Source organism: Salinicola halophilus (assembly GCF_003206155.1).
GTDB lineage: Bacteria > Pseudomonadota > Gammaproteobacteria > Pseudomonadales > Halomonadaceae > Salinicola > Salinicola halophilus.
This window is the reverse complement of the sequence record NZ_PZJV01000006.1, coordinates 285,870-343,351: the sequence shown is the minus strand read 5'-3', so window position 1 is coordinate 343,351 and position 57,482 is coordinate 285,870. Positions and strand designations below refer to the sequence as shown.

General features: G+C 66.6%; 50 protein-coding genes (2 of these 50 cut by a window edge). 20 read left to right on the top strand and 30 right to left on the bottom strand.

The features are described from left to right. The 5 genes from otnK to yccS all read right to left on the bottom strand — a co-directional run. Positions 1-397 carry the 5' portion of a 3-oxo-tetronate kinase gene (otnK, locus tag DOM33_RS13440; protein ID WP_110669786.1) on the bottom strand. 866 nt of this gene lie to the left of the window's left edge, so the window shows 397 of its 1,263 coding nt (coding positions 1-397); the start codon lies at positions 395-397; the stop codon falls past the left edge of the window. A 26-nt stretch (positions 398-423) separates the two neighbouring features. Then, the gene (locus DOM33_RS13435) at positions 424-1,227 is read right to left on the bottom strand and encodes a DeoR/GlpR family DNA-binding transcription regulator (RefSeq protein WP_110669784.1); all 804 of its coding nucleotides are present in this window, start codon (positions 1,225-1,227) and stop codon (positions 424-426) included. 59 nt (positions 1,228-1,286) lie between these two features. Continuing rightward, the gene (locus DOM33_RS13430; protein WP_110669781.1) at positions 1,287-2,717 is read right to left on the bottom strand and encodes a homoserine dehydrogenase; all 1,431 of its coding nucleotides are present in this window, start codon (positions 2,715-2,717) and stop codon (positions 1,287-1,289) included. Positions 2,718-2,745: 28 nt separating this feature from the next. Next, positions 2,746-4,068 carry a GntP family permease gene (locus DOM33_RS13425; protein ID WP_110669779.1) on the bottom strand — a complete coding sequence of 441 codons (1,323 nt, stop codon included), beginning with the start codon at positions 4,066-4,068 and terminating at the stop codon, positions 2,746-2,748. Positions 4,069-4,385: 317 nt separating this feature from the next. After that, entirely contained in the window at positions 4,386-6,686 is a 2,301-nt protein-coding gene (gene yccS / locus DOM33_RS13420) for a YccS family putative transporter (protein ID WP_110669777.1), read from the bottom strand. Between the two features lie 166 nt (positions 6,687-6,852). On the opposite strand from yccS, the gene DOM33_RS13415 reads away from it, so the two are divergent. Continuing rightward, positions 6,853-8,013 (top strand): Lnb N-terminal periplasmic domain-containing protein, encoded by a 1,161-nt coding sequence (locus DOM33_RS13415; RefSeq protein ID WP_110669775.1) that lies wholly within the window; start codon positions 6,853-6,855, stop codon positions 8,011-8,013. Then, on the top strand, positions 8,010-8,900 hold the full coding sequence (locus tag DOM33_RS13410; RefSeq protein ID WP_110669773.1) for an oxygenase MpaB family protein: 891 nt from the start codon (positions 8,010-8,012) through the stop codon (positions 8,898-8,900). The genes DOM33_RS13415 and DOM33_RS13410 overlap by 4 nt, the downstream gene beginning before the upstream one ends. A gap of 51 nt (positions 8,901-8,951) precedes the next feature. Here DOM33_RS13410 and DOM33_RS13405 read toward each other — a convergent pair whose 3' ends face one another. After that, positions 8,952-9,860 (bottom strand): LysR family transcriptional regulator, encoded by a 909-nt coding sequence (locus DOM33_RS13405; RefSeq protein ID WP_110669772.1) that lies wholly within the window; start codon positions 9,858-9,860, stop codon positions 8,952-8,954. A 141-nt stretch (positions 9,861-10,001) separates the two neighbouring features. Between DOM33_RS13405 and trpB the strand changes: the two genes are divergently transcribed. The 3 genes from trpB (at position 10,002) to DOM33_RS13390 (ending at position 12,944) form a co-directional block, all read left to right on the top strand. Further along, positions 10,002-11,231, top strand: coding sequence for a tryptophan synthase subunit beta (trpB, locus tag DOM33_RS13400; RefSeq protein WP_110669770.1), 1,230 nt, complete (start codon positions 10,002-10,004; stop codon positions 11,229-11,231). After that, positions 11,228-12,118, top strand: a complete 891-nt coding sequence (gene trpA, locus DOM33_RS13395) for a tryptophan synthase subunit alpha (protein WP_239495367.1) — start codon at positions 11,228-11,230, stop codon at positions 12,116-12,118. Before trpB ends, trpA begins: the two co-directional genes overlap by 4 nt. Before the next feature lie 112 nt (positions 12,119-12,230). Next, a complete protein-coding gene (locus DOM33_RS13390; RefSeq protein ID WP_110669768.1) occupies positions 12,231-12,944 on the top strand; it encodes a pirin family protein in 714 nt (237 codons plus the stop codon). A 97-nt stretch (positions 12,945-13,041) separates the two neighbouring features. Here the strand turns inward: DOM33_RS13390 and DOM33_RS13385 are convergent, their stop codons facing one another. The 3 genes from DOM33_RS13385 to DOM33_RS13375 form a co-directional block, all read right to left on the bottom strand. Beyond that, complete coding sequence (locus DOM33_RS13385; RefSeq protein WP_110669766.1) at positions 13,042-13,398, bottom strand: hypothetical protein; 357 nt, start codon at positions 13,396-13,398, stop codon at positions 13,042-13,044. Positions 13,399-13,576: 178 nt separating this feature from the next. Then, entirely contained in the window at positions 13,577-13,876 is a 300-nt protein-coding gene (locus tag DOM33_RS13380; RefSeq protein WP_275425800.1) for an HU family DNA-binding protein, read from the bottom strand. A gap of 146 nt (positions 13,877-14,022) precedes the next feature. Continuing rightward, a complete protein-coding gene (locus tag DOM33_RS13375) occupies positions 14,023-15,252 on the bottom strand; it encodes an FAD-dependent oxidoreductase (RefSeq protein ID WP_110669763.1) in 1,230 nt (409 codons plus the stop codon). Between the two features lie 106 nt (positions 15,253-15,358). On the opposite strand from DOM33_RS13375, the gene DOM33_RS13370 reads away from it, so the two are divergent. The 6 genes from DOM33_RS13370 to DOM33_RS13345 all read left to right on the top strand — a co-directional run bounded on the left by DOM33_RS13370 (position 15,359) and on the right by DOM33_RS13345 (position 22,053). Then, a complete protein-coding gene (locus DOM33_RS13370) occupies positions 15,359-15,958 on the top strand; it encodes a chorismate--pyruvate lyase family protein (protein WP_239495366.1) in 600 nt (199 codons plus the stop codon). A gap of 38 nt (positions 15,959-15,996) precedes the next feature. Next, positions 15,997-16,893 carry a 4-hydroxybenzoate octaprenyltransferase gene (gene ubiA, locus DOM33_RS13365; protein ID WP_110669761.1) on the top strand — a complete coding sequence of 299 codons (897 nt, stop codon included), beginning with the start codon at positions 15,997-15,999 and terminating at the stop codon, positions 16,891-16,893. Between the two features lie 162 nt (positions 16,894-17,055). Beyond that, entirely contained in the window at positions 17,056-17,745 is a 690-nt protein-coding gene (gene phoB / locus DOM33_RS13360) for a phosphate regulon transcriptional regulator PhoB (RefSeq protein ID WP_110669759.1), read from the top strand. 7 nt (positions 17,746-17,752) lie between these two features. Then, entirely contained in the window at positions 17,753-19,096 is a 1,344-nt protein-coding gene (gene phoR, locus DOM33_RS13355) for a phosphate regulon sensor histidine kinase PhoR (protein ID WP_110669757.1), read from the top strand. A 269-nt stretch (positions 19,097-19,365) separates the two neighbouring features. Next, entirely contained in the window at positions 19,366-21,057 is a 1,692-nt protein-coding gene (locus tag DOM33_RS16420) for a methyl-accepting chemotaxis protein (RefSeq protein ID WP_275425799.1), read from the top strand. An 81-nt stretch (positions 21,058-21,138) separates the two neighbouring features. Then, positions 21,139-22,053, top strand: coding sequence for a M23 family metallopeptidase (locus DOM33_RS13345; protein WP_239495365.1), 915 nt, complete (start codon positions 21,139-21,141; stop codon positions 22,051-22,053). Positions 22,054-22,138: 85 nt separating this feature from the next. Here DOM33_RS13345 and DOM33_RS13340 read toward each other — a convergent pair whose 3' ends face one another. The 10 genes from DOM33_RS13340 to hexR form a co-directional block, all read right to left on the bottom strand. Continuing rightward, positions 22,139-23,203, bottom strand: a complete 1,065-nt coding sequence (locus DOM33_RS13340; RefSeq protein WP_110669753.1) for a siderophore-interacting protein — start codon at positions 23,201-23,203, stop codon at positions 22,139-22,141. A gap of 223 nt (positions 23,204-23,426) precedes the next feature. Then, positions 23,427-24,038, bottom strand: a complete 612-nt coding sequence (locus tag DOM33_RS13335) for a superoxide dismutase (RefSeq protein ID WP_110669751.1) — start codon at positions 24,036-24,038, stop codon at positions 23,427-23,429. Between the two features lie 286 nt (positions 24,039-24,324). Further along, positions 24,325-25,074, bottom strand: a complete 750-nt coding sequence (cysZ, locus tag DOM33_RS13330; protein WP_110669749.1) for a sulfate transporter CysZ — start codon at positions 25,072-25,074, stop codon at positions 24,325-24,327. 110 nt (positions 25,075-25,184) lie between these two features. Then, entirely contained in the window at positions 25,185-25,919 is a 735-nt protein-coding gene (gene phoU / locus DOM33_RS13325) for a phosphate signaling complex protein PhoU (protein ID WP_110669747.1), read from the bottom strand. A 224-nt stretch (positions 25,920-26,143) separates the two neighbouring features. Next, entirely contained in the window at positions 26,144-28,363 is a 2,220-nt protein-coding gene (gene uvrD, locus DOM33_RS13320) for a DNA helicase II (protein WP_110669745.1), read from the bottom strand. A gap of 254 nt (positions 28,364-28,617) precedes the next feature. Next, entirely contained in the window at positions 28,618-29,376 is a 759-nt protein-coding gene (locus tag DOM33_RS13315) for a ZapG family protein (protein WP_110669743.1), read from the bottom strand. A 355-nt stretch (positions 29,377-29,731) separates the two neighbouring features. Then, complete coding sequence (locus DOM33_RS13310; protein WP_110670302.1) at positions 29,732-33,037, bottom strand: error-prone DNA polymerase; 3,306 nt, start codon at positions 33,035-33,037, stop codon at positions 29,732-29,734. Between the two features lie 5 nt (positions 33,038-33,042). Next, positions 33,043-34,452, bottom strand: coding sequence for a Y-family DNA polymerase (locus DOM33_RS13305; protein WP_110670300.1), 1,410 nt, complete (start codon positions 34,450-34,452; stop codon positions 33,043-33,045). A gap of 4 nt (positions 34,453-34,456) precedes the next feature. Beyond that, on the bottom strand, positions 34,457-35,275 hold the full coding sequence (gene imuA / locus DOM33_RS13300; protein ID WP_110669741.1) for a translesion DNA synthesis-associated protein ImuA: 819 nt from the start codon (positions 35,273-35,275) through the stop codon (positions 34,457-34,459). 198 nt (positions 35,276-35,473) lie between these two features. Further along, complete coding sequence (gene hexR, locus DOM33_RS13295) at positions 35,474-36,334, bottom strand: transcriptional regulator HexR (protein WP_110670298.1); 861 nt, start codon at positions 36,332-36,334, stop codon at positions 35,474-35,476. Between the two features lie 251 nt (positions 36,335-36,585). Between hexR and DOM33_RS13290 the strand changes: the two genes are divergently transcribed. Continuing rightward, positions 36,586-36,774: a PA3496 family putative envelope integrity protein gene (locus DOM33_RS13290; RefSeq protein WP_110669738.1), complete on the top strand. Its 189-nt coding sequence runs from the start codon at positions 36,586-36,588 to the stop codon at positions 36,772-36,774. A gap of 138 nt (positions 36,775-36,912) precedes the next feature. Here DOM33_RS13290 and DOM33_RS13285 read toward each other — a convergent pair whose 3' ends face one another. From DOM33_RS13285 to pdxY, 4 genes are all read right to left on the bottom strand, one after another. Beyond that, complete coding sequence (locus DOM33_RS13285; RefSeq protein WP_110669736.1) at positions 36,913-38,259, bottom strand: sodium-dependent transporter; 1,347 nt, start codon at positions 38,257-38,259, stop codon at positions 36,913-36,915. 423 nt (positions 38,260-38,682) lie between these two features. Beyond that, positions 38,683-39,228 (bottom strand): hypothetical protein, encoded by a 546-nt coding sequence (locus DOM33_RS13280; RefSeq protein WP_110669733.1) that lies wholly within the window; start codon positions 39,226-39,228, stop codon positions 38,683-38,685. 197 nt (positions 39,229-39,425) lie between these two features. Next, the gene (locus DOM33_RS13275) at positions 39,426-40,256 is read right to left on the bottom strand and encodes a DUF72 domain-containing protein (protein ID WP_110670296.1); all 831 of its coding nucleotides are present in this window, start codon (positions 40,254-40,256) and stop codon (positions 39,426-39,428) included. Positions 40,257-40,300: 44 nt separating this feature from the next. Further along, positions 40,301-41,173, bottom strand: a complete 873-nt coding sequence (pdxY, locus tag DOM33_RS13270) for a pyridoxal kinase PdxY (RefSeq protein ID WP_110669730.1) — start codon at positions 41,171-41,173, stop codon at positions 40,301-40,303. A 201-nt stretch (positions 41,174-41,374) separates the two neighbouring features. Between pdxY and mltA the strand changes: the two genes are divergently transcribed. After that, on the top strand, positions 41,375-42,502 hold the full coding sequence (mltA, locus tag DOM33_RS13265) for a murein transglycosylase A (protein WP_110670294.1): 1,128 nt from the start codon (positions 41,375-41,377) through the stop codon (positions 42,500-42,502). Between the two features lie 29 nt (positions 42,503-42,531). Here mltA and DOM33_RS13260 read toward each other — a convergent pair whose 3' ends face one another. Further along, positions 42,532-43,077 (bottom strand): HdeD family acid-resistance protein, encoded by a 546-nt coding sequence (locus DOM33_RS13260; protein WP_110669728.1) that lies wholly within the window; start codon positions 43,075-43,077, stop codon positions 42,532-42,534. A 196-nt stretch (positions 43,078-43,273) separates the two neighbouring features. Between DOM33_RS13260 and DOM33_RS13255 the strand changes: the two genes are divergently transcribed. The 4 genes from DOM33_RS13255 to DOM33_RS13240 all read left to right on the top strand — a co-directional run bounded on the left by DOM33_RS13255 (position 43,274) and on the right by DOM33_RS13240 (position 46,926). Further along, the gene (locus DOM33_RS13255; protein ID WP_110669726.1) at positions 43,274-44,206 is read left to right on the top strand and encodes an oxidoreductase; all 933 of its coding nucleotides are present in this window, start codon (positions 43,274-43,276) and stop codon (positions 44,204-44,206) included. A 143-nt stretch (positions 44,207-44,349) separates the two neighbouring features. Further along, positions 44,350-45,246 (top strand): metal ABC transporter solute-binding protein, Zn/Mn family, encoded by an 897-nt coding sequence (locus tag DOM33_RS13250; protein WP_110669724.1) that lies wholly within the window; start codon positions 44,350-44,352, stop codon positions 45,244-45,246. Beyond that, positions 45,239-46,045 carry a metal ABC transporter ATP-binding protein gene (locus DOM33_RS13245; protein ID WP_162617974.1) on the top strand — a complete coding sequence of 269 codons (807 nt, stop codon included), beginning with the start codon at positions 45,239-45,241 and terminating at the stop codon, positions 46,043-46,045. Before DOM33_RS13250 ends, DOM33_RS13245 begins: the two co-directional genes overlap by 8 nt. Before the next feature lie 83 nt (positions 46,046-46,128). After that, positions 46,129-46,926, top strand: coding sequence for a metal ABC transporter permease (locus tag DOM33_RS13240; protein ID WP_110669721.1), 798 nt, complete (start codon positions 46,129-46,131; stop codon positions 46,924-46,926). A gap of 56 nt (positions 46,927-46,982) precedes the next feature. On the opposite strand, the gene DOM33_RS13235 is transcribed toward DOM33_RS13240, so the two are convergent. Next, entirely contained in the window at positions 46,983-48,056 is a 1,074-nt protein-coding gene (locus tag DOM33_RS13235) for a GlxA family transcriptional regulator (protein WP_110669720.1), read from the bottom strand. A 409-nt stretch (positions 48,057-48,465) separates the two neighbouring features. On the opposite strand from DOM33_RS13235, the gene DOM33_RS13230 reads away from it, so the two are divergent. Together DOM33_RS13230 and DOM33_RS13225 are read left to right on the top strand one after the other, a co-directional pair. After that, positions 48,466-49,641 (top strand): alpha-hydroxy acid oxidase, encoded by a 1,176-nt coding sequence (locus DOM33_RS13230; protein ID WP_110669718.1) that lies wholly within the window; start codon positions 48,466-48,468, stop codon positions 49,639-49,641. A 98-nt stretch (positions 49,642-49,739) separates the two neighbouring features. Next, entirely contained in the window at positions 49,740-50,408 is a 669-nt protein-coding gene (locus DOM33_RS13225; protein ID WP_162617973.1) for a GntR family transcriptional regulator, read from the top strand. 91 nt (positions 50,409-50,499) lie between these two features. Here DOM33_RS13225 and DOM33_RS13220 read toward each other — a convergent pair whose 3' ends face one another. The 4 genes from DOM33_RS13220 to DOM33_RS13205 all read right to left on the bottom strand — a co-directional run bounded on the left by DOM33_RS13220 (position 50,500) and on the right by DOM33_RS13205 (position 55,023). Beyond that, complete coding sequence (locus DOM33_RS13220; RefSeq protein ID WP_110669715.1) at positions 50,500-51,789, bottom strand: MFS transporter; 1,290 nt, start codon at positions 51,787-51,789, stop codon at positions 50,500-50,502. A 113-nt stretch (positions 51,790-51,902) separates the two neighbouring features. Beyond that, positions 51,903-52,277 (bottom strand): hypothetical protein, encoded by a 375-nt coding sequence (locus DOM33_RS13215; protein ID WP_110669713.1) that lies wholly within the window; start codon positions 52,275-52,277, stop codon positions 51,903-51,905. Positions 52,278-52,372: 95 nt separating this feature from the next. Then, entirely contained in the window at positions 52,373-54,214 is a 1,842-nt protein-coding gene (gene glmS, locus DOM33_RS13210; protein ID WP_110669711.1) for a glutamine--fructose-6-phosphate transaminase (isomerizing), read from the bottom strand. Positions 54,215-54,237: 23 nt separating this feature from the next. Then, positions 54,238-55,023 (bottom strand): DeoR/GlpR family DNA-binding transcription regulator, encoded by a 786-nt coding sequence (locus tag DOM33_RS13205; RefSeq protein WP_110669709.1) that lies wholly within the window; start codon positions 55,021-55,023, stop codon positions 54,238-54,240. Positions 55,024-55,073: 50 nt separating this feature from the next. Here DOM33_RS13205 and DOM33_RS13200 point away from each other — a divergent pair, with 50 nt between their 5' ends. Further along, positions 55,074-56,327 (top strand): DUF1615 domain-containing protein, encoded by a 1,254-nt coding sequence (locus DOM33_RS13200; RefSeq protein ID WP_110669707.1) that lies wholly within the window; start codon positions 55,074-55,076, stop codon positions 56,325-56,327. Positions 56,328-56,760: 433 nt separating this feature from the next. On the opposite strand, the gene glmU is transcribed toward DOM33_RS13200, so the two are convergent. Then, positions 56,761-57,482 carry the 3' portion of a bifunctional UDP-N-acetylglucosamine diphosphorylase/glucosamine-1-phosphate N-acetyltransferase GlmU gene (gene glmU / locus DOM33_RS13195; protein ID WP_110669705.1) on the bottom strand. It continues 658 nt past the right edge of the window, so only the last 722 of its 1,380 coding nucleotides appear in the window; its start codon lies beyond the right edge, outside the window; it ends in the stop codon at positions 56,761-56,763.

The following is a 57,482-nucleotide window of genomic DNA, read 5'->3' as shown; positions in this document are numbered from 1 at the left end:
AAAGATGCCCCTGATAAACGGTCCGACCGGTGGCGGGAAACGCCGGGCAGAAGAGCGTCCCCGTCACGCCGAGCGCCTCCATCAGCGCTTCCGCCACCGGGCCGATATTGCCGTCCGGCGTGGAGTCGAACGTCGAGCAGTACTTGAAATAGAACTTTTCGCATCCCTGCTGGCGAAGCCACGCCAGTGCCGAGAGCGCGGCCTCGACCGCCTCCGACGCCGGCAGACTACGCGATTTCAGCGCGACGACGACCGCGTCGATCGTGTCATCGTCTCGGCCGGGTTGCTCGACGGGAACGCCGATCGTCTGGCGTGTGCGAAAGCCGCTCTTGACCAGATTGTTGGCGAGATCGGTCCCACCGGTGAAGTCGTCGGCGATACAACCGATGAAAGGCATGAAACCTCCTTGTCTGGGCCGCTGGGTCAGCTATCCGGGTTCGATACGGGCGGCGCGCCCTCGGTGTCGGCGACACAGGCCAACGCGATGCCGCGATCGACGATCGCTCGCTGTGCCAGCGGCGCCAGGGCGCTATCGGTCACGATGAGATCGAAGTCCTCCAGCGAGCAGGCGCGAAACAGGCCGAACTGACCGTACTTGGCACTGTCGGCGAGCAGCACGCGTCGCGAGGCGCTGCGCATGAGCTGCTGCTTGACCATGAGCTTTGCCTCGTCCGGCGTGGTGACGCCGCGTTCGAGATGCCACGAAGAACTGCTGATGAAGGCGATGTCGACGTTGACCTGACGCAAATAGTCCACCACCGACGGCCCCACCGAGGAGTGGTTGTCGTGATCGACGCGCCCCCCGGCATGGTAGAGATCGATGTGAGGATACTGGGCCAACCAGGCGGTGATCTGGAAGTTGTTGGTGATGACCGTGAGATGGCGAACGTGGGTCACGAGCGTCGCCATCTCGTACAGCGTCGTACCGGCATCGAGATAGACCGTCAGTCCGTCGTGGACCATCTGTGCCGCGCGCCGGGCGATCGCCCGCTTGGCATCGAGATTGGTCACCGCCTTGGCCTGCCAGGAGGGCTCTCGGTGCAGATGCGATACCAGCCGAACGCCACCGGTCACGGAGAGCACGCGCCCTTCCTGCTCGAGCTGCTGGATGTCGCGGCGCACGGTCATGTGCGACACCGCCAGTCGCTCGACCAGCTCGGCGATGCTGAGCACCGTCTGCGCTTCGAGCAGCTCCAGCAAGCGCTGGCGGCGTTGGCTAGGTATCAACGTAGGCTCCTCTCGAATCGTCTCTTGCGTCTCGTTTCTCGAACGTACCGGTCGGCGTTCTAGCGCTGGCGCTGGTCCGATGTCGTATCGCGCGCCGTCTCGATTTCCGCCACCAGCCCCTCCGTCTGAAGCGCCCGGTAAGCGTCGAACAGCGGAGAGTCGCTCAGATCGAGATCTTCGATTGTGATTTTATCACCTTTTTTAACATCTCGAATGAGGCGACGATTGGCGGCGAGATAGAACGGCGCCAGCTCGCGCGTCTGCTGCCCGGCTGACAGCAGACGCGGCTCGAGGTCTTCGATGACGTGGTGATGGCCTCCCATGGCGAGCGTTTCCCCGGCGCAAAAGTCCCGCTGCGCCTCACCGGCCATGACCGCGTAGGTGCGCTGACGCACACCGCCACTGGGCCGCTTGCCCCACACCATGGCGTAGAGCGTCATCGGTGTCTCCAGACCCATCAGGTGGTAGGGCCAGAACAGGCAGGCGTAATCGCCGTTGCGGCTCACCACATGGCCTTTTTCGGCGAGCACGCGCCAGACCTCGCGATTCTGACAGCGCACGACAATGAAGACACCGCCGCCGAAACTCGCCTCCTCCGGTAGCCGCAGGCAGTTGAAGACATCGACCACGCCCTCGCCGTCGAGAATGCCGCCGTCCGCGCGCGGGATAAAGACGTCCGCCAGCTCGGCGACCCGGCAGAGCGGATAGTTCATGGTCTCGCAGGCCGGACGAAAGCCGAGCGAGTTGGCGGCGACGGTCATCTCGCAGTAATCGGGCGTCGCGCTCTGCGGCAGCATCGCCAGCAGCTTGCGGCGCCTGTCGAGCGTTTCGGCGACGTCGCCGCCAAGGGTCATCGCGTCGCCGAGCGAGGAGACCGCCACCTCGCGGTCGGTGTAACGAATCCGGCCGCTCGCCGGATCGTAGACGTAGTCGTACTCGCTGGACTTGCCGGCGGCGACGATGTCGAAGCCGAGCATTCGCCCCCAGCTGAAAAGCCCCACCAGGTTACCGGGCTGGTCGCCCTCGACCGTGGAGTAGACCACCCCGTGGCGCTCGGCGAGCCGGGAGAGCCAGGGGCCGATGACAGAGTCGACCTCCTTGGTCGCCATGGCGACGTGAACCCCGCGCTCGAGCGAGCGCTGGGCGACGATGGCGCTGGTATCCGGGTGCCCCGTCGCCTCGACGACCACGTCCAGGGCGACCGCCTCGAGCAGCCGGTAGTCATCGCACAGCACGATTCTCCCCGCCGCCGCCGCCCGTGCCGCGCTCTCGGCATCGTCGCAGCGTTGCCATTCGTCGACGCCGTAGCCCAATTCCTGCAGGCCGTTCTCCAGTGCCTCGAGCTGCAGATCGCACAGCGCCACGACCCGGATCTTGTCGATGTGACGACACTGCGCCAGCAGGGAGTAACCGAATCCCCCGCGCGCGCCCACGATGGCCATGCCGATGACCGGCTGCGATTCGGGAGTGAAAAAAGCTTCGAAGTTCATTGGCATCTCCGCGCTGAGCGTTTGGGGCCTAGACCCAGCCCATGATGAAAAAGAAGTAGGTGAAGGCGCCGGAAACGAGACCGCTGATCAGCGTGGCGCCGCCGACGGCGCGTATTCCCTGCGCGACGTTCATTCCCGAGAGACTCACGGTGACCCAGAAACCGCTGGAGTTGGGGTGCTTGAGAATCTGCGAACCCGAGGCGCAGGCGAGAAACGCCGCCAGCGGCGAAATGTCCAAGCTCGGCAGCAGTGGCTGGACGATCGACGCCGAAGTGAGGACGCCAAGGGTATTGGAGCCGGTAATGGTGTTGACCAGCGCGCCGACGATGAACGGAATCAGCAGCGGCGGAATGCCCATCGACTGCACCGACGACGCCAGCGAGTCGGCAACGCCGGTGTCGCGCACGATCAACGCAAGCGCCCCGCCCAGGCCGGTGACGATGATCGGCATGGCCGCCAGGCGCAGGCCGTCTTCCATCCAGTCGTTGAGGACCTCCTTGGTACGCCACTTGCCGCCCAGCAGCGGGAAAGCGAGTACCACGCCGATGAGCAGCGCGATGGTGGGATCACTGATCAAGGCGAGGAATTCACCCAGCCAGGAGCCCTCGAACTGCTCCCCTACGAGCGAGCCGAACATCATCAGCATGATCGGCAACACGATCGGGGCGACCGCGGCGAGGAGCGACATCGACGGGCCTTCCTCCACCGGCTTCTGCTGGAGATATTCCGGCTTGGGAGCGACATCGATTTTCAGCGACTGGGCATAGAGCGTACCGGCGATGATGCCTGGCACGGAGATGAGCGCGCCCCAGAGGATCGCCTCGCCCATGCTCACCCCGAGGAAGCTGGCCGCCGCGACGGGGCCGGGGGTGGGCGGGATCGCCGAGGCGGTGACGAAGGCGCCCAGATAGAGCACCGTGCCGTACTTCGCCATCGAGGTGTTCGTCTGCATCGCGAGGTTGGCAACGATCGGCATGAGCACGATGACGATGGCGTCGGAGAAGATCGGCACGCCGAGCAGTGCTGAGGCGGCGGCGATCGCCCAGATCGCCTTCTTGGGGCCAAACGCGTTATAGGCGGCGCTGGTGATACGCAGCGCCGCACCGCTGCCCTCGAGCATTTTGCCCAGCACACAGCCGAGAAAGATGATCATGCCGACCTTGCCTACCGTACTGCCCAGGCCGTTGGAAAGCGTGTTCAGCGACTCTTCCACGCCGAGCCCGAGCGCCAGCCCGAGACCCACGACGATGATCAGCAGCGTGATCGCCGGGTGAACGTTCCAGCGCGAGATCATCAGGATCATGGCGACCAGCGCCACGCCGAAGGCTATCAGGACGTAAAGATCGGACATGGAGACCTCCGGGAGACCGACTTGGTGTTATTTGTTAAAAAATAACATTAGTTTCCAAAACGGCGCCTATCCTTTCTTTCGAGCTGGTCGAAGTCAAAACAATCCGTCTAAGACTTTGGTCACAGATAGCGAAATTGACTGCGAGATCAGAGAACTAGATGACTTCGTCGATTCGACGGGATGGGAGAAAACGTGAATCCGGCGTGGCGAGGCCACTCCCCTTGTGGGGTAGATGATCCGACGACTTCGGGTGACCCGCCATCGTGGGTGAGGACGCAGCGGCAGGTAGGCGCTCGATAGGCATCGGGGGCAAAAGATCAGCTTGTCTTCGCCGGCGTGTTCGAGACGTCGACCGTCGGCTCGGGATGCACCACCAGCTTCCCCGCCGCCTCGCGCATCGCGCCGAGCTGGCGGTTGATGTGCAGCAGCTGCGTCTGTATCACGCGGCGCTCGTCGTCGGTGTCGTCCGTCGCACTGGCGGGCTCCTGCTCGAAGATCGCCATCAGCGCGGCCTGCTCGCTCTTGAGATCGGGGATCGGCTGGCGCGATGCCAGACTGGCGGCGATGGCATCGAAGCCTTCGGCGACGCGCCGGGCGGCGGCATAGGTCTCGGTGTCGCTCTCGCTGGGTGTCACCACGCCGCGATGGGCACCGAGCGCGGAAAGATAGCCCAGCAGGGTGTGAGAGACGACGAGAAAGCGAAAGCCTTCGTCGGCGTCGCGTTTACGGTAGTGCCCGGGCTCCTGGAGCATGTTGGCGAGCACCGTGGAGAGCGCGGCGTCGGCGTTGTGGGCGTTACGCCGCGCCAGCCGGTAGGCCAGATCGTCCTGTTTGCCGCTCTCGTACTGATGCACGATCTCGCGCAGATAGTCGCTGCTGCGGGAGAGCGCCGTCGCCGCGACCTTGTTGAGCCGCCGCCCCTGCCAGTCCGGCAGGATGAAAAACACCGCGAGCCCGGCGATGAAGGCGCCGATGAGCGTGTCGACCAGGCGCGGCACGATCAGGTCGAACCCGTCGCCGATCTGATTGAAACTCGCCAGTACCAGCGTGGTGATGGCGGCGGTGGCGATGACGTAGTGCTTCTCGCGGTTGGCGAAGAACGTGACCCCGGCGACGACGGCGATCAGCGACTGCATCAGCGGATGCGGAAACAGACTGATCGCCGCCCAGCCCACCACCAGCCCGAGCACGGTGCCGGCGATGCGCTGACGTAGAAAACGTCGTGTGGCACCGAAGTTGGGCCGGCAGACGAAGAGCGTGGTCAAGAGGATCCAGTAGCCCTGCGTCGGATGGACCAGATGCAGCACGCCGTAGCCGACCAGCAGCGCCGTGGGCAGGCGCAGGGCGTGGCGGAAGGTCGGCGATCCCGTGGTCAGATTGAGCCGCACCCGCTCCCAGGCGTCGCGCAGGCTGCGCGGCGAGCGGTCGAAGAGACTCGCGTCCTGATGCTCGGCGACCGCATCGGGGTTGTGGGCGCGGGAGAGCTGGTCCTCCAGCGTGGAGAGGTTGCGCGCCAGAGCCTGCAGCGAGCGCAGCAGCGGCGTCCAGGCCGGGTTGCGCTGGGCGCGCAGGTAGACCAGCGAGGCGCGCAGATCCTCCAGCGCCTGCTCGCTCAAGTCGTGATCGAAGGGCTGGCGCAGCAACAGCGCCTTGCCGAGGCGTTTGCAGGCGCGCCCCTGCTGGTCGAGCAGGCGCTGACAGCGAAACAGCACGTCGTGATGAAAGAACGTCTCCGCCAGCGCCGAGTAGGGGTAGTGCGACGCGCTCACCCGCTCGTGGATGTCCTGGGCAATGAAATAGAGTCTGAGATAGCGGTTGAGCTTGCGGCTGCCCCGCTGGCCCTCGAGGCGTCGAAAGATCATCTCCTTGGCCTGATTGAGCGCCGAGACCACCCGCCCGTTCTGGCGCGCCAGCGCCACCCGCCGGGACTCCACGTCGAGCCCGCGCAGCGGCTCGAACAGCGTCGCCTTGATGATCAGATACTCACCCAGCTCGCGATAGAGCTGCGCCATGCTCTGCTTGACGGGCTGGCGCGAGAAGAGTGCGCACCAGATCACCGAGATCGCGCCGTACCACGCCGCCCCGCCGACCAGCAGCAGCGGATGGCGCCAGAAGTCGCCGTCGGTGGTGCCGCCGTGCTGCTCGATGTTGATCATCGAGTAGACCGAGAGGATCAGCGTCGCCGAAGCGATGGTGGCGTAGCGCTGCTCGATGACGCCGAGCATGATCAGCACGAAGGCGGAGAGCGCGAGCCCCGGGGCGAAGAGCCAGGGCCAGGGGAATAGCAGTTCCACCGAGACCGAGGCGACGAAAAAGCAGATCAGGGTGACGCCGAGCGCCCGGATTCGCCCCTCCCAGCTGTCGTCGGTCTCGGCGAGCGCACTGGCGATGATGCCGAGAAACAGCGGGATCGCCAGCGCGATCTGGTCCTGGAACCAGCTCAGCGCAATCGCGCCGCTGAAGGCCAGAAAGACGCGGAAGCTGTAGGCGAACTTGTCGAGCGTCCAGAGCCGACGCAGCGAGTGGGAAAGCGGTTCGGAAATGTCGGATCTCCTTGAACTCGGCGTCGCCGGTGACGCCCAAAGCCTGCCCGTCACGCCCGCTGGCGAGACCCTCATCATTGATCGCGGCGCGGCCAACGATCGCCGGATTCTATCAGGCTTGCCCGCAGGGTACCGCCGCCTCGACGCACGATGGCGGCAGACGATGACTGGCTCGGACCTCACGACTGCGGCACCATCGTCGAACCCGCTTTGATGGAACGGCCCAGACGATGCCTTACCGATGACCGCCTCCTCCTCTCCCTCGCGCTGGCGCCAAACGCTGCGGCTGCTCTTTCACCTCGGGCGGGCGATCGTGCTGCTGCTCATCGTGGCGTGGGGGGTAGTCGCCGTGAACCTCGAACTGCCGGGGCCGCGCTGGTGGGTTCTCGCCACGCTCGTCGCCTGGATCGCGCTGGGGCTGGCGGCGGTGGCGGCGCCGCTCTGGCAGCCGCGCCGTCGCGGTCTGGTGATCCGCCTGCTATTCACCGCGAGCCTCGTGGCGCTGGTACTCTGGTGGCAGCGCCTCGAACCCCGTCTCGAGCGCGACTGGGCGCCGGACGTCGCACGCCAGCTCGCCGTCGAGCGCGTCGGCGACCGGGTAACGCTGCACAACGTGCGCGATTTCGAGTGGCACTCGCCGAGCGAGGCGACCGCGCACTGGGAAACCCGGCACTACGATCTCACAACGCTTGCAAGCGTCGACATGATCGTCTCCTACTGGATGGGCCCGGCGATCGCCCACACCCTGGTGAGCTTCGGCTTCGCCGATGGCCGCTATCTGACCTTCTCGGTCGAGATCCGTCGCGAGCGCGACGAGGCTTTCTCCATCGTCGGCGGCTTCTTCAAGCAGTTCGAGCTCAACCTGATCGCCGCCGACGAGAACGACATCCTGCGCCTTCGCAGCAACGTCCGCGGCGAGGACGTCTATCTTTACAGCGTGGCACTCGCACCCGAGGCGCGGCGCGAGCTCTTTCTCGCCTATCTCGACGAGGCGGAAAGACTCAGGCGGGAACCGGCGTTCTACAACACCCTGACCAGCAACTGCACCACCCTCGTCTTCGACATGGTCGCCAAGATCGTCGACGGCCTGCCGCGGGATCTTCGTCTGGTGCTCTCGGGGTATCTCCCCGACTACGTGCACGACGTGGGCGGTCTGGCGCCGGGCGTGTCGCTTGCGATGCTGCGCGAGCGAGGTTACATCAACCCCCGCGCCCGAGCCGTGCCCTATGATGCCGGCTCGCGCACTTTCTCTCGCGCCATTCGCGACGGCGTGCCGGTTGCCGATGAGACCGCGGATGTTACGCCTGGCGAGAAGACCCATGAAATGCCTGATGCAATGACCGGTAAGCCGACGGACGAAAGCGCCGAAGACGACGCCACGGGAGACCCCATTACACCATGACGCCGAATTCGCTGCGCCAAGCCATCGAGAATCGCATCGCCAGCCTCACCGGGCGCAACCTCGGCGGCGTGGACTACACCGAGCCCAAGGGCGACCCGGGGCTCTTCGGCCCGGAAACGGTGGCGTGGAAGGTGCACGGCGAGTTCACGCCGATGATGTGCGGCGGCATCAGCGCGCTGCTGCTGCAGATGCTCCATCCGCTGGCGCTCGCCGGGGTGTGGGATCACTCCAACTTTCGCAAGGACATGATCGGCAGGCTGCGCCGGACCAGCCAGTTCATCGCCGTGACCACCTTCGGCGCCCGCGACGACGCCGAGCGCATTCTCGAGCGGGTGCGCCGGGTTCACGACGGCGTCCACGGCGTCACCCGCGATGGCCGCCCCTACGCCGCCAACGACCCCGAGCTCCTGGTGTGGGTCCACGTCGCCGAGATGAGCCGCTTTCTCGCCGCCCACCGGCGCTATCGCAACCCGCACTTGAGCCTTGCCGATCAGGATCGCTACTTCGCCGAGACCGCCCGCGTCGCCGAGGCGCTGGGCGCGACGAACGTGCCCAAGAGCCGTGCGGCGATCGACGCCTACCTGGAAGATCAGCGGCGCTATCTGGTCTGCGATGCACGCACCCGGGACGTGATCGCGGTGCTGCTCGACGCCCTGCCGCCGAACCCGGTGGTGCGGCCGGTGGGCAAGCTCTTCATGCGCGCGGGCGTCGATCTGTTGCCAACCTGGGCGGCAACGCTGCTGAGCCTGGAGATGTCGACGCCGGAGCGTCACGCGGTGCGCAGTGGCGTGCGCACCCTGGCGCCGGTCGTGCGCTGGGCGGTACGCAACGGCTCCTACCGCCGCGCCATGGAGCGCATGCAGGCAAAGGAGCAGGCTCAAACCTGAGCGCCGGTCGACTCTCTCCTACACCTCTCCCTACATCTCCCTGCTTTACCTCTAATCTCCCCCTGCTCTCTCGCCTAATTCGCGGCGCAGCCATTCGGCCAGGCGCTCGCCGCGGCGCGGATCGATCCGCGGCGATAGCCACAGCCCCAGCGCGCCGCCGGTCTCGATCGCCGGCCAAGGTGCCTCCAGTCGGCCCTGCTGGAGTTCGGTGGCCACCAGCAGCTCGGGGGCGATGGCAACACCCAGCCCCGCCAGCGCCGCCTCCAGCAGATAGTAGAGATGCTCGAAGCTTCGCCCCTCGGCGCGGGCGGTGGCGAGTGTCTTCTCTTTCAATCCCATCGCGGCGGCCCATTCGGGCCAGGCCTGAAGGCGCGACGCCGTCTCCAGCAGCGGGAGCGTTTCGAGCATGGCGGCGGGCGAGCTGCGTGACGCCTGCGTCCAGCGCGTCGGCGTCGCCACCGCGACGATGCGCTCGGGGAGCAGTTCGAACACCGGCATGTCATCCGGCCACGGCGGCGCCGCGAAGCGCAGCGTGGCATCGACGTCCTCGCGGCGCGGGTCGAGCTCGTTCTCGCTGGAGACCACTCGCAGGCGTAGATCGGGCAGTTCGGCGTTGAGCCGGTCGAGACGCGGAATCAGCCAGCGTGCCAGCAGGCTGCCGGGACAGGCGAGCGTGAACGGCGCCTCGTCGAGCCGCTGGGTCAGCGCCGCGCAGCCCGCGACCAGATGTGAGAATCCCTCACTCAGCGCCGGCTGCAGCGTGCGGCCGTGGGCGGTGGGCACAAGCCCGCGCCCCGCTTTCTCGAACAGGGCGACGCCGAAGTGGTGTTCGAGCGTGCGCAGCTGCCGACTCACCGCCCCGTGGGTGACGTTGAGCTCACTGGCAGCAGCGCTGACGCTGCCCAGTCGAGCGGTCGCCTCGAAGGCGCGCAGCGCATTGAGTGACGGCAACGCGGTCATGCGGGCCTCCTCATCCTGTGACTTTTACTCACCTGTTACCGAAAGTTTATCGATTTTCTCCGACCCGTGCGCGGCCTAGTCTGAAGACATCGAAACGCGCCGCCGGACCCTTCGGCGCCCGCGCTGACCAGGAGTACGACGATGACCGACTTCCCCGACGCCAACGGCTTTTTCGGCGACGCCCGCGACGGCGAGCCGGGCCCGCGCTACGGCGGACGCTATGTCGCCGAGACGCTGATGCCGCTGATCGGCGAGATCGAAGCGGCCTACGACGCCGCTCGCATCGACCCCGACTTCCAGGCCCGCCTGCACGAACTGCAGCAGGACTACGTGGGCCGGGCGACGCCGCTCTACTTCGCCGAGCGACTGAGCGAACACTTCGGCGGCGCGCAGATCTATCTCAAGCGCGAGGATCTCAATCACACCGGCGCGCACAAGATCAACAATGCCCTCGGCCAGGCCCTGCTGGCGCAGCGCATGGGCCGAAAGCGGCTGATCGCCGAGACCGGCGCCGGCATGCACGGGGTGGCCGTGGCGACGGTAGCCGCACGCCTCGGTCTCACCTGCGTGATCTACATGGGGGCGACCGACATCGAGCGCCAGCAGCCCAACGTGCAGCGCATGCGCCTGCTCGGTGCCGAGATCGTTCCCGTGCACAACGGCACGGCGACGCTCAAGGACGCCATGAACGAGGCGCTGCGCGACTGGGTCGCCAACGTCGACGACACTTTCTACATCATCGGTACCGTCGCCGGCCCCGCGCCCTACCCGCGCATGGTGCGCGACTTCCAGGCGGTGATCGGCCGCGAGACCCGCGAGCAGATGATCGACCGCCACGGCCGGCTGCCGGACACACTGGTCGCCTGCGTCGGCGGCGGCTCCAACGCCATGGGACTGTTCCACGCTTTTCTCGACGATACCGACGTCGCGCTGGTCGGCGCCGAAGCGGCCGGCGAAGGCCTCGACAGCGGCCGTCACGCCGCCAGCCTCAACGGCGGCGCCCCCGGCATTCTCCATGGCAACCGCACCTATCTGCTGCAGAGCGACGACGGTCAGATTCTCGATGCGCATTCGATCTCCGCCGGGCTCGACTACCCCGGTGTCGGCCCCGAACACGCCTACCTGCACGACAGCGGACGGGCGAGCTACGTCGCAGTGACCGACGACGAGGCGCTGGGGGCGGTCTCACTCTGCTGCCGGCTGGAAGGGATTCTGCCGGCGCTGGAGTCGGCGCACGCGCTGCACGAGGCCGGCCGACTGGCGGCGACGCAGCGCGACGATCAGGTCATCGTGGTCTGCCTCAGCGGGCGCGGCGACAAGGACATGGACACCATCACCCGCCATCTGATGCCCGAGGGGATTTCCGCATGAACGCGCCCGATGCTTCCACCCCGATGACGACCGCCGAACGCGCGTCGCGAGAGACCGACCGGACCGAGGCCCTCTCACGGGGCGAATCGCGACTGGCGAAACGCTTCGCGGCGCTTCGCGAGGCCAACCGCGCGGCGCTGATCACCTACGTCATGGCCGGCGATCCCGATCCGGCGACCAGCCGGGAGCTGATGAACCGGCTGCCGACGGCGGGCGCCGACATCATCGAGCTCGGCATGCCGTTCAGCGATCCGATGGCCGACGGCGTGGCGATCCAGCGCGCCGGTGAGCGAGCGCTGGCGGGCGGGCAGACGCTGGCCGGCACGCTCGACCAGGTGCGCGACTTTCGTCAGCAGGACGACGACACCCCCATCGTGCTGATGGGCTATCTCAATCCGATTCAGCGCTTCGGTGAGACGCGCTTTCTCGAAGCGGCGAGCGACGCCGGGGTGGACGGGCTGATCCTGGTCGACCTGCCGGCGGAGCATGCCGCCACGCTCACCGCCAAGGCGCGGGACCTGGGGCTTTCGCGGATTCCGCTGGTGGCGCCGACCACGCCGGCCGAACGGCTACCGGCGCTGCTGGCGCAGGGCGATGGCTTCGTCTATCGCATCGCCTTCAACGGCGTCACGGGGAGCCAGAGTCTCGATCTCGAGGGGCCGCTGGGTAGCGCACTGGCGCAGCTCAAGCAGCAGACGCCCCTGCCGATCGCCGTCGGTTTCGGCGTTCGCAACGCCGAAAGCGCCGCCGCCGTCGCCCGGGTCGCAGACGCCGTCGTCGTCGGCAGTGCGCTGGTCGAGCGGCTCGTCGAGTCCGGTGTCGAAGGGGCACTGGCGCTGACCGAGACGCTGGCAGAGGCGATCCAACAGGCTCGCCAAAGCGGATGACCGTTCGTTTTGTTGCACCGATCGGTGCGATTCAAGCCACTTTTGTTCGAATCCATTGCCGGTAGACTCGTCTCATCGGCCCCCGAGGGGCCCGCCCGACAGGAGAGAGACAATGCTGACGATTCGACGCGGCAACGAGCGCGGCTATGCCGATCACGGCTGGCTCGAGAGCTATCACTCGTTCTCGTTTGCCGGCTATCACGACCCGCAGCACGTGCACTTCAGCGTGCTGCGGGTGATCAACGAGGACCGGGTGGCGCCGGGTCAGGGTTTCGGCCAGCACGGTCACCGGGACATGGAGATCTTCTCCTACGTGCTCAGCGGCGAGCTCGCCCATCGCGACACCCTGGGCAACGGCTCCGCGATCGGCCCGGGGCGGGTGCAGATCATGACCACCGGCACCGGCGTCGAGCACAGCGAGTTCAACCACTCCGACAGCCAACCGGTTCATTTCCTGCAGATCTGGTTGTTTCCGCGGGCGCGCGGTCTCGAACCCCGCTACGCGGAAAAGGATTTTCATGATGCCGACAAACGCGGACGCCTCTGCCTGATTCTCTCGCCGGACGGGCGCGACGGCTCGTTGAGCCTGGCCCAGGATGCCTTCATTCACGCCGCGCTGATCGATGGCGAGGAGCGAGCCGAACTCGCGCTGGAAGCAGGACGACAAGCCTACGTGCACGTGGCGCAGGGGTCGCTCACGGTCAACGGTGAGCGGCTGGCGCCCGGCGACGCGGTGATGCTCACGCAAGAGTCGCGAGTGACGCTGGAAGACGGCGACGGGGCGGAAGTGCTGGTCTTCGACTTGCCGGTGCTGGCGGCGGGCTGAGCCGGAAGATCGGGCCCGGCGAGGGGCAAGTCCACTCGCTTTGATTCAGGAAGGCGAGCCGCTAGCCGTTGGTGATGCCCGGCTCGTGGCTCGTGGCTCAGAGATGCTTCAGCAGGCTCTGCAGCCGCTCGAGGTCGCGAGAGTCGCCGACCAGGCGCAGCCGACCGTCGAAAAGACCGGTGCGAAAGGCCCGCTGAGAGGGCTTGCGCAGGAACTGCGTGGCACTTTCGGCGTCGCGAAAGCGCAGTTCGAGCGCCAGATCCACCGGTAGGCCGGCGTGGCTCTCGATCGTCTGCGGACGCATTCGGTAGTGGCGTGCGACGCTCAGGTCTTCGGTAGCCACCCCCCAGTCGAATCGTTCGAAACGCGCCAGCGTGTCGCGGAATTCGGTCTTTCGAGCGCGCGCTCGCTTGAGCATCACGCCGAGCCACCACAGCATCAGTTTGAGCTTCATGACTGCCTCTCGTACTCGGCGCTCGCTTGGCACCGACCGCGTTCGCCAAGGCCCGAGGGCGCAAGCGCTTGTGTCGTTCGGGGCGGGTGCGAGACCCGGTGGCGGAAATGCCGACCCGGCGGGGCGGATCGGTCATCGTTGCACTCAAGGATGAGTGACGTTTCGCTCGTCGCCGGCGTTACTTGCTGCCGAGGGAGTCCTTGAGCGATTTGCCGGGCTTGAACGCCACGGTCTTGCTGGCGGGGATGTCCAGCGGCTTGCCGGTCTGGGGGTTCTTGCCGGTACGCGCTGCGCGCTCGCGAACGGTGAACGAGCCGAAGCCGATCAGCGTCACGTCGTCACCCTTGGCGACCGTTTCGGTGATCTCGTCGAGAATGACGTTGAGCACCTGGCTTGCCTTGTCCTTCGAAAGATCCGCACGCTCGGCGATGGCCGTAGCGAGTTCTGGCTTACGCATAAAGCCCTCCTGGGTTGGCAATGGCGTTAACTGAGACGCCTCGTATCTAAAACACGCTGTTGTTCTCGGCGGGGAATCGATCCCGTCTGGCGCATGATAAGCCGTCGATCACGCGATGTGTAAAGCGCCGAAGCGCTCGCGGCACCGCGCCCCCGCCGTTACCGAGGCTAGCCTAGCAACGCCGGCGCCGCACGCGCCAGTTCGACTTTACGCCGAACGCAGCGCCCGGTGAGCGCGAAACCGACCAGATCGCTCGCCGCATTCTCGGCGATGGCCGCGAGATCCTCGCCCTCGCCTTCGAAGCGCCAGCGCGCGGGTGATTCCTGGGGCGCCAGCGCAACGACAGGCAGCAGCGGCGTCTTCACCACCACCGGCCAGGCGCCGTAGGCGACCTCGGTGGGCGTACCGGTGAGCGAGGCCGCAAGCGCTTTCGCGCTCGCCTGCAGCGGCTGCACGTACATGGCGCTGACCCCGCGCGCCGGATCGTCGAGCCCGCCGACGCAGGCGACGTCGCCAAGGGCGTAGATGGCGGGCACGCTGGTCGCCAGGCGCCGATCGGTGAGAATGCCCGCCGGCGAGACGGCAAGCCCCGCCGCCTCGGCCAGCCCGGTTCGCGGACGCAGCCCGGTCGCCATCAGCACGAAATCGAACTCCGAGCGCTCGCCGTCATCGAGCCTGAGCGCGACGCTGCCCCCGGCAGCATCGAGCGCGACGAGCTGGCGCGAAAAGCGGGTGGCGATGCCAGCGCGGGCAAAAGCCGCCGCCAGTGCCTCCCCGAGGCGGGCAGGCAGCAGCCGCGCCAGGGGCGTCGCCTCGGGGGCGATCAGCGTGACCCGGTAGCCGCCGGCCTGTAGATCGTTGGCGTATTCGCAGCCGACCAGTCCGGCGCCGACGATGGCGATCCGCGCCGATCGCCCGACGCCATCGAGCGCGGCGCGAAACCGCCGATAGTCGTCGAGATCGTTGATCTGGAAGACGCGATCGACGGCCTCGGGCGGCGTCGCGACGGGGCAATACGGCGTGGCGCCGGTGGCGAGCACGAGCTGGGAATAGGGCAGCCGTTCGGCGCCCAGATGCAGACAGCGCGCAGCAGGGTCGATGGCATCGATCCGGGTATGAATGCGCAGACGCGCGTCGAGCGCCTCGGCCACGTCCGGCGCGCGGCGCAAGCGGAGATCGACGACGGACTGGCCTTTGGTCACGGCGCTGGAGAGCAGCGGCTTGACGTACTCGTCGCCGCTGTCGGCGGTGATCAGGGTGATCGGTCGCGCGCCGTCCCGGGCGCGCACGCCGCGCGCCAGTGCCAGCCCCGCCATGCCGGTACCGACGATCACGAGCCCGGGGTCGGATCTCGGGACGTCATCACGGGCGGGCACGTTGGTGGCAACTGCGGTCATACCATCCTCTCGAGTCAGGACGAGTGAACGCTCGATGGTACACTGCGGCGCCACCTGTCCGCCGCTTCCCGCCCCCGGCGGGCGATCACTCGACGTGGAGCCCTGCGTGCCCCGAACTGCCCACTGCCCTGCGTTTCCCTTGGCCGAGCGCCGCCGCTTCGTTCGCTGGGTGCCCATCGACGCTCGCCGCCACGCGATGGACGCCCGCTGGTGGCAGTGGATCGCCTCGACCGATTCGCTGACCGCCCGCCTCATCGCGGCCTCGCCGCGAGCGTTCCACGTACGCCTCGTCTCCCAAGGCGTGAAGGTCCCGCGCCGGGACGAGGCGCAGGCGCTGGGACTGCGCGCGGGCCGCGTCGCCTGGGTCCGCGAGGTTGCGCTGATGAGCGGCGAGCGCTGCTGGGTGGTCGCGCGTTCGGTGGCACCGCTGAGTCGCCTCGGTCACCGCCAGCTCCGCGCGCTCGGCGAGCGCTCGCTGGGCAGCTGGCTCTTCGCCCAGCCGGATCTCGAGCGCGGGCCGATCGAGATCGCGCCGATCTCCTCCGGCAGCGATACGCTCTGGCTGCGCCGCTCGCGCTTTCGCCACGGGTCGATTCGGCTGCTGGTGCAGGAGGGCTTTCAGCGCGAGATGGCGGAGGATCTGGGGCTGGCGCGCTCGACTCGCCGCCAGGGTGGCGTTCTCGAAGCGCCGACGCATCTGGGTTAAGGTTCCGGCTTGCCGCGCCCGTCCACTCGGAGAGTTTCATGCCCAGCGCCGATTCCGCCGCCGCCCGCCCACGCGGCCTCGCCCGCCTGCCCGACTTCCTGCGCCTGACCCGACTCGACAAGCCGATCGGCACCTGGCTTTTGATGTGGCCGACGCTTTGGGCACTCTGGCTCGGCGCCGAGGGCGTGCCAGACCGCGCCAACCTGATCATCTTCGTGCTCGGCGTCTATCTGATGCGCGCCGCCGGCTGCGTGGTCAACGACTACGCCGATCGCAAGATCGACGGCCACGTCAAACGCACCCGGACGCGGCCGCTCGCCACCGGGCGCATCAGCGAGCGTGAGGCCAAGGGCCTGTTCGCGACGCTGGTGGCGGCGGCGTTCGTGCTGGTCTGCTTCACCAATCTGCCGACGGTGCTGCTGTCGTTCGTCGGCGTGGCGCTGGCGGCGATCTATCCGTTCATGAAGCGCTATACCCATCTGCCGCAGGTGGTGCTGGGCCTGGCCTTCTCGTGGGCGATTCCCATGGCGTTCATGGCGGTGAGTCGTGAGATACCGCTGGAGGCGTGGCTGCTGCTCGTCGCCAATGTCGCCTGGACGGTGGCCTACGATACCCAGTACGCCATGGTCGATCGCGACGACGACATCAAGATCGGGGTCAAGTCCACCGCCCGGCTGTTCGGCACCGCCGACAGGCTGATCATCGGTCTTTTGCAGCTCACCACGCTCGTGATGCTTGTCTGGGTGGGGGCGCGTCTCGCTCTTGGCGGCTTTTTCTGGCTGGGCTTGGCGGCGATGTCAGCGACCTTCGTCTATCAGCAGTGGCTGATCCAGAGCCGCGAGCGCGACCCCTGCTTCCAGGCGTTTCTCAACAATTTCTGGTCGGGCCTTTTGCTTTTTGCGGGGCTGGCGCTGGCGCTGTGGCCGGTCGCTTGACCGCTACCGTCGCCACTGTCACTTTTCTGTCATCTGTTCGCGCTGTAATCGTCACGGTTCTGTCACGGCCGGCGGGGTGCGCTTCGAAACGCCGCTAGCACGCCGCCGGTTCGGGAGAACGCGACCGTCGGTCGCTCTTTCTCTTTCATTCGAGGCCCGTCCATGAGCTCCAAGACCGTACTCATCGTCGACGACGAATCCTCCATTCGCGAGATGATCGCCGTGGCGCTGGAAATGGCGGACTATCGCGTGCTGGAAGCGGAAAACGCCCAGACCGGCCACGCCATGGCGCTGGATCACAAGCCCGACCTGGTACTGCTCGACTGGATGATGCCGGGCACCAGCGGCATCGAGCTGGCCCGTCGCCTCAAGCGCGAGGAGGCCACCGCCGAGATGCCGATCATCCTGCTCACCGCCAAGGGCGAGGAGGACAACAAGATCCAGGGGCTCGAAGCCGGCGCCGACGACTATATCACCAAGCCGTTCTCACCCAGGGAGCTGGTCGCCCGGCTCAAGGCGGTGCTGCGCCGCGCCACGCCGGCAGGCGTCGAGGAGTCGGTGGAAGTCGAAGGTCTCAAGCTCGACCCCGCCAGCCACCGGGTTACCTCCCACGGCAGCGCGCTGGAGATCGGTCCCACCGAATATCGTCTGCTGCAGTTCTTCATGACCCATCAGGAGCGCGCCTACACGCGCAGCCAGCTGCTCGATCAGGTCTGGGGCGGCAACGTCTACGTCGAGGAGCGCACGGTCGACGTGCACATTCGTCGCCTGCGCAAGTCGCTCGGCGAGACGCACCAGCATCTGGTCCAGACCGTCCGCGGTACCGGCTACCGCTTCTCGACTCGGGAGTGATTCGCGCGTGCGCTACTGGATCAACGAGCTGTGGCGCCTGGGCTACATGCTGTTCGGCCTCGGGGCGATGGGGCTGCTGCTGGGCACGCTGTTCGATGCGCTGTTCGCCGGGCTCGGCTGGGGCATCGCCGCCGGGCTCGGGCTCTACGTCTTCCTGCATCTGCTTCACGTGCGCAGGCTCTATGTCTGGCTGCTGCGCCATCCGCGTGAGGCGCCGCCGCCGGGCACCGGCGTCTGGGGGGACCTGTTCGACCGCCTCTACAGCTATCAGAAAGCCCAGAGTCAGCTGCAGCAGCGCCTGCGCGACATTCTCCGGCGCATTCAGGACTCCTGCGAGGCGATGCGCGATAGCGTCGTCATGCTCGACTCCCACGGCGATCTCGACTGGTGGAACAGCGCCGCCTCGGAGATGCTCGGCCTCAAGCCCGATCACGACCGCGGCCGACCGCTCACCAACCTGCTGCGCGACCCGCGCTTCATCGACTACTTCAACGCCCGCGACTACGCCGAGCCGCTGCTGATCCCCTCGCCGGTGCACCACGCCCAGATGCTGCAGTTCCAGGTCACGCTGTTCGGCGACGACGAGCGGCTGGTGATGGCCCGCGACGTCACCCGACTGCATCAGCTGGAAATGATGCGCCGCGATTTCGTCGCCAATGTCTCCCACGAGCTGCGCACGCCGCTGACGGTACTCGCGGGCTATCTCGAGACCTACACCGAGCACGCCGGGGAGCTGCCGTCGCGCTGGCAGCGCGGCTTCACTCAGATGCAGGCGCAGACGACCCGGATGCAGCATCTGGTCGATGATCTGCTGCTGCTCTCGCGTCTGGAGATCGACAGCCCCGACGACGCCGACGACACCCTCGACGTCGGTGTCCTGCTCGCCCGCATCATCGACGACGCCCGGGAACTGAGCGCCGGCCAACAGACGCTGGAACTCCAGCTCGAGGAGAGCCGTCGGCTGCTCGCCAACACCCACGAGATCCGCAGCGCCGTCTCCAACCTCGTGTTCAACGCCGTGCGCTACACCCCTGAGGGGAGTCATATCATCCTGCGCTGGAAGCCGTGGCACGACGGCGGCGCCGTCGAGGTGGAGGACGACGGCGAGGGTTTCGATCCGATCCACATCCCGCGACTGACCGAGCGTTTCTACCGCATCGACAAGGGGCGAAGCACCGCCACCGGCGGCACCGGGCTCGGCCTGGCGATCGTCAAGCACGTGCTGCTGCGACACGACGCCAGGCTCGATATCGTCAGTCGCCCCGGCAAGGGGGCGCGCTTTCGCTGTGCCTTCCCCGAAAGCCGTCTCGTCTCGGCGGCGACCGCCGACGCCACGGTCTCTACCGATTGAGCGCGAGCCGCGCAGGCGGCGCGTGCCGGTTTCGCTTCGTCTGCTAAGCCGCGCTTTGTCGCGCGCTTCGGCGTTTTCTCGGGATCTCGCGCGCGACCTCCTCGGTTCCTTCAAGCATTTCATCGATGCGCCCCGCTCAACTTCGCCACGCCCTCGCCGATAGAGACAAGCGCGAATGGGAACATTCACTCCTTTAATTCTATTGGTGATGCCCGGCGGTGTTCGTCCACACCCCGCCGCCGGATCGCGAGACGACGGGATTCGAAACGATGACGATGCGCCAGAAGCTCTGGGTTACGGTTGGCCTGATGTGGGTCGGAATGCTGGTTCTGGTGGGCTGGATGGCCCTCGAGAAACGCGACACGCTGATGACCGAACGCGTCACCAGCCTCAAGAGTTTCGTCGCCAGCGCCCAGACGCTGGTCGAGCGCTACGCCGAGCGCGCCGACAGCGGCGAGTTCACTACCGAGGCGGCGCAGAACTTCGCCCGCCGCAACCTCTCGGCGTTCGATCTCGACGGCAGCTACGTCTACGCCTTCGATAGCGACATCCATCTCGTCTACCACCCGAAGCGCGAGATCGGTAGCGACATGAGCGACTTTCGCGATGACAACGGCATGTACTTCTATCGCGAGCTCAAGGCGCTGGCCGATGCCCCCGACGACGGCACCCTCGAGTACACCTCCACCAACGCCGACGGCGACGACGTCTCGAAGCTGAACTACGTCCGCTACGTGCCGGAGTGGGACTGGTACCTCGCCTCCAACGTCTACATCTCCGACATCAAGCAGGCGTTCTGGAGCGGTGTGCTGCGCATGGGGCTGATCGCCTTCGCCATCGGCCTTGCGATCACGCTGGTGATGGCATGGATCATCCGCAACGTGATCGCCGACCTCGGCGGCGACCCGCGTGAAGCGCGGGACAGCGTCAAGCTGATCGCCGACGGCGACCTCACCCGAGCGATCGACGTGCGGCGCGACGACGAGCGCAGCCTGCTCGCGGCGATCGAGGGCATGCGCTCCCGCCTCGCCACCTCGATGATCGACGTTCGCCACGCCTCCAGCACGCTCACCGTGGGCATCGGCCAGATCCACAGCGGCAATCAGGATCTCTCCGCGCGCACCGAACAGCAGGCCGCCTCGATCAGCGAAACCGCTTCGAGCATGGAGGAGCTGACCCAGACCGTGCGCCAGAATGCCGACAACGCCCGTCAGGCCAACGGTCTGGCCGGTGAAGCACGCACCACGGCCAGCGAGGGCGGCGAGAAGATGGACCGGGTGGTCACCACCATGCAGGGCATCACCGACAGCTCGCGCAAGGTGACCGAGATCGTCGGCGTGATCGACTCGATCGCCTTCCAGACCAACATTCTCGCGCTCAACGCTTCGGTGGAGGCCGCGCGCGCCGGCGAGCAGGGTCGCGGTTTCGCCGTGGTCGCCAACGAGGTGCGCACGCTGGCCAGCCGCAGCGCCGAGGCTTCCCGCGAGATTCGCGAGCTGATCGACGCCTCCAACCGCCAGATCGACACCGGCTCGGAGATCGTCGCCGAGGCGGGCGAGACCATTCGGCGGGTGGTGGAGGCCGTCTCCCGCATGACCGATCTCATCGAGGAGATCTCGGTCGCTTCCGGCGAGCAGTCCAACGGCATCGACCAGGTCAACAACGCCGTGGTGCAGATGGACCAGGTGACCCAGCAGAACGCCACGCTGGTGCAGGAGGCCTCCAGCGCCGCCTCGACCCTCAACGAGCAGATCGGCATGCTCGAACGCGCCCTGTCCGGCTTCCGGGTCGCCGACGAGAGCTATGACGGCATGCTCTCCCGCTACAGCGCCCCTGCCCCGACCGGAACGGCGTCGACCGAGACGGCCTCGGCCCCGCGCCGCCCCTCTCAGGCAGCGCCGTCGCCCGCCGCCAACGCCCAGAAGAACGGCAGCGACGAGGACGACTGGGAGTCGTTCTGAACCTCCCCGTTCGCTCGGCGCGACGCCGCNNTGGCGGCGTCGCGGGTTATGGTGAGGCTTTATCCCGCCGAGAGCCCGCCCGTGACCGTCGCCTCCCGCTGCACTCGCTCCACACGTATCTCCTTTCCGCCAGCGCGTCTGCGCATCGCGCGTCGTCGATCGGCGATGCCGAAACGCGCGCTTGCGCTGATGCTGACGCTCGCGTCGGCCTTGCTGCTTACCACGACGCCGGTCATCGCCGAGACGATTCCGGTCACTTTCCCGTCGCACGTGCCGCAAGGGTCGATGGTGGTCGGCCGCGTGCCGCCGGGCAGCGATGTTCGGGTAGACGGCCGCACCCTGCGGGTCACCGATTACGGCACCGTGGTGTTCGGGATAGGCCGCGACGCCGACGGCGCTCAGCGCGTCGCGGTCACCCCGCCCGGCGGGCCGGCGCAGACGGTAGCGATCGACATCACTCCCCGCGACTGGCCCATCGAACGGATCGATGGCGTGCCGCCGAAGACCGTCTCCCCGCCGCCGGAGATCGCCGCCCGCATCCAGCGCGAGCAGGCAGCGGTCAGCGCCGAACGAAGCCGCAACGACGAGCGCGTCGGCTTCGCCGAGTCGTTCGTCTGGCCGGTCGAGGGGCGCATCAGCGGACGTTTCGGCAATCAGCGGATCTACAACGGTACGCCGGGCTCGGCGCACTCGGGAATGGACATCGCCGCCGCCACCGGTACGCCGGTGAAGGCGCCCGCCGGCGGCGTGATCACCTTCGCCGACGATCTCTACCTTACCGGTGGCACCGTGCTGCTCGATCACGGTTATGGCATCAGCTCCAATTTCCTGCACCTGTCACGCATCGATGTCGCCGTGGGCGACAGCGTCGAACAGGGCGAGGTGATCGGACTCGTGGGGGCTACCGGCCGCGCCACCGGGCCGCACCTGCACTGGGGCATGAACTGGTTCGACACCCGGATCGATCCGCTGCTGGTACTCGAACGGGGGGAGTAGCGCGCCACTGCGCTGCGGTCAGTTCGGCCGCGAGCCAAGCATGGCGGGCGGCAGAGCATGGCGGGTGTCAGCGCATGGCAGGACGTCAGGCGTCCTCGTTGTCGCGGCGCCAGTAGCCGGTGACCAGGTGCTGTCCCTTGTGCAGCCGGAATTCCTGCTTGAGCCGGCGGCGCAGGGCGTGGGTCGGTTCCGCCTCGCCGGAGAACCAGACGAAAAGGTCGTCGCACACCGCCGGCATCGCCGCGATCACGGCCTCGGCGATGCGCTCGCTGGGCGCCCACTCGCCCTGACGATGACACCAGGTGACGCGACAGTGATCGGGTATCGTCAGTTCGAGCTCGTCCGCCGGCGTCTCCACCTCGATCCACGCCTCGACCCGGGCACTTGCAGGCAGCGTCTCCAGCAGCCGAGCGATGGCCGGCAGCGCGGTCTCGTCGCCGCCGATCAGATAGTGGGACGCCTGTGTCACGCCGCGCCCGAAGGGGCCGGCCATGCCGCAGAGATCGCCGGGGCGGGCGCGGCGGGCGAAGTTGCCACCGGGCCCCGGCGCTTCGTGAAGGAGAAAGTCGATCTCGACTTCACCACGGGCGAGATCCAACCGGCGAACGGTGTAATAGCGAACTTCGGCGCGCTTTTCCGCCGGCGGCCAATGGGTACCGCCGGCCGCGGTGGGGCGCGGCCACTGCGGCTCGGCAAGCCCTTCCGGAGGCAGGTGCAGGCGCACGTGCCACTCTTCGGGATGGTCGAAGCGCGCCAGATCTTCTCCCGTCAGCGTCAGTCGACGCATGCTCGGCGAGATATCCTCGACGCGGGTGACGCGCATCTCGCGGAAGTTGGCGAAGGTGGGGGCGGCAACGACATCGCCGTGCCAGTGCAGCGGAAGCGCGTTGTCGCCGGCGAACAGCGTCACGTAGTGCTCGATCACCGCGCGCTGCGTCTCCAATCCGTCCCGCGACGCCGCCTCGGCCTTCATGTGCAGCCCGACCCGACTCTTCTTGAACGTGGCCTCGCCGCCGGGCAGCTCGATGGCGATGCGTTCGCCGTCATCGCGATATTCGACGTCGTACTCGTCCAGAAAGGCTCTCAGGCGCGATTGAAAATCATTGGCATCGGTGAGCGTCAGTGTGGCGTCGCAGCTGAGTGCAGTCATGGTCTCGATTCGTTCAGCGAAGTGGGGCGAGCGGGGCGGCAGAGAAGCCGAAATCACAGCCTATCAGAAATGAGGGAATGAGAAAGTCTCTCAAGACGACGTGAACCGGCCCTCGAAACGACGATGCCTCCGACCGTCGAAACGGGCGGAGGCATCGGTGTCAGGCGCGGCTCATGAATCAGCGCGCCTTCTGCATGACCGGGAACGAGCGAGCCGTCTCGGTTCAGGCAGTCGCTTCAGCGTAGCGACGGTTCACTTCGTCCCAGTTGATCACGTCATAGAATGCCGCGATGTAGTCTGGACGCTTGTTCTGATACTTCAGATAGTAAGCGTGCTCCCAGACGTCCAGACCCAGCACCGGCGTGTTGCCTTCCATCAGCGGGCTGTCCTGGTTCAGGGTGTTGATCACCTTGAGCTTTTTGTCCGGGGTGACCACCAGCCAGGCCCAGCCGCTACCGAAACGCCCGGTAGCCGCCTTCTTGAACTCCTCTTTGAAGTTCTCGTAGCCGCCGAGTTCGCTCTCGATCGCTTCACCGATCTTGCCAGTCGGCTCGCCGCCGCCGTCCTTGGACATGACGGTCCAGAACAGCGAATGGTTAGCGTGACCGCCGCCGTTGTTGATGACGGCCTGGCGCTTGTCCTGCGGTACCTTGTCGATGTCGGCCATCAGCTTGTCGACCGGCACGTCTTCGAGCCCGGTACCTTCGAGCGCGGCGTTCAGGTTGTTGACGTAGGTCTGATGGTGACGCGTGTGATGGATCTCCATCGTCATCGCATCGATCTTGGGTTCGAGGGCGTCGTAGGCGTAGGGCAGCGACGGTAGATTATGAGCCATGATCAAAACTCCCTTTCATGGAGGAGACGTTTCCCGATACGGGCGCCTCGCGGGTGAATCAAAATAGTGAGCGGCGCTTTCGAGTGTCAAGCCGAAAGGCGCGTACAGCACCGCCGCTCTTTCACGTATCACCTTGATACCAGAACGCTTTTTCGATCCTTCGATCGCCGAGTCAACGACGAACCGAACCGCCACAGCGTCTGGCCGTTCTAGTCTAGATGGCGCGTGTGACGACCGCTTTCAACCCTTCGGAACGAATTCGTCTCATGGCGACCGGTCGCCGGGTTCAGCGCCCGTGCTCCAGCTTACGGTTGGCAGCCGTCTCGGGGTCGCGGTAGTAGCGATCCCACAGCATGACGCCGCCGGCGACGCCGCCGGGGAGCAACAGCAGATTGAGCACGGGCACCCAGGTCGCCAGCGACATCAGCCCGCCGTAGGTGAGCGTCGGCCACCAGCGCGAGCGCAGTCGTCGGCGCATGTCACCGAAGCCCACGGCGTTGTTGTCCATGGGGTAGTCGAGATACTGGATCGCCATCATCCAGGCGGAGAAGAGCGCCCACAGAAAGGGGGTGAAGACGTTGAGGCCGGGCACGAAACCGAGCACGAAGAGCAGTGCCATGCGCGGCAGCAGGTAGCCCAGCTTGACCAGCTCGCGGCCGAGCGCATCGACCCCGGTCTTGATCCAGCCCCGCTCGTCGGCGGGCGGGCGGCCGGTCAAACGCGTTTCGACTTTCTCGGCCAGAAAACCGTAGAACGGCGCGGCGATGAGATTGGAGACCAGCGTGAAGGTAAAGAAGACGATCAGTACCAGCCCGATGACCAGCAGCGGCCAGATGAGCCACTCCAGCCAGTCGAGCCAGCTCGGCACCTGCGCCATGCCGTAATCGAGCCAGCCTCCGAAGTTCTGGACGAGATAGTAGATCGTGGTGACGTAGAGCAGCAGATTGACCAGCACCGGACCGATGACGAAGCGCCGGAGCCCGGGTTCGAGTACCAGCCGCGTGCCGCGGCCGATCGCCTGAAGGGAGTAGATCATGTCGATTGCGCCGACCCGAGAGTGTATTGCGAGAGCGACAAGCTAACACAGTCGGGTCAGGACGAGGCGAGCGGCGTCTCGCGCGCGATCGAGCGACGCTTTGGCGGGACTCAGGCGCGTCCGGATCGGCTGGTATCGCCCTCGTTGAGCGCGTCCAGCGACGTGTGGCGGATATCCTGGCCCTTGACCAGGTAGATCACGTGCTCGGCGAGGTTGTCGGCGTGATCGCCGATCCGCTCGAGCGCCCGCAGCACGGTCATCACGCTGAGCACGCCGCCGATGGAGCGTGAGTCTTCCATCATCACCGTCGCCAGCGAGCGCATGGCGGTGGTGTATTCGCTGTCCACCGCGGCGTCCTCCTGCACCACCTTGAAGGCGAGATCGGTATCGAAGCGGGCGAAGGCGGTCAGCGAGTCGCGCAGCATGTGGCGCACGTGCTCGCTGATGTGGCGAATCTCGACGCTGCCCTGGGGGATGCGGCCGGCGTCGATCAGATCGAGCGCGTTGCGGGCGATCTTGTTGGCCTCGTCCCCCATCCGCTCGAGGTCATTGGTGGCGCGGATCACCGCGATCACCAGCCGCAGGTCGGAGGCGGCCGGCTGGCGCCGCGCGAGGATACGGGTGCACTCCTCGTCGATCTTGAGCTGCATGTCGTTGACACTGGTGTCGTTGTCACGCACGCGGGTCGCCAGCTTGCCGTCACCGTCGAGCAGTGCCGTCACGGATTCCTGCAGCTGGCGCTCGACCAGCCCGCCCATGGCCATCAGCTGGGTCTTGATCGCTTCGAGATCCTGATTGAACTGCTGCGAGATGTGCTGACTGTGGGTATCGCTGGTGATATCCATGAAAACTCCGGCGGCTGGACGATAGTCCCTGATGGTCACGAGTACCTGAGGGTCACGAGTACCTGAGGGTCATAGCGCCCGCTAAACGAAGACGCACGACGACGCTCAACGGGAGAGCATGTCACTACGATATTGCAAAAGCATGACGGCGGCGACACGGCCATTGCAGCACCGTTGGGCGTGCGGCACCGATCGGTGCGTGCGTCCGCGCGCACGCACGCCGCTCATAGCGGCGTCAGATTGGCGAACCCGAGTACCAGCCACTTGTCGCCCTCGCCCTCGAAGCTCACGTGAACCCGCGCTCGTGGGCCTTCGCCTTCGGCGTCGAGGATCACCCCCTCACCGAAGAGCGGGTGGCTGACGCGCTGACCCAGCGACAGCGAGGGCAGATCGCCATTCGCCTCGATGCTGGACTGGCGGGGGCCGCCGACGCTGGGCCGCGAGGCGACGGGTCGCGAGACCTGACCCCGCAGGCGAACCTCCTCGAGCAGCGCTTCGGGCACTTCGCGCAGAAAGCGCGACGGCCGCGCCATCGTCTCGCGACCGTGGAGGCGGCGGATCTCGGCGTAGGTGAGGTAGAGTTTGCGCATCGCCCGGGTCATGCCGACGTAGCAGAGCCTGCGCTCCTCCTCGAGACGGCCCGGCTCCTCCAGCGACATCTTGTGCGGAAAGAGCCCCTCTTCGATGCCGGCGACGAAGACCACCGGAAACTCCAGCCCCTTGGCGGAGTGCAGCGTCATCATCTGCACGCACTCCTCGAACTCGTCGCCCTCGTGATCGCCGGCGTTGAGCGCCGCCTCGGCGAGGAACGGCTCCAGCGCGGCGGCGCCCTCGCCGGCCTCCTGCAGCTCGAACGGGTTGCCCTGCATGAAGGCGCGGGCGGCGTTGACCAGCTCCTCCAGGTTCTCGACCCGGGCCTGGCCCTTTTCGCCCTTCTCGCTGCGGTGATGCTCGACCAGCCCCGTGACGGTGATGACGTGATCGATGATCTCGTGCAGCGACATGCCGGCGGTGTCGTTGTCGAGCCGCTCGATCAGCTCGGCAAAGGCGTTCACCGCATTGCCGGCGCGCCCCTTCAGCGAGGCGTCGCTGAGGCTGTCGTGCAGCGCCTGCCACAGCGAGACGTTGGTGTCGCGAGCGCGACCGCGCAGGATCTCCACCGTGCGCGTACCGATGCCGCGAGCGGGCACGTTGATCACCCGTTCGAGCGAGGCATCGTCTTCCCGGTTGAGCAGCAGCCGCAGATAGGCGAGCGCGTTCTTGATCTCGAGTCGCTCGTAGAAGCGCTGACCACCGTAGATGCGATACGGCACGCCGCTGCGGATCAGTGCCTCCTCGATCACCCGCGACTGGGCGTTGGAGCGATAGAGCACCGCCATTTCGCGTCGAGAGAATCCGTTGCGGCTCTGCTCGGCAATGGTGTCGACGATGAAGCGCGCCTCGTCGAGGTCGTTGAAGCCGGCGTAGACGGAGATCTTGTCGCCGGCGTCACCCTCGGTCCAGAGCTCCTTGCCCATGCGCCCGCTGTTGTTGCTGATCAGCGCGTTGGCGGCGTCGAGAATCACGCTGGTAGAGCGGTAGTTCTGCTCCAGACGCACGGTCTGGGTATCGTGAAATTCGCTCTCGAAGCGGCGAATGTTCTCCACCTTGGCGCCGCGCCAGCCGTAGATCGACTGGTCATCGTCGCCCACCACCGTCATGCAGGCGCGATTGTCCTCCTCCTCGGCACCGGCGAGCAGCTTGAGCCAGGCGTACTGCAGCGTGTTGGTATCCTGGAACTCGTCGACCAGGATGTGCCCGAAGCGTTCGCGGTAGTGCTTGAGCAGCGCCGGCGTGTCGCGCAAAAGCTCGAGGCTTCGCAGCAAGAGCTCGCCGAAATCGACCAGCCCGCCGCGCTCGCAGGTGAGCTGATAGAGCTCATACAGCTCGACCATCTTCGCCAGATAGGCATCGCCGTGGGTCGTCACCTGCTGCGGACGCAGCCCCTCTTCCTTGCAGCCGCCGATGAAGTACTGCACCTGCTTGGGCGGATAGCGCTCGTCGTCGACGTTGTGGTCACGCAGCAGCCGTTTGACCAGGCGCAGCTGGTCGTCGCTGTCGATGATCTGGAAGTGCTGCGGCAGCCGCGCATCGTGCCAGTGGGTGCGCAGCAACCGATGCGCGATGGAGTGGAACGTCCCCACCCACATGTTGCGCAGTGACGCCCCCTGCAACGCCTCCAGGCGAGTGCGCATCTCCCGCGCCGCCTTGTTGGTGAAGGTCACCGCCAGAATGGCATAGGGCGAGACGCCTTCGGCCTGCATCAGCCAGGCGATGCGATGGACCAGCACCCGGGTCTTGCCGGAGCCGGCGCCGGCGAGCACCAGCATGTTGCCGGGGGGCGCGGCGACCGCCTCGCGCTGGTTGGCGTTGAGGGAGTCGATGAGTGCCGAGACGTCGTCCATGGAGAGCTGCGAGACCTGCGGGTTGGGGAGCTAAAACGCACTGAGGTTGAAAGGCGCCGGGCTGGAAACCACGGGCACTCGAACGTTCGAGCGCTAGAAATTCCGGAAGCGAGAAAGCACGAGCGCTAAAAACATGAGACCAGCTTAACATGGCCGGCCTACCCCCTCCTCCGCCGCGCCCGGTGAAGCGCTCCGAGGCGGAAGAGAGAGCGATGACGACGCCATGAAGAAGGCGTCGCGATGGCGAACGCCGTTCAGCGCTTGTTGTGGGCGGCGTCCTCGGCGGCGGCGCGAATGGCCGCATCCTGGGGGCGCTCCACGTCGGAGGGGCGCTGCGAGCCGGCGGCCTGCTTGTCGTCGTCGAGTGCCTCCCCTGTCGAAGCGGAGGGCTTGCCCTTCGCCGTGCCGCTCGACTGGGAGGTCGACTCGCCCCCGCCTGCGCGCGTGTCCTCGTGGGCGGCGCTCTCCCACGGCGACTGGGTGCGCGGCTCGCTTTTCGTCTCGGCGCGGGTCGCCGGGGAAGCGGTCTTCGACGCGGGGCTCGACTCACCCGCCTTGGCGGCCTGCGTCGATGAACTGCCGGTAGTGGCGCGATCGTCTTTCATCTTGTGGCTCTCTCGAGAGGCGGTCTTGTCGTCGTCGGTCCCGCGCGGCGAGCGCTCGGCGTCGCTGTCGGAGGCGGAGGATTCGGGCGGCTGCTGGGTGATCGCCTCCGGCTTGGGCGGCGGCGTGATCACGGTTTCGTGATGCATGTCCGCGAGCTTCTCAGCCCCCTGCGACACGTGGTGATACATCTCGCGATAGTCCTCGACCATTCGCGACATGGTGGCCGAAACCTGCTCGAAATGTTCGCGAACGTCGTCCTTGTACTCCTTGTGCTCGCTGTTGAGCTTGCGCATCGGTTCGGTGTTGTGACCGCCAAGCTTGGTGCCCAGCCAGTAGCCGAGGAGAACCCCCGCGACGCCCACCGCGACCACGATCGCGATCCACTCTCCCACGCCCATACTCTCCATCGTTCACTCCCTGATTACTCTGTCTGTTTCGGTGAGGTCCGCCTCGGTGGAATCCGACCGCGCGAAAGCCATACCGTATCGACGTTTGATGCTCGAAACCTCGCTGGCTGAAAACCGCCACTGTCGACTCACGCACTGACCGGCATTTGCCGGCGCCGGATGCGGTGGGGGCGGTTGATGACATTCGTGATACCGCGAGACCCGAACCGTACCTAAGCATAGGTCAGCGTCCGGATGCCAGCCTGGCACCCTGGTGCCAACGCCCCTTCCCTGGCCGCCTGTACCAACCGCGTCGGATGACGGACCCCGGTATCGGTGCAGAAGTTCCCGATACGCCGATCGGGCCGTCGGCGGCTCAATGAAAATCGCGGCTACTAGGGTCGATCCCGTCGAGCAGCCCGCTCATATCCACGAGGCGTCGAGCGATGACGTGATGCACGCCGCTCTGGCACTCGTGACGTCCGATGACTTTCAGCAGAGTCGCCTCGAGCAGGAGACGCCGGTAGCGCGCGGCGAGATGCGGCCACACCACCACGTTGACCAGGCCGAATTCGTCCTCGAGGGTCAGGAAAGTCACGCCCTTGGCGGAGCCGGGCCGCTGACGGCCGATCACCAGGCCTGCCACGGCGACGTTGACGTCGGAGGCGAGCGTCTTCAGCCGCTGCGTATCCACCGCACCGCCGAGCCCGCGCGCCTCGCCCCTGCGGCTCGCGTCTCTGAGCAGCGTCATCGGGTGCGGGCCGAGCGTGGTGCCGAGGGTGGCGTAGTCCGCCTTCACCGCCTCGCCCGGCTCGATCGCGGGGAGCGCGACGGCCTCCTCGTCGATCTCGAGCTCGGCGAACAGTGGCTTTTGCGCCTCGATCCCCGCGACCGCCCAGCGCGCCAGGTGACGATCACCGACCACGCCTTCCAGCGCCCCGGCGTCGGCGAGCATCGACAGCACCGCGCGTTTGACGCCTGACCGCGCCGCCAGCTGCCCGAGAGTGTCGAAACCAGAGGTGTCGAAACCAGAGGTGTCGGAACCAGAGGTGTCGAAATCGAAGCTATCGCCGCCGGGGGCCTGGCACACGGCGAGCAGTGCCCGGGCGTCCGTCTCGGCGAGCCCCTTGATCATGTGCAGACCGAGGCGGATCGCCAGTTCCCCGGTACTCTCGACCGAGGGTTCCAGCGTGCTCTCCCACTGACTCATGCGAATGTCGACCGGGCGCACCTCGACGCCGTGGCGGCGCGCGTCCTGCAGCACCTGATCCGGGGTATAGAAGCCCATCGGCCAGCTGTTGATCAGCGCACAGGCGAAGATCGCCTGGTGATGACACTTGAGCCAGCAGCTGGCGTAGGTGAGCAGCGCGAAGCTCGCCGCGTGGGACTCGGGAAAGCCGTAGCTGCCGAACCCTTTGATCTGCTCGAAGATGCGCTCGGCGAACGCCGATTCGTAGCCGCGCTCGCGCATCCCCTCGACGATCCGCGTGCGGTGGTGTTCGAGCCCGCCGTGGCGTTTCCAGGCCGCCATCGAGCGGCGCAGCTGATCCGCCTCGCCGGCACTGTAGCCGGCGGCCTCGATCGCCAGCGCCATCACCTGCTCCTGGAACAGCGGCACGCCGAGGGTGCGCTCGAAGACGTTTCTGAACGCCGGCGAGGGGAACGTCACCGCCTCCTCGCCGGAGCGCCGCTTGAGGTAAGGATGAACCATGTCCCCCTGGATCGGCCCCGGCCGCACGATCGCCACTTCGATTACCAGGTCGTAGAAGGTCGCCGGCTTCAGTCGCGGCAGCATCGCCATCTGCGCCCGCGACTCGATCTGGAACACCCCCAGGGTATCGGCGCGCTGGATCATGGCGTAGGTCGTCTCGCACTCGGCGGGAATGTCGGCGAGGCCGTAGTCGATACCGCGATAACGGCGCAGTAGATCGAGGCTTCGACGCAGCACCGTCAGCATGCCGAGCGAGAGCACGTCGACCTTCAACAGCCCCATCAGATCGAGATCGTCCTTGTCCCACTGGATCACCGTCCGCTCGGCCATGGCCGCGTTCTCTACCGGCACCAGCGTGTCGAGCGGCGTATCCGAAATGACGAAGCCGCCGGGATGCTGGGAGAGATGCCGCGGAAAACCCACCAGCGTCGCTGCCAGCGTCAGCAGCCGCTTCAGCGCCGGTTCTTCCGGCTCGAAGCCCTGTTCGCGGAGCCGGGACGCATCGGGGATCTCGTCGGTCCAGCGCCCGGCGCAGCGGGCGAGCCGGTCGATGCGCTCGGGAGCGAAGCCGAGCGCACGGCCGATGTCGCGAATGGCGCCTGCAGCATGGTAGTGGCTGACCACGGCGGTGAGCGCGGCGCGGTGACGCCCGTAGCGGCGAAAGACGTACTGGATCACCTCCTCGCGGCGCGCGTGCTCGAAGTCGACGTCGATGTCCGGCGGTTCGTCGCGCTCCTGGGAGAGGAAGCGCTCGAAGAGCATCGACATCCGCGAGGGGTCGATGGCGGTGATCCCCAGCGCATAGCAGACCGTGGAGTTCGCCGCCGAGCCGCGCCCCTGGCAGAGAATGCCCTGACCGCGGGCGAAGGCGACGATGTCGTGAACGGTGAGGAAGTAGTGCTCGTAGCGAAGCGCCTCGATCAGTGAAAGCTCGTGGGCGATCTGCGCCGATGCCTTCTCCGGCACTCCCTCGGGCCAGCGCCAGGCCGCCCCGCGCTCGGTCAGCTCGCGCAGCCAGTCGGCGGGCGTCTTCCCCGCGGGCACCACTTCGTGGGGGTAGGTGTACTCGAGCTCGCCGAGATCGAAGGTGCAGCGCGCCGCCAGGGCCGCGCTCTCGCGCATCAGCGGCGTTGGATAGAGCGCGGCCAGCGCCTCGAACTGGCGCAGATGACGCTCGCCGTTGGGGTGTAGCGTAGCCCCCGCCTCGAACACGCTGGTGCGATGGCGAATCGCGGTGAGGCAGTCCTGCAGCGCGCGGCGCCCGCGGGCGTGCATGTGCACATCGCCCGCCGCCAGCGCAGGCATTCCCAAAGCCTCTGCGGTAGCCAAGAGCCGAGCGAGACGCGTGGCGTCGTCGCAGCCATCGACGAAGCCGTAGTGCAGCTCCACCGCCAGCCACAGCCGGCCCGGGAAGTAGCCGGCGAGGCGCACGCCGGCTTCACGATCCGGCGTGTCGCCGGGCAGCCAGAGTGCGAAGAGCCCCGCACCGCCGTCGAGCTCGGCGAGATCGCTCTCCCGCAGTCGATACTCGCCCTTGGCGGCGCGGCCGCGCACGCGGGTGATCAGCCCGCAGAGCGCTTCGTAGCCACAGCGATTCTCTACCAGCAGCACCAGCCGCAGATCGTCGTCGGTGCGAAACTCGCTGCCCACCACCAGCGGCACGCCGTGGGTTTTCGACGCCTGCCAGGCACGCACGATGCCGGAAAGCGTCGCCTCGTCGGTGATTGCCAGCGCCCGGTAGCCGAGACGCGCCGCCCGGGCGAAGAGTTCGTCGGCAGTGGAAGCGCCACGCTGAAAGCTGAAGGCGGAGAGACAGTGCAGCTCGGCATAGGCGACGGACTCATGACAGGCGCCCGAAGCCGCGCCGATCGCTTTACAGGCACCCGGAGCCGTGCCGATTTCTGTACAGGCGCCCGAAGCCGCGCCGGCGGCGTCGTTGGCAGCGGCGCCGAGCGGCGGTCGGTCAGCCATGCGGCTCATCCGAACCATCCGTGGAGATACCACCCCGCATCGTCAGATCCGTGCCAGACCCAGGCGCGACGACCGTCGCGCCATTCGGCCAGGTAGTAGTCGCGGCGCACGTCGTTGCCGTCCCACCAGCCGCTCTCGATCCGTTCCGGCCCCGCCAGCAGCCGTACGATCTCCTCATCGCAGCGCGACGGCGCGGGGAGTAGCCAGCCGGGGCGGGCACGCGTCTCGGACGGGGCCGGGGCTGCGGGGCCGGCCCCGGCGAGCACCGCCGCTTCCGGGCGGTGGTCGCGGTGTTCGATCAGTCGCTTCAACGTCGGCTCGCCGAGTCGCGCCACCAGCCGCTGGCGGAGCGCATCCCACGCCTGGGACTGCCGCGCGGGACCCTCGAGCAGCTCGCGGCGGGCAGGAGTGTAGGCCGCCAGTGCCCCCGCCGTCAGCGTGAGTGCCATTACCGGGCCTTCGAGCCGCACGCGCTCCAGCTGACCCCGCGTCAGTTCGAGCAGCGTCTCGGCGTCGCGCTGTACCGCCAGCAGACCGACGTCGACGTGCTGCGCCGGATGATCCTCGAGGGTCAGCGTCAGCCGAAAGCGCTCGACGCCGGCGTCCTGACCGAGCAGAAACAGCGCCATCTCCTGCAGCAGCCGCTTGAGCGGAAAGACGAGCCCGGCGGTGGCATGCACGGGGCGGTCGAACTCGAACTCGCGGGAGAAGCGCTGTGAAGGGCGGTAGTAATCCAGCGCCAGCGGCCACTCGCCGCGAAGCTCACCGAGATGGCGCAGCAGCGCCGCACCGAAACGTCGAGAGAGCGCACTGGGCGGCAGCGCGAAGAGCTCGCCGAGGCGCTTGAGTCCGCTGCGCTTCAGCGTCTGTACGCTGTCGGCGTCGAATCCGGCGCGTCCGAGGGGGAGCTGACCCAGCGCCGCTTCCAGCCCGGCCGTGTCCACCGCCATTCCGTCGTGGCCGTTGACCAGCGCTCGCGCCGCCGCCGGGTTGGGGGCGAGTACCAGCCGATGCGAGAACCCCAGTTCGCCGAGTTCGGCACGTAACCGACCCTCCAGCCGCGACCAAGGGCCAAAGAGATTCAGGCTGCTTTCGACTTCGAAGACCAGCGCGTGGGGATAGTGCAGGCTCACCTGGGCGCTGTAGCCGTAGGCCCAGGCGGCCAGCCGTCGACGCCAGCGCGCCACGGCTTCGGGATCGTAGGGAGCGGTGGCGAGTTCGCCGCAGAGCGATTCCGCGACGCCGAGCGCCTGACCGGGCTTCACCCCGTACGCCCGAGCACCGGCGTTGGCGGCGCGCACGCGTTGACGCGGCGCCGTGCCGTCGAGCAGTGCGAACGGCGCTGCGGGATCGGCGCGCCGGCGTAGCGCGCCTTCCAGCGCCAGCCGGGGAAAGAGCAGACACGCCCAGCGCATGGCGTCACGCCCCGCCCGGCTTGGCGCCGCCGGCGCCGGCATGCTCGGGTGCGACGCGGCCGGGCCCGAGTCGCCTAAGCGCGACGGGGTCCCGTCCGACGAGATTCGAGGCGGCATCGCCTGAGACGGCAGGTTCCGACTTAGCAGAGCCCGACTTGTCAGGGCTCGACTTGCCAGCGCTCAGCCTGGCAACCCCCAACGCCGCGGGCGCGGGAGTCGATCGGCCATAGGCGATTCGCCCGACCGGAGGGCGGCCACCGCGACACTTGAGAATGTCGAGCTCGGTATCGGGGTAGAGCCGCAGCCGCAGCGATGCCGGCGATGCCTCGTCCGCCCTGGCGAGCGGTCGATGCACGAATCCCGGGGTCTCGCCGCTCGCCGCGGCGACCTGCAAACGGCGCATGACCGCGGCATCGGCCTGGGGCAGCCAAGCGACGACCGCCGCGCAGCAGCCGGCGCGCAGACACTGCTCGGCGGCCCATAGCGCTTCGCGGCCGCCGACGTCGAGCCAGTAGCAGTGCGACAGCGCCACTCCGGCGCGCCGCCACGCCGCCGGATACGGCACCCCCGGCGGCGAAATCAGCACCACCGGCCCCGCCTCCCCACCGAGCCGCGAGAGCAGTGGCCAGAGCAGCGCGAGCTCGCCGCTGCCGGCGCCGGCACTCAGCAGCTCGCTGACCCCATCCCGGGGCCAGCCGCGCCCGGGGAGCACGGCATCCAGCGCCGCATGCCCGGTGGCGAGCGTCGCCGGCCCGGTCTCGCTGGCGATCTCCTGCGCTCGCCACACGCGGCGGCTGTCGAGCAGCGTCTCAAGCCCGCTCATCGCTGCGCTCCGGCGATAGGGGACGGGCGAACAGCTGAGGTCGATTGAGAGCGATAGCGTGGCGACATGGTGGCGATCCGGAAGACTCGACGAGCGAGCAGTGTCACTCAGATCATCGATTACTGTCTATATATACAGTACTCGAGAGCCAAAAAAAGCGCCGGTCGCGGCCGGCGCTTCTTCGATCGTCGTCGCGGCTCAGTTCGGGCCGTTGCCGGATACCCGAAGCGCGCCCAGGCTCTTCTTGATCGCCTTCAACTGGCCGCTGATCTGCGGCCCGCGGTTCTTGGCGACCCCCACCGCGAGCACGTCGATGGTCAGCAGATGCGCGATACGCGAGGTCATGGGGATATAGATCTCGGTGTCCTCCTGGACGTCCACCGGCAGCGTCAGCGTCACTTCGCGGGAGAGCGGCGAGTCGCTGGGGCAGAGCCCGATCACGGTGGCCCCGGCCTTGACCGCCGTCTTGGCGCTGGAGACCAGCGCCCGGGTGCGCCCGGTCTGAGAGATCGCCACCACGACGTCGCCGGCCTTCAGCGTGGCGGCGGACATCGTCTGCATGTGCGGGTCGCTGTGGGCAGCGGACTGGATCTGCAGGCGGAAGAACTTGTGCTGGGCGTCGGCGGCAACGATCCCCGAGGCACCGTAGCCGTAGAACTCCACGCGGTTGGCCACCACCAGCGCCGCGATCGCCTGACCCAGCGCGTCATTGTCGAGGCGGTCGCGCACCTGGGCGAGGGTGTCGATGGTGCTGTCGAAGATGCCGTGGGAGAACGCCGCCACGCTCTCGCCGTCATTCACGCTGAACTGCGCGTACTGGCTGCCCTTCGCCATCATCTGGGCGAGCTTCAACTTGAACTCCTGAAAGCCCGCCATGTTCATCGCCCGGCAGAAGCGGATCACCGTGGGCTCGCTGACCTGCGCTTCGCTGGCCAGATCGGTGATCCGCATCAGAATGACCTCTTCCGGATGACGCAGCACGAAGCGTGCCACCTTCTGCTCGGAGCGGCGAAGCTGATCCATATGCACGCGTAGCTCATCGAAGAGCGAGCGGTTCATGACGAATTCTCGTGTCGCGACATGGGCGTCCTCGCGGTCGATCATGGCTATCGGGGCGCCGATTATGCCCGACTCCCGCCGGCCCGGACACGTGCGCCCCCCACCCTCGAGTATGAAAAAGCTCGCCCGTGCTCGCCTTCGGCGACGAATAAATGCCCCTTTCGCCGCTGCGTTCACACGTCTGTAAAGCGGGATATAGTATCTAGGTCGGACCCATTCGACGGAACCGAGCACGCCGGGAGATTCCATCAATGCACTCGATTGACGATCTTCACACGCTGAAAAGCGAAATCTTCGACATTTTCATGCATCTGGAAGCCGACGCTCACGAGCAGCGCAAACGCCACGCCGCCATACGCTATCTCGAGGCCCGCCGTGGCATCGAGCGCCGCCAGGAATCCCATCGGCTGTCACGAGAGATCGCCGAACTCCCTGGCTGAAAGACTTCCCCGCCTCGACCGAACGACCGAACGATATGCACTGCCAAACGCAACGACCGCGCCGGCTGACGCCGGCGCGGTCGTTTTTCGATCGGCAGTGGTGGCCCAAACGTGGCCGCTGGGCGTACCGCTGCTGCCTCAGAGGCTCGTGACGAACACCACGATCACCCCGATCGGCGCGACGAAGCGCGACACGATTCGCCAGATCACGTGACCGGTCTCGCCAAGCCCCAGCTCGCGCTTGACCCCTTCGCCCTTCAGGAACCAGCCGACGAAGACGATCGCACCAAGCCCGGTCAGCGGCAGCATGAACTTGGCGGTCAGCGTATCGAGCAGGTCGAAGACGCCGAGCCCGAACGGCGTGAAGCCCGACCAGAGGTTGAACGACAGCAGCGCCGCGATACCCAGCGTCCAGGCGGCGAGTGCTGCCACCAGCGCCGCCCCCAGGCGCGGCAGCGGCGTGCGCTCTTCCAGAAACTCGGTGACCGGCTCCAGCAGCGAGATCGCCGAGGTCAGCGCAGCAATGGTCAGCAGCGCGAAGAAGACCGTGCCGAAGAGCGCGCCTGCCGGCATGTCGGCGAAGGCGACCGGCAGCGTGGCGAAGATCAGTCCCGGTCCGGAGCCGGCGTCCTGACCGTTGGCGAAGACCACCGGGAAGATCGCCATGCCGGCGGCCAGTGCGATCACCGTATCCAGAATCACCACGGTGCGCGCCGTCTTGATCAGATCGACGTCCTGCCCGAGGTAGGAGCCGTAGGCCATCATGATGCCCATGCCCAGCGAGAGCGTGAAGAAGGCATGACCCAGCGCGGCCAGCACCACACCACCGTCGAGCTTGCTCCAGTCCGGCGAGAACATGAAGCTGGCGGCTTGGCCGAAGCCATCGGTGGTCATGCCGTAGCCGATCAGCACGACCAGGGCCACGATCAGCAGCGGCATCAGCCACTTGGCGGCCCGCTCGAGCCCGCCTTTCACACCGCAGGCGACGATGGCGAAAGTCACCACCATGAACAGCGTGTGCCAGCCGAAGAGCGTCCACGGCTGTTTCAGCAGTGCACCGAAGTAGTCGCCGATACCCACGCCCGCCGAATCACCGAGCCCGCCGGTTGCCGAGCCCCAGGTGTAGTTGAGCGACCAGCCGCCCACCACGCTGTAGAACGAGAGGATCAGAAACGAGCCCAGCACCCCGGCCAGCCCCACCAGCGCCCAGGCCGGCGAGCGGCCCGCGTCGCGGCTCACCTTGAGCATCGAGTTGATCGGATTCGACTGTCCCCGGCGGCCCACCAGCCACTCGGAGACCAGAATCGGCAGCCCGATCAGCGCGATACAGCAGAGATAGACCAGCACGAAGACCGCGCCGCCGCTCTCGCCCACCATGTAGGGAAATTTCCAGATGTTGCCAAGCCCGACCGCCGAGCCCGTCGCTGCCAGCACGAACGCCGTGCGCGACGACCACTGAGCGTGGGTATGCGTCTTGTTCGCCATTGATTCACCGTCACTATTGTGTTGTCGGAGAGTGGAGCACGCGTGCTGTCGCGCCCTCTCGCAGCCGTATCTGCGTTCTTTACCGCGGCGGATTATAACGACTCATTTTCTTGCCTTCCGCGCTGCGAGGCGAAAAAGGCATCACCTTGGAGGATCGCGCTGCCATTCATGCATTTCGTGAATTTTCTCACTACTCGAGCATCGTGACGCAGTATCTCTACCGCTCGCGCAGCCGAGTGCGAATGCCGTTTTCGCGATCCTTCAGCCCTTGATGCCATGTCCGAAGCCCACGACCTCGCCACCGAAACACCCAAAACTCTGGATCAATCGGCGAGCATGAGGGGGTGGATAATCCAAGCCATTGGCGCGCCGAATGGTGCGAGGTCGGCCCAGAGGAGCAACGAAAGACATTACGGACGGGTCTTACCGTTCCAGACGCGCCTGCAGCGCACCAGCCAGCTCGACGTAGGTCCGCGCCGCTTCTTGGGTCGGCTCGAGATGGCGGGCCACCTCACGATGCAGCCGCCGAAGCTCGTGATAGAGCGTCACCTGCGGCTGATCGATCCGCCCCGCTCGAATCAGCGGCTCCGGTAACCGAGCTGCAGACACCTCGCCCGGTACCCCATTCTCGCTATCTTGCCGCGGTAGCGCGGCTCGAGCCGCACGCTCCAGCCGAGTCCATGCCTCCAGAATGGCCGTGCGAGGGTGGCGTTCGGCAAGCTCGGTGAGCAGGCGCGTTTCCACCACCTCACCCGCTCGCACTCCGGCGAACTCGTTTCGAGCCGGCGAGAGCGAGCGTAGCCGTTCGAGGTCGTGCTCGAACTCCGCTTCGATGGGCCCGGCCCGCAGCTTCTTGATGAACGAGGCGAACTGCAGGATCTGATCCTTGAAGAGCAGCGCGAGAATCAGCGCGAACACCGGCCAGGCGAGCGATCGAACGAGACTCGAAATGAAGGTCAGCCAATCCATCGTCACTCCTCGGTTGTTCAAGCGTAGTGGGATTGGCTACCAGCACCGGCAGCCAGAGTGGCAGGTTGACGCAGGTCGCCGGGAATTTCGAGATGTGGTCGGTTATGCCTGATTCTCAACGACGCCACGGGATGAATTGGCACGCCGACTCGGCGATGAGCGCCAGGCAAACTATCAACAGCCCGTTTCAGCGATCGCTAAAACAGCGATTCCTGTCGCTCCCCCGGGAACGCGGCGAGTGACGGCAGTTCGATGCGCTCGGCGAGCTGTCGATAGAAGCTCTGAGCCAATTCCGGGGCCTGGCGATTGTCCGGCGTATGCACAAAGAGAAAAGGTCTTTTCCCCTGTTTTATCCACAGGATGAGACGTTCTATCCAGGGCGCGAAACGGGCCTGATTGATGGCATCATCGAAGTGTCCGATAAAGCGAATCACCGGGTTGACCGCCGTGGAGAGCACGTGTAACGGGACCTTGGGCTTTTCGTCCTGAGCCACAGCAAGCTTTTTGTCAAGACCCGCGGGGGTGGAGAAAAGAGCCCGAACGTCGAGCATGACGCGATTCGACTCTTGACTTATCAACAAGCGGTTGAATGCCTGCTCGGCAGCCCCTTTGTGGAAAAATTGCGGGTCTCGCACCTCGACCCCGCAGGGAATACCGCTGGGCCAGTGAGTGAACAATCGCTCCAATGCGGGCAGCTCGGCGTGGCCGAAATCCCGCGGCAGCTGGACCATCAGCGGCCCGAGCCGGTCGTGCAGCGGCGCCAGACGCTGAATGAACTGGGTGAAGTCCTCATCGATGTCGCGCAGGCGCTTGCGGTGGGTCAGCTCACCGGGCAGCTTGAAGCAGAACCGGAAGCTTGCGGGCGCCTGCTCCGACCAGGCGGCGACGGTCTCCGCCTTGGGCGCGCCGCTGTAGAAGGTGGTGTTGCCCTCTACCGCGTTGAAGACGCCGGCGTAGTCGGCAAGGTTCACGTCGCCGTGGGCGGGCAACAGGGTGCCGCGCCAGTCGGCGTTGGCCCACATCGCCATGCCGAGATAGAACGGCGGCGCGGGGTCGTCGTTCAGCGTCACTGTCAGCGCACTTTTTCGGCGTGCAGCGTCACCGTGGGCGAGACGATGTCCTGCTGCGCGGCGATCATGGCCAGTTCTCGAGTGCCGGCACGGCGGGTGTGCTCGAAGAGCATCTGCACGGCGGCGGCGGTCTGCTCCAAGGCACGCACGGGCCCCTCGTCGGTGATGCCGGCTCGCAGGCTATGGGCGAGGAACATCGCGGCGGTGAAGTCGCCGGCGCCGTTGGGCGGAATCACGAACTGAATTCGGGGCGTGGCGATCCGCCAGGCCCCGGAAGGCGCGTCGACCAGCATGCCGATATGGTCGTCCTCTTCGCCTTCGAGCTCGAGCGACGTCACCAGCACGACCTTAGGCCCCTTGGCGCGCAGCGCCCGGGTGGCGGCGAGGGCGTCTTCCAGCGTTTTCACCTCACGCCCGGCGAGAAAGCCGAGCTCGAACTGGTTGGGGGTGACGATGTCCGCCCGCGAGACGGCGTGATCGCGCATCCATTCGGGAATACCTTCGCGCACGAAGAAGCCGCGACCGACGTCGCCCATCACCGGGTCGCAGCAATAGAGCGCCTGCGGGTTGGCCTGCTTGACGCGATCGACGCTATCCAGCACGGCGCGGCCGATGCCTTCGTCGCCCATGTATCCGGAGAGCACGGCGTTCACGCTGCCGAGCCCGACGAGGGATTCGACGCCGTCGAGCACGTTTCTCAGATGCTCGGGGCTGAAGACGTCGCCGGTGAAGGCGCCATAACCGGTGTGGTTGGAGAACTGCACGGTGTTGATGGCAGTGACTTCGAGTCCCAGACGCTGGAGCGGAAACACGGCGGCGCGGTTGCCGACGTAGCCATAGGCGACGTGGCTCTGAATGGAGATAACGTGGGTCATGAAGCGCTCCTGCCGCGAAACGGGAAAACCCCCAGTGTAATGCGCGGACCGCGGAACTTGCAGCGCAAGGTCGCAGTCGATGTGATGGATGATGGGCCGGCTCGACGCCATCACACGCCGGGGATATCCTCCCGCAGGTCTTTGCGCGCCCTTCCTGTCATGGGCCGTCGTCATCGCATCACGTTCAAGGATCGAATCTGCATGCCTTCAAGCGCCTCGCTCAAGCGCCCGTCGCCGTCGTCCTCTCTTTCGCTGCTGGTCTGTGCCTTTCTGGCCCTGCTCGTGGCGGGCTGCTCCAGCGCGCCGAGGGTGGCCCCGGCGCCGAGCGGCACGCCCGAAGCGCAGGTGGAACGAACCGCGCGTCCGACCCATTGGGGCCACCTGCCGGGCTGGAACCGGGATCAGCCGATGGCGGCCTGGAGCGCCTTTCGCGAGAGCTGCTCGCGACTCGAGCGCAAGCCGCTGTGGCGCAACGTCTGCGCCGACGCCGTCCAGGTCGACCCCCTCAACGCCAGCGACATCCAGCACTTCTTCGAGAGCCGTTTCGTTCCCTACCAGGTCACCAACGACGACGGCAGCGCTACCGGGCTGATCACCGGCTACTACGAGCCGATCCTGCGCGGCTCGCGGGTGCGTGGCGGTCCCTATCAGACGCCGCTCTACCGCTATCCGCGCTACTGGAAGCGCCACACCCATGTCGGCCCCACTCGCGCGGAGTTGATGCGCAGCGGCGATCTCGACGGCACCGAACTGGTCTGGGTGGACGACCCGGTGGAGGCGGCCTACCTGCAGATTCAGGGCTCCGGGCGCATCGAAATGACCGACGGCAGCACCATGCGCGTCGCCTACGCCGGAACCAACAATCAGCCGTTCGAGTCCTTCGCCAAGCGCCTGATCGAGCGCGGCGAGATCACCCCGGCACAGGCGACGCTCGCCGGGGTACGCGACTGGGCCCGCCGCCATCCCGGTCAGGTGGAGTCGATGCTCAACGTCAATCCGCGCATGGTGTTCTTCCGCGAGCTGACCGGCAGCGAGGCGCTCGCCGATACCAGCGGGCCGGTGGGAGCACTCGGCGTGCCGCTCACCTCCGAGCGCAGCATCGCCGTCGACCCCGACGAGATCCCGCTCGGGGCGCCGGTGTTTCTCTCCACCACTCAGCCGCTCTCCGACCGTCCGCTGCAGCGACTGATGGTGGCGCAGGACACCGGCAGCGCAGTGAAAGGGGCGGTGCGCGCCGACTTCTACTGGGGTCACGGCGACGCCGCCGGCGAGGCGGCGAGCCGAATGAAGCAGCGCGGCGAGATGTGGGTACTGATGCCGAAGCCGTAGCCGACGGACTCGAGAGTACGGCGTGCTTGTCAGGCGCCGGCAGAGCGTTGGCGCATCTGGAGCGCAGCGATGATCTGAACGACGCCGTAGAGCAGCGCGACGATGCCGATCCAGAACGCGGTGGCGACCAGACCGCTCAGCGGGCTCACCACCAGCAGAATACCGAGCGCCAGCGCCAGTACGCCGCTGAGCACGGTCCAGCCCTCGCCGGGTACGCCGCGGCGAAGACGGAGCCCCAGCAGCAGCCGGTAGACCCCGGCGACGATCAACCAGAGCCCCACCAGTACCAGTAAAGCGCTGGCCAGCGAGAGCGGGTCGAACAGCGCCAGCAGACCGAACAGCAGCGAAATCACCCCGTAGGCCACCAGCCAGCGCCGACCCGCGCCACGGTAGTCCGTTGCCACCATGTAGAGGGTGGCCACGCCCTCCGCCAGGGCCAGCAGTCCCATGATCCAGGTGAGCGCGGCGATCGCCCCCAACGGGCGAAAGATCGCGATCAGCCCGAAGATCACGGCGATCACGCCGAACGCCAGCAACATTCCCCAACTGCGCCCGATCAGACTTCTCGTCGCCATTCGTCGCCCTCCTCGTCGTTCGGCTATCTTGTTTCGACACGGGAAGGCGGGCGTTTTTCGCCACGCCACCGTGTCGGTGCGTCATTCACCATAGATCCCGAGCGCCGCACGCGCCGCCGTCGTGCGCGCGGCCCATTCAAAACCGCCATACCGAAACGGTCGTGTCAAAAAGGCCCTGTCACAACGGAGCGTCGCGATGCCGATACCGGACGAAGTCACCCACTCATTCCAGCCGTCCCACACGCCGCTCGCGGTGGTCACCGGCGCCACCGCCGGGCTCGGCCTCGAAACCGCCAAGGGGCTCGTCGGGGCGGGCTACCGAGTCGTCGTGGCCGGGCGCAACCCGGAGAAGGGCAAGCTCGCCTGTCAGGCGATCCGCCGGCAGCACCCTGGGGCCGAGGTGCGCTTCGCGCTGCTCGACCTGGACAGCCTCGCCTCGGTCCGCGAATTCGCCGAGACGTTTCGCCGTGAAGACACCGTGCTCGATCGGCTGATCAACAACGCCGGCATCATGGCGCTGCCACAGCGCGAGCGCACCGAAGACGGCGTCGAGCGTCAGTTCGGGGTCAACTATCTGGGCCATTTCCTGCTCACCAGCCTGCTGATGCCGCAGCTGCAGGCCGCCAGCGCCCCGCGGGTGGTACAGCTGTCGAGTCTCGCCCATCGCAGCGCAGCCATCGACTTCGACGATCTGGATGCCAGTCACCGCTACGACCCGTGGCGCGCCTACCGCCAGTCCAAACTGGCGATGCTGCTGTTCGCTCAAGCGCTCGCCCGACGCAGCGAAAAACACGGCTGGGGCGTGCTCAGCGCAGCGGCGCACCCGGGGCTTTCGCGCACCGCGCTCTTCGACACCGGCGTCAAGAGCCGCGCGCTGGTGGGGCAGGTCTTCAAACTGGTGATGCCACTGGTGAGCCAGTCCGCCGCCGCCGGGGCACGACCGACCCTGCATGCCGCCCTTAGCGATGGTGTCGACAACGGCGATTACTTCGGCCCGGATGGTTTCAGCGAAACCAAGGGAGCCCCGAAGCGCGCCCACCGCAGTCAGTCGGCGCAGGATCGTACAGTGGAAGACCGGCTGTGGGACGTCTCCTGCGAGCTTACCGAGGCGAGGTGGCCGGCGGGCTAGCCCGAGTCGGTGCGTCGAGGAAAACAAGCTACCGAAGAAAGCCCATCGAGAACGGCAGCGAATGTAGCCTGCCTCTTTTTTTGTTATGTTATAACGTATATATTCAACCGCTGATTTTTGACTCATTGCTTCGGGCCCATCCCATGTTCTTTCCAAGACTTCCCACGCTGGGGCTACTGTTCGCAGCCGCATTCATGACACAGCCGGCCTCGGCAACGGTAAACGCCGTAGCGGCCGAGAGCAGCTACGCCAGCATGATCGAGACCCTCGGCGGCGATCACGTCGAGGTGATCTCGCTACTCGATAGCCCCGAGGTGAATCCGCATGCCTTTCGCGCCGATCCACAGATCGCCAGAGATCTGCATCAGGCCGATCTCGTGGTATTGAACGGCCTGGGCTTCGACGGCTGGATGGAGCCGCTGCTCGAAAGCACCGACAGTGAAGATCGCCGGGTCGTGCGGGCCAGCGAGGCGGGCAGCCACTTGGTCATGGCCGACGAGAATCCGCATCTGTTCTATTCACCGCGCATCATGCTGGCGACGGCGAGCCGCGTCGCCTCGGCACTCGAAGCCATCGACCCCGACAACGCCGAGGACTATCGCGACAATCTGGCATCTTTCCAGCAAGAACTGGCGCCGATCTACGCTGCCGTTCAGGCGCTGATCGCGGATTACCCCAATCTCAGCGTGACCGCGACCGTTCCGGTCTACAGCTACATGATCGACCTGCTCGGCTATCAGGACCGGTTTCACGACATCCAGTTCGCGTCGATGGGCAACCATCAGCCGAGCGCTCGCCAGGTGGCGACCTTCACTCAGGCGCTCGAATCCCGCGCGGTGGATCTGCTGATCTACAACCAGCAGGTGCACAACCGGCTCACCGAGAGCCAGGTCGGTACCGCCGAGAAAGCCGGTCTGCCAGTGGTCGGGGTCAGTGCGATTCCGCTGCACGGCGAGAACTACGCCGAGTGGCAGATTCGTCAGCTCGAGGCGATCCACACGGCGCTGGACGATGCCAAGGGCAGCGCCGAGCGTGGCTGACAACCCGATATCGGCCGCGGTAGAGGCACGCGGCATCGCCGTCGGCAAGGGCGGCGATCCGGCTCTCTCAGGACTGTCGTTTCGTATCGAGCCGGGGAGCTTCACGGCGCTGGTCGGTCCCAACGGGGCCGGCAAGACCACGCTGTTCGAGTCGATCCTGGGGCTGATCGCCCCGCGCAACGGCGTACTGCGGGTGATGGGCGAAAAGCCGCGACGAATGCGGCGCCAGATCGCCTACGTGCCACAGGCGTCCCAATTCGCCCATGACGACGCGCTGGTCGGCCGTGAGTTCGTCAGCGCAGCATTCGAATCGCACCGGTTCGGCGTGGCGTTGCCCCGGGCACGCCGTCGGGCGCGCGACGCGGTGGACGCCGCACTCGACACCGTCGGTGCCGGGAACCTCGCCGACCGGCGGCTATCGACGCTCTCCGGCGGTCAGCGCCAGCGGCTGCTCATCGCCCAGGCGCTGGTCAACCGTCCGCGCCTGATCTTGCTCGACGAGCCGCTCTCTCAGCTCGACCCCGCCGCGCGCGACTGGGTCGTCTCGGTGGCGAGGCGTCTCACCGAGCGTGGTATCGCGGTGATCTTCAGCACCCATGACGTCAATCCCGTACTCGGTGCCTGCGATCGCGTGCTCTATCTGGCGCATGGGCGCGGATGTATCGGCCGCGTCGACGAGATCCTCTGCGAGGCAACGCTGAGCGAGCTCTATGGCACGCCGATGCGGGTCATCCGCGACAGCGGGCGGCGCTTCGTCTTCGAGGGTGGCCAGACCTCGCCGCTGGCCGAGGCCGGTTAGCACGTCACGCGCATCCACGCTCCTCACGCCTATATTCTTTCGGCCGGCCGCACGACGGCCGGTGTCACGTCGGTTGATCGCCCATGCCCGAATTTCTGCAGTTCGCTTTCATGCGCCACGCTTTCGTCGCCACTACCGCCATCGCCCTGATGGGCTCGCTGGTAGGCTATTTCGTCGTACTCCGTCGCCAGGCATTCGCCTCCCATGCGCTCAGCAACATCGGTTTTGCCGGTGCCGCTGGCGCCTCGTTGATCGGCGCGGAACCGATGCTGGGGCTGCTCGTCTTCGTGATGGGAGCGGCGCTGGTGATGGCCCTGACGGGGCGCGAAATGGGCGAACGCGACATCAGCGTGGGCATGATCCTGATGTTCTCGCTGGGGCTCGGCGCGCTGTTCATCAATCTCTACAGCGCCAACGCCAATGCGGCCATCGGGATTCTCTTCGGCAGCGTCTTCGGCATCGATGCCGACCAGATCCGCTGGATCGTCGTCGTCTCCCTGGTGCTGCTCGGGGGGCTCGCCACGCTCTTTCGCCCGCTGCGCTTCGCCAGTCTCAACCCTGAGGCGGCACGGGCCCGTGGTATCCCGGTAAGGACGATCGATACGCTCTTTCTACTGCTGGTGGGTGCGGCGGCGGCCATCGCGGTGCCGGTGATCGGCTCGCTGCTGAGCTTTGCCATCTTCATCGGACCCGCCGCGGCGGCGCAGGCGTGGTGTCCGCGAATCGGCGCGGGGCTCGCCCTCACCGCGGCACTTGCGCTCACTCAGTCACTGGGCGGACTGGTGCTCTCCTACTACGCCAATCTGCCGGCGTCGTCGTGCATCGGTGCGCTGAGTTTCGGCTGCTATGCGCTGAGCCGTCTGACCCGGCGCTTCGCGTGACGCAGCGCCGCGGCGCCGACTCGCACGAGACAGCGCTGACTGGCACGGGACAGCGTTCACTGGCTCGAAACGATGCCGAGGGCGGTGTCGCGAAGGGCGGACTGACCGGCCTGGCGGCGACGGAACTCGCCGGGGGTGAGGTGGAAGAACTCGCGGAAGCAGTTGCGAAAGTGGGTGATGCTGACGAAACCGCTGGCAATGGCGATGTCCGTGGCGGTGCGATTGGTCTGCTGCAACAGCTGACGGGCGTGGGTCAGCCGCAGTTCGAGATAGTAGCGAGCCGGGCCGACGTTGACGTGCTGGCGAAAGAGCCGCTCGAGCTGGCGCCGGGAGACACCGGCGCGCCGGGCGATCGCCTCCACTTCCAGCGGCTCCTCGATGTGGTTGTGCATCAGCGAGAGCGCGGTCTTGAGCGGATTCGGCAGCGTCGGGTTGCGGTCGATGGCGACCACGGAGACATCCAGCAGTTCGCGTGACTTGTCGCAGCTCAAGACTTCGTCGATCGCCTCTGCCAGCCCGCTTTCGCCGTCGTGGCGGATCAGGTCGAGCATCATGCTCAGCGAGCTGTTGGCGCCGGCACAGGTGACTCGGCTGGGCTCGACGACGTAGGAGCGATGCGATAGCCCTACGGCGGGGAAGAGTTCGGCCAGCGTCGCGCGGGAGTCGGGATGGACCGCGCAGTCGTGGCCGTCGAGCAGGCCGGCTTCGGCCAGAAAGAACGCTCCGTTCCAGAGCCCGCCCAGCAGCGCGCCCCGGGCATCGGCGCTGCGCAGTTTGGCCCTGAGCGCCGGGTTGCTCGTGAGCGGCACGCGAAACCCGCCGCAGACCACGAGAATGTCCTGACGGCTGACGTCGAGATCGGCGAGCGAGCAGTCAGTGGCGATGGCGATCCCCAGGTCGCTGGTGACCAGCGCCCCGGAGGCACCGACCACGCTCACGTCGTACAGCGGCGAGGGCGCCATCAGATTGGCGGTCACCAGCGCGTCCGCCGCCCCGGTAAAGGCCATCAGCGAGAAGTTGTCGAGCAGCACGAACGCCGCTCGGCGCCCCCCCGACCGGCCATTCGGCGCACGCTTTCGCAGGTGGGTCATGTTCTTGTGCTTCAGAACGCTTTCGAAGGAGTCTCGCATGGCTTCTCTCGCAACAACGCCGAGGCGCACGGACGATTCAGGCTCGCACTGCGGCATGTCCGGCGGCCCCCGCGAGCAGCGTCACGGCGCCTTGCGCTCGGGTCAATAGCGCCCGCGCCACAAGATCGCATTCGCTACAGCAGACGTCGCATCCGACTATGGCGTGGCTAAAGCCCCGTCTCGGAAAGCCGTGGTATCACCGCCATGCGACCAAGGTCTCTCACGTCGCGAACCATGGCGATACTAATATATCAGTCGCCAAGGCCAGCATTTCGCACCCCGGTTCTCCCTGCGCATTTGCCGATACGCGGCGCCCCGCCGCGCCCCCCGGATCGCTCGGGTCGCGGCGATGACTGGCCAGACGAGCGCCTGGCCGTGAAACAAGAGACCACGTGAAACAGGAGACGGCATGAAAAGAGTCCTACCCCGGCGTCGGCGCTTCGATCGCGCGAAGAACATCGACGAGCTTGCCGAAATCGCTCGCCGCCGCCTGCCCAACTTCGTCTACGAGTACATCCACGGCGGCGCGGACGACGAAGTGAGTCTCGCCAACAACCGGGCGGTGTTCGATCGCTATCGTTTCACGCCGAGAACGCTCACCGACGTCAGTCAGCGCTCACTCACGGCGCGGGTGCTGGGCCGAGAGATCGCCATGCCCATGATCATCGGCCCCACCGGCTTCAACGGCATGATCACCCAAGACGGCGACATGAAACTGGCTCGGGCGGCGGCCCGGCAGGATATTCCCTTCACCCTGAGCAACGCCTCGACCACTTCCCTCGAGGAGATTGCAACGGTCGAGTCGGGCTGGAACTGGATGCAGATCTACTTCTATCGCGATCGCGACTACGTCGAGGCGCTGATCGAGCGCTGCCGCGCGGCGGGTTACGACACCCTGGTCGTCACCACGGACAGCGCCATCTACGGCAACCGGGAGTGGGATGCCCGCAACTACGCGCGCCCACTGGTGCTCGATACCTACAACAAACTGCATACCCTGACCCGACCGAGCTGGATCAAGGACGTGCTCTATCCCGACGGGATACCCACCTTCAAGAACCTCGGCGATCTCTTGCCGCCGGGAGACGACTCGGTTCAGGGCGCGGCCTCCGCCATCGGTGAGCACCTGATGCCGTCGCTGAGCTGGAAGGAGATGCGCTGGCTGCGCGAGCGCTGGCCGGGCAAGCTGCTCATCAAGGGCATTCTCTGCGTCGAAGAAGCCCGTCAGGCGGTCGCCGAGGGCATGGACGGCATCGTGCTCTCCAACCACGGCGGCCGGCAGCTGGACGGCGCCGTCTCCGCGCTGGAAATCCTGCGCGAGGTGCGTGCCGCCGTAGGCGACGAGATGACCCTGCTGCTCGACGGCGGTTTCCGGCGCGGCAGCGACGTGCTCAAGGCCCGGCTGCTGGGGGCGGATGCCGTCATGCTGGGGCGCGCGACGCTCTACGGTCTCGGCGCCGGCGGCGAGCCCGGGGTCGATCACGCCCTGCGACTGCTCCAGGCGGAGCTCGATCGCAACCTCGGTCTACTGGGCTGTCGTCACCTGCAGGAGCTGAATGATGCCTTCCTTCGCGAGGGCCATTGACGGTTTCCGTTCGCCTTCCCATGCCCCAGGATCGCGCCAGGCATGAAAAGCGCATCATCGAACGAATTGGCCCTGACCGACAGCGAGGCAGTGCTTGCATGACAGACCCGTCGCGAGGATTCGCCAGCGACCACGCCTATCTCAAGATTCGCGATCAGATCATCACGACGGCGCTGAAGCCCTGTGAGCGAATCGTCGAAAAAACGCTGATGGACGCGTTCGGCATCAGCCGCACCCCAGTGCGCGAGGCGCTGATGCGGCTACGCTACGACGGTCTCGTGGACATCCTCGCCCAGCGTGGCACCTACGTGGCGCCCATTCGCCCGGACGTCGTCAGCGCGGCGCACTACGCCCGCGCTGAGCTGGAATGCGCGCTGGTGCGGGATGCCGCCAGACGCTGCCACATCGAGCACCACCCAGCGCTCGAACACAGTCTCGACCACCAGCGGCTGGTGGTTAACCAGGGGCGGGCGATCGAGGAGATGGAGCGTCTCGACGAGACGTTTCACCAGCAAATCGCCGAGATCGCCGGCCAGCCCGGCGTCTGGCAGATGCTGCATCCAGTGCAGCTGCACATCAACCGAGCCAGAACGCTCTTCCTGTCGACCCAGCGCGCGCCCGCGCTGATCGATGAGCATGCCGCCATCGTCGATGCCATCGTACGCAACGACGAAGCGGCGGCCGACGCGGCCATGCGCCACCACCTGGCGTACATGGCGAAGAACATCGAGAAGCTCGCGAGCGACTATGCGGACTATCGGGGCTAGGCGGACTGTCGAGGCTAGGTTCGTCCGTCGTTCCCTCGGCTCCGTCCCATGACCCGGTCGAACGCCGCAATCCAGACACGGATGAGCGCGCTCAGGACGCCTCGACCCGCGCCGCCGGACGCGTCAGCTCGCCGAGGGAAGAGAAACGCAGCAGCGCAACGAAGGCGAGCGCGCTCACCGCGGGCAGTATCGCCAGCGTCCACCAGGGCAGTGCCGCCGCCGGCGAGGGAATCAGCGCGGCGTCGAGCAGATCGCCCACCAGCGCATTACCCAGCAGTACGGCGACCCCGCCGGCCGAGGCGAGCGCGCCGTAGTAGACGCCCAGCGGGCTGTCGCCGGCGAAGGCGGGCACCAGATCCATCGCCACCGGATTGACCACCATTCTCGCCACGGCGATCGCGCTGACCAGCACCAGCGCCGGGGCCAGCCCCCACCAGCCGCCGGCGGGCGCGGCGGGGGCGACCAGCGCGACCACGGCGAACCCGAGCGCGTCGATTAGAAAACCCAGCGGCAGGCTGATCGCCGCCCCCAGGCGCCGCGTGAGCCGGTTGATGGGCAGCTGCAGCGCGATGACCAGCGCCGAGACCACCATGAACATGACGGCCAGCGCCCCCGGTTCCGCGCCCGCCCGTTCGATCTCCACCGGTAGCGCCAGATAGAGCTGGTTGTAGCTCAGAAGCCCGGTGCTGTAGACGGCGATGAAGGCGAGAAAGCGTTTATCGCCCAGCGGTCGCCACCAGACGGTACGTTCACGATCCCGATCGGCGCGCTGTGTCGTCGCAATCCCTTTCGGTAGCGCCCGATAAAAGACCCCGAACATGACTACGAAGACCAGCGTCCCGGCCAGCGATACCATCTGGAAGCTGACACCCAGCAGAAGTGCGCCGAGCAAAGGCCCGAGCACGGCGCCGCACTCGCTCCACACCGCCAGCCGGGCAAAGAGCTGCGAACGCGAGGGCCCGCCGCGGGCCTCGCTGGCGCTGCCCGCCAATGCGACCAGCGCCGACACCGCCGGCGAGAACAGCGCACCGCCCACGCCGGTGAGGCAGGCACCGATCAGCACCGGGACGAGCGAATCGGCGAAGCCCAGAACGAGAAAGCCCACCGTACGCACCACGCACCCCAGCAGGATGATGCGTCGCGGCCCCAGCGCGTCCGAGAGCGCGCCGCCGAAGACGAAGAGCCCCTGCTGCGAGAAGGTTCGCACGCCGAGCACCAGCCCGACCGCCGCGCCCGCCAGCGCCAGATTGTCGCGCAGGTGCGTGGCCAGAAACGGCAGCACCATATAGAACCCGGCATTGAAGATCAGCTGGCTCACCAGCAGCAGCCGGGGGTTCACCGTCGGCGGCGCGGCAGCGCCCTCAGGGGTTTCGGAAGCCATCGCTACACCACTCTGGATCGAACGTCTTGGGCCCTAGCGGCGGCGCGCTCATGGCCCGACCGTGGGCCCAAGACGATATCGCCGCTGCCCGAACGGCGCTCGGCGGCGTTCGCTCACTGCGCCCGCTCGCACTTCTCGCGAATCTGGCGGCCGAAGCTCGACATCACGTCAGTCTTGGCGATGTCGTAGTTCTGACGATAGCGCATCATCTGCTTGGCATCTTCCAGCACGCCCCGGGCGATGATCACCTGCGTTTTGGCGTCGTCACCGTCGTCGGCGGTGGCAGTGGGTAGCTCGGCATTGATCTCGGCGGGGCTGATCCGTTCCCACAGCTTGCCGATGATCGTCTCACCGTACTCGCCCCAGCCCGGACAGTCGGCCGGGGTCGCTTGCGGCGGCTGCGATAGGGCCCGCGATTCCGCTAGCGCCGTGGCCGCGGACATCAGGGTGCACGCCAGCAGCGCCACACCGAGAAGTCGTCTTTTCATCGGGTTCCTCTCAAAGATTTGATGGCACCCTCGCCGTTCGGTTGGGTGCCGACGTCTAAGGCTCGCAAGGTCAGCGAGCGCTCACTTCGCGTGTGTCATTCGACGGTGACGCTCTTGGCCAGGTTGCGCGGCTGGTCGACGTCGGTGCCCTTGAGCACAGCGACGTGATAGGAGAGCAGCTGCAGCGGCAGCGTATAGACGATGGGCGCGAGGTACTCGTCCACTGCCGGCACGTGGAGCACGCGCAAGTTGTCGGCGGCGGTCAGCGCCACGCTTTCGTCGGCGAAGACGAAAAGCTCGCCGCCGCGGGCGCGCACTTCCTGCAGATTGGATTTCAGTTTCTCCAGCAGCTCGTCGTTGGGCGCGACGGCGATCACCGGCATGTCGGCATCCACCAGCGCCAGCGGGCCATGCTTGAGCTCGCCGGCAGGATAGGCCTCGGCGTGGATATAGGAGATCTCCTTGAGCTTCAACGCCCCTTCCAGCGCGATCGGAAACTGCGTTCCGCGCCCCAAAAACAGTGCGTGATGCTTCTCGGCGAACGCCTCGGAGAGCTCGGCGATGGGGCCGTCCATCTCCAGTGCCTGTTCGAGCAGCGCCGGCAGACCGCGCAGCGCCTGCACCAGGGCCGTCTCGCGCTCGTCGCCCCGGGTGCCCCGCAGCGAGAGCGTCAGCAGCATCAGCGCGACGAGCTGGGTGGTGAACGCCTTGGTCGAGGCGACGCCGATCTCCGGGCCGGCCTGGGTCATCAGCGACAGATCGGACTCCCGCGTCAGCGAGCTGCCCGGCACGTTGCAGATGGCAAGCGTCGCCAGATAGCCCCGGGCACCGTTCGCTTCTCGGCTCGTCGCATAGCGCAGCGCCGCCAGCGTATCGGCGGTCTCCCCCGACTGGGAGAGCGTGACGAAGAGCGTATCTTCCGGCACCACCACCTCGCGATAGCGATACTCGGAGGCGACCTCGACCGTGGTCGGGATGCCGGCGAGCTTCTCCAGCCAGTACCGCGCCACCATGCCGGCGTGATAGCTGGTGCCGCAGGCGATGATGTGCACCTGGCGGACCCGCTCGAACAGGGCCCTGGCGCCGACGCCGAAACTGCTCTCCAGCACGTGACTGCCGCTGAGGCGCCCCGCCAGCGTGGCGGCGATCACGCTGGGCTGCTCATGGATCTCCTTGAGCATGAAGTGGCGATACTCGCCGCGGCTGGCGGCACCGTCGCCGTGCTCGAAGGTGTGCACCTCGCGCTCGGCCGGCTCGCCGCCGGCGAAGATCTCGATGCCCTGGGCATCCGACAGGCGCACCACGTCGCCCTCCTGCAGATAGACGAAGCGGTCGGTGACCTGCAAAAGCGCCAGCGTGTCGGAGGCGAGGAAGTTCTCGCCGATCCCTGCGCCCACCACCAGCGGGCTGCCCTTGCGCGCGCCGACGATCTCGCGCGGGGCGTCGGCGTGCATCACCGCCAACGCGTAGGCGCCGTCGATCCTGGCCAGTACCGACTGCACGGCGGCGAGCAGATCGTGGCTTGCGGCGAAGGCGCGATCGATCAGATGGGCGACGACTTCGGTATCGGTCTCGGATTCGAACACCACGCCGTCGGCCTCGAGCTCGCGCTTGAGCGGCTCGAAGTTCTCGATGATGCCGTTGTGGACGATCGCCACGCGCCCGCCCGCCAAGTGTGGGTGAGCGTTCACTTCACTGGGCTTGCCATGGGTCGCCCAGCGGGTATGGGCGATGCCGATGCTGCCTTCCAGCGCGTGCTGATCGAGCTTCTCCTCGAGCGCGGCGACCTTGCCGTTGGCCCGCTGTCTCTCGAGCACTCCATTTTCCAGCACCGCCATCCCTGCACTGTCATAGCCGCGATACTCGAGGCGCTTGAGTCCTTCCAGCAGGATGCCCTGCACGTTGCGCGCAGCCAGCGCGGCGACGATTCCACACATGTTCGATGTCCTTGAAGAGAAGATTAGCCGTCGGTACTGCCGGCGGGCTCGGAGGCGACGACGAGCCGCGTGCCCTGGGCCTCGATGGCCGCGGCGGCGGCGGTATCGACCCGCCAGTCGGTGACGAGGGTGTCGATGCGCCCCCACGGCAGTTCCAGATTGGGGATGCGGCGGCCGATCTTGTCGGCCTCCAGCATGACCACCACCTCGCGAGCGACCTCGGCCATGACTCGGGTCAGGCCGAAGAGCTCGTTGTAGGTGGTAGTGCCGCGGTCGAGGTCGATGCCGTCGGCGCCAACGAAGAGCTGATCGAAGTCGTAGGCGCGCAGCACCTGCTCGGCGACCTGGCCCTGAAAGGACTCCGAGTGCGGGTCCCAGGTACCGCCGGTCATCAGCAGTGCCGGCTCGGACTCGAGCTCGCGCAGCGCGCCGGCCACGGCCAGCGAATTGGTCATCACCACCAGCCCGCGCAGGCCACCCAGCTCGCCGATCAGGGCAGCGGTGGTGGTGCCGCTGTCGACGATGATGCGGTTGTGCTCGCGAATACGTGCTCGCGCCGCCCGGGCGATCGCCTGCTTGTAGATCGAGAGCGCCTGCGCCGGCTCGGTCAGCATCTCCTGGGGCAGCGGCGCCGCCCCGCCGTAGCGGCGCAGCAGCAGCCCGCTGCGCTCCAGCGTGTTGAGATCCTTGCGCACCGTGACTTCGGAGATGGCGAAGCGGCTCGCCAGCCGCTCGACCGGCGTCTCTCCGTGTGCGTTGACGTAGGCGAGAATGGCGTGGCGGCGCTGGGCCGTATCGCGTTTAGGCATGGATTAAGTTTCGAAATCCGCTTTTAAAGTTTCGATTCGAAAGAAAATAGATGCGAATCAAAACCTATATTTCGTTTCTCGTCAATCGATGGGCGCGATCCGCGTTTGAGCTAGCCTCTTACTCAGGCTATGGACAGCCGACGCTCACCGAGCGCCGCCCCCTCCCCGTACATACCCAGGAGCGAACGATCATTTCCTCACATCGCTATCTACCGCTACTACCGCTGGCGCTACTCGCCGGCTGCAGCACCCAGACGCCGCAGCCCGGTTTCGAACGGCGCCCGGCGAGCGTGACGCAGGAACTCGTCTCGTTGATTCCCGACAGCGCCGGCGACCGTGAAGGGTGGGCGACGGATATCACCGTCGCTTTATCGGCGCAGGACCTGCCGGCAACGCGGGAGAATCTCTGCGCCACGCTTGCCGTGATCGAGCAGGAGTCGACCTACAGCGGCGACCCGGTGGTACCCGGCCTGTCGCGCATCGCGCGTGACGAGATCGAGCGCCGCGCCGAGGCGCTGCACGTGCCGGGCTTTCTGGTGCAGGCGGGCCTGAATCTGGAATCCCCCACCGGCGAGACCTACAACGAGCGGCTCGATTCGCTGACCACCGAGCGGGAGATGAGCGAAATCTTCGAGGATTTCATCGGCATGGCGCCGCTGGGGCGGGAACTCTTCGGTAGCCTCAATCCGGTGGAGACGGGCGGGCCGATGCAGGTGAGCGTGGCGTTCGCCCAGAACTATCTCGACGATCGCTTCGGGCTCGACAACAGCGCCGAGAGCTATCCCTACCCGATCGACGACTCGGTCCGCCACGAGGTGTTCACCCGCCGCGGCGGCATCTACTTTGGCATCGCGCACCTGCTCGGCTACCCCGCTTCCTACGACGCGCCGATCTATCGCTTCGCCGACTTCAACGCCGGCTGGTACGCCAGCCGCGATGCAGCGTTTCAGGCCGCGGTCAGTCGGCTCTCGGGTATTCCGCTCGCCCTCGATGGCGACCTGACGATACCGGGTTCCCGCAAGCCCGGGCAGACCGAGCTGGCGGTACGCACGCTGAAACGCCAGCTGGAGATGGATGACGACGACATTCGCGAGGCGCTGGAGCAGGAGGACGCTCTGGATTTCGAGCAGACCGACCTCTTCGAGAAGGTCTTCGCACTGGCGGATCGTCAGGAGGGCGAACCTCAGCCGCGGGCACGCCTGCCGGGGATCACCCTCGAGAGTCCCAAGATCACCCGCAACCTGACCACGGCGTGGTTCGCCGATCGGGTGGAGGATCGCTGGCAGCAGTGTATGGCGCGGTAGTGTCGGTTATTTGAAGACGGCTGAACGGCGAGTGTTGCCAGTCGCGGGAAAGAAACTCTCTGAGTTCGCCTCCCGGGCTAACCCGTGCGGCCTTCGGTGCAACGGGTCTAGCGATGGAGTTGAGGCGAATCAGACATCTGGGTGATGTCGGGTTCGCCGAACGAGCTGACCGCGACTGGCAGACTCCGGCCCTGCAAGCGGGACGGGATGTCTAGCGAAGCAGAACGCTAGCGGCGCGCGGCGGCAGGGGCATGCTTGCGCCGACCCCAGACGCAGACGGAGATCGGCTCGGGGCTGATCGCGTCCGTGGCGCGAACCGAAGGAAGCGCGAGGGGCCTGCCCCTCGCACAACAACGACCGTATAGGTCTTACAGACCTCGTCAGTCGTGATCGCGTCTGAACCGAACGAGTCCCGAACGAGTGCCTGAACCTATCAAGACTTCGGCGTCTTCACTGGCCGCTGCCAGCCACTCTTGGCGGTCTGACGGCTACGGGCGATCGCCAGGTCGCTCTCCGCCACCTCACGGGTAATGGTCGAGCCAGCGGCAATGGTCGCGCCGTGGCCGACCGTCACCGGGGCGACGAGGGCGGTGTTGGAACCGACGAAGACGTTCTCGCCGATGCGAGTGCGGTGCTTGTTGGCGCCGTCGTAGTTGCAGGTGATGGTCCCCGCCCCGATGTTGGTGCCGGCGCCGATCTCGGCATCCCCCAGATAGGTGAGATGGCCCGCCTTCACGCCGTCAGCCAGGTTGGCGTTCTTGGTCTCGACGAAGTTGCCGACGTGCGCGCGGGCGCCGAGTCGAGTGCCGGGGCGCAGCCGGGCGAACGGACCGCAGTCGCTCTCTTCGCCCATCTCGACGCCGTCGAGATGGCTGTTCGCTTTCACCACCGCGCCACGGCGCAGGACGCTGTCCTTGATCACGCAGTTCGGGCCGATGATCACGTCGTCTTCGAGGGTCACCTGGCCCTCGAGGATCACGTTGACGTCGACCTGAATGTCGCGGCCCACGGTGACGTCGCCGCGCAGATCGAAGCGAGCCGGGTCGGCGAGACCGACGCCGGCGCTCATCAAGTGCTCGGCCTGACGCCGCTGGTAGGCGCGTTCGAGGGCGGCGAGCTGGCGGCGGTCGTTGACGCCCTCCACCTCCACCGGCG

Bases quoted from the DNA above. Each gene is read 5' to 3' on its own strand.
- uvrD (WP_110669745.1), bottom strand. From the start codon at position 28,363: ATGGACGACGTCTCGGCACTCATCGACTCCCTCAACGCCAACCAGCGC.
- cysZ (WP_110669749.1), bottom strand. From the start codon at position 25,074: ATGATCTACTCCCTTCAGGCGATCGGCCGCGGCACGCGGCTGGTACTC.
- DOM33_RS13215 (WP_110669713.1), bottom strand. From the start codon at position 52,277: ATGAAAAGACGACTTCTCGGTGTGGCGCTGCTGGCGTGCACCCTGATG.
- DOM33_RS13235 (WP_110669720.1), bottom strand. From the start codon at position 48,056: ATGCGAGACTCCTTCGAAAGCGTTCTGAAGCACAAGAACATGACCCAC.
- glmS (WP_110669711.1), bottom strand. From the start codon at position 54,214: ATGTGTGGAATCGTCGCCGCGCTGGCTGCGCGCAACGTGCAGGGCATC.
- DOM33_RS13410 (WP_110669773.1), top strand. From the start codon at position 8,010: ATGACGCCGAATTCGCTGCGCCAAGCCATCGAGAATCGCATCGCCAGC.
- DOM33_RS16420 (WP_275425799.1), top strand. From the start codon at position 19,366: ATGACGATGCGCCAGAAGCTCTGGGTTACGGTTGGCCTGATGTGGGTC.
- DOM33_RS13340 (WP_110669753.1), bottom strand. From the start codon at position 23,203: ATGACTGCACTCAGCTGCGACGCCACACTGACGCTCACCGATGCCAAT.
- DOM33_RS13275 (WP_110670296.1), bottom strand. From the start codon at position 40,256: ATGGCGATGTGGGCCAACGCCGACTGGCGCGGCACCCTGTTGCCCGCC.
- imuA (WP_110669741.1), bottom strand. From the start codon at position 35,275: ATGAGCGGGCTTGAGACGCTGCTCGACAGCCGCCGCGTGTGGCGAGCG.
- DOM33_RS13260 (WP_110669728.1), bottom strand. From the start codon at position 43,077: ATGGCGACGAGAAGTCTGATCGGGCGCAGTTGGGGAATGTTGCTGGCG.
- DOM33_RS13385 (WP_110669766.1), bottom strand. From the start codon at position 13,398: ATGAAGCTCAAACTGATGCTGTGGTGGCTCGGCGTGATGCTCAAGCGA.
- DOM33_RS13225 (WP_162617973.1), top strand. From the start codon at position 49,740: ATGACAGACCCGTCGCGAGGATTCGCCAGCGACCACGCCTATCTCAAG.
- DOM33_RS13390 (WP_110669768.1), top strand. From the start codon at position 12,231: ATGCTGACGATTCGACGCGGCAACGAGCGCGGCTATGCCGATCACGGC.
- DOM33_RS13240 (WP_110669721.1), top strand. From the start codon at position 46,129: ATGCCCGAATTTCTGCAGTTCGCTTTCATGCGCCACGCTTTCGTCGCC.
- DOM33_RS13405 (WP_110669772.1), bottom strand. From the start codon at position 9,860: ATGACCGCGTTGCCGTCACTCAATGCGCTGCGCGCCTTCGAGGCGACC.
- DOM33_RS13315 (WP_110669743.1), bottom strand. From the start codon at position 29,376: ATGGAGAGTATGGGCGTGGGAGAGTGGATCGCGATCGTGGTCGCGGTG.
- DOM33_RS13290 (WP_110669738.1), top strand. From the start codon at position 36,586: ATGCACTCGATTGACGATCTTCACACGCTGAAAAGCGAAATCTTCGAC.
- yccS (WP_110669777.1), bottom strand. From the start codon at position 6,686: ATGAGGGTCTCGCCAGCGGGCGTGACGGGCAGGCTTTGGGCGTCACCG.
- mltA (WP_110670294.1), top strand. From the start codon at position 41,375: ATGCCTTCAAGCGCCTCGCTCAAGCGCCCGTCGCCGTCGTCCTCTCTT.
- pdxY (WP_110669730.1), bottom strand. From the start codon at position 41,173: ATGACCCACGTTATCTCCATTCAGAGCCACGTCGCCTATGGCTACGTC.
- DOM33_RS13230 (WP_110669718.1), top strand. From the start codon at position 48,466: ATGAAAAGAGTCCTACCCCGGCGTCGGCGCTTCGATCGCGCGAAGAAC.
- DOM33_RS13430 (WP_110669781.1), bottom strand. From the start codon at position 2,717: ATGAACTTCGAAGCTTTTTTCACTCCCGAATCGCAGCCGGTCATCGGC.
- DOM33_RS13375 (WP_110669763.1), bottom strand. From the start codon at position 15,252: ATGACCGCAGTTGCCACCAACGTGCCCGCCCGTGATGACGTCCCGAGA.
- DOM33_RS13335 (WP_110669751.1), bottom strand. From the start codon at position 24,038: ATGGCTCATAATCTACCGTCGCTGCCCTACGCCTACGACGCCCTCGAA.
- trpA (WP_239495367.1), top strand. From the start codon at position 11,228: ATGAACGCGCCCGATGCTTCCACCCCGATGACGACCGCCGAACGCGCG.
- DOM33_RS13310 (WP_110670302.1), bottom strand. From the start codon at position 33,037: ATGGCTGACCGACCGCCGCTCGGCGCCGCTGCCAACGACGCCGCCGGC.
- ubiA (WP_110669761.1), top strand. From the start codon at position 15,997: ATGCCCAGCGCCGATTCCGCCGCCGCCCGCCCACGCGGCCTCGCCCGC.
- DOM33_RS13415 (WP_110669775.1), top strand. From the start codon at position 6,853: ATGACCGCCTCCTCCTCTCCCTCGCGCTGGCGCCAAACGCTGCGGCTG.
- phoU (WP_110669747.1), bottom strand. From the start codon at position 25,919: ATGGATATCACCAGCGATACCCACAGTCAGCACATCTCGCAGCAGTTC.
- DOM33_RS13255 (WP_110669726.1), top strand. From the start codon at position 43,274: ATGCCGATACCGGACGAAGTCACCCACTCATTCCAGCCGTCCCACACG.
- DOM33_RS13220 (WP_110669715.1), bottom strand. From the start codon at position 51,789: ATGGCTTCCGAAACCCCTGAGGGCGCTGCCGCGCCGCCGACGGTGAAC.
- DOM33_RS13205 (WP_110669709.1), bottom strand. From the start codon at position 55,023: ATGCCTAAACGCGATACGGCCCAGCGCCGCCACGCCATTCTCGCCTAC.
- DOM33_RS13425 (WP_110669779.1), bottom strand. From the start codon at position 4,068: ATGTCCGATCTTTACGTCCTGATAGCCTTCGGCGTGGCGCTGGTCGCC.
- trpB (WP_110669770.1), top strand. From the start codon at position 10,002: ATGACCGACTTCCCCGACGCCAACGGCTTTTTCGGCGACGCCCGCGAC.
- DOM33_RS13280 (WP_110669733.1), bottom strand. From the start codon at position 39,228: ATGGATTGGCTGACCTTCATTTCGAGTCTCGTTCGATCGCTCGCCTGG.
- DOM33_RS13305 (WP_110670300.1), bottom strand. From the start codon at position 34,452: ATGCGCTGGGCGTGTCTGCTCTTTCCCCGGCTGGCGCTGGAAGGCGCG.
- hexR (WP_110670298.1), bottom strand. From the start codon at position 36,334: ATGAACCGCTCGCTCTTCGATGAGCTACGCGTGCATATGGATCAGCTT.
- DOM33_RS13285 (WP_110669736.1), bottom strand. From the start codon at position 38,259: ATGGCGAACAAGACGCATACCCACGCTCAGTGGTCGTCGCGCACGGCG.
- phoB (WP_110669759.1), top strand. From the start codon at position 17,056: ATGAGCTCCAAGACCGTACTCATCGTCGACGACGAATCCTCCATTCGC.
- DOM33_RS13200 (WP_110669707.1), top strand. From the start codon at position 55,074: ATGCGAATCAAAACCTATATTTCGTTTCTCGTCAATCGATGGGCGCGA.
- DOM33_RS13250 (WP_110669724.1), top strand. From the start codon at position 44,350: ATGTTCTTTCCAAGACTTCCCACGCTGGGGCTACTGTTCGCAGCCGCA.